Source organism: Streptomyces sp. TP-A0874, from assembly GCF_001748085.1.
GTDB lineage: Bacteria > Actinomycetota > Actinomycetes > Streptomycetales > Streptomycetaceae > Streptomyces.
This window is the reverse complement of record NZ_BBZK01000003.1, coordinates 518,670-575,266: the sequence shown is the minus strand read 5'-3', so window position 1 is coordinate 575,266 and position 56,597 is coordinate 518,670. Positions and strand designations below refer to the sequence as shown.

General features: G+C 72.4%; 47 protein-coding genes, 1 tRNA gene, 1 other RNA gene and 1 pseudogene (2 of these 50 cut by a window edge). 27 read left to right on the top strand and 23 right to left on the bottom strand.

The window, feature by feature from the left end; all coding sequences use genetic code 11:
• Positions 1–328, bottom strand: an RNA gene (gene rnpB / locus BGP73_RS02325) — RNase P RNA component class A; it reaches 76 nt to the left of the window's first position.
• A 192-nt stretch (positions 329–520) separates the two neighbouring features.
• Here rnpB and yaaA point away from each other — a divergent pair.
• Together yaaA and eda are read left to right on the top strand one after the other, a co-directional pair.
• Positions 521–1,318, top strand: a complete 798-nt coding sequence (gene yaaA / locus BGP73_RS02320) for a peroxide stress protein YaaA (RefSeq protein WP_069811681.1) — start codon at positions 521–523, stop codon at positions 1,316–1,318.
• Positions 1,319–1,443: 125 nt separating this feature from the next.
• Positions 1,444–2,085 (top strand): bifunctional 4-hydroxy-2-oxoglutarate aldolase/2-dehydro-3-deoxy-phosphogluconate aldolase, encoded by a 642-nt coding sequence (eda, locus tag BGP73_RS02315; protein WP_069811680.1) that lies wholly within the window; start codon positions 1,444–1,446, stop codon positions 2,083–2,085.
• Positions 2,086–2,140: 55 nt separating this feature from the next.
• Here the strand turns inward: eda and BGP73_RS02310 are convergent, their stop codons facing one another.
• The 3 genes from BGP73_RS02310 to BGP73_RS02305 are packed head-to-tail and all read right to left on the bottom strand — an operon-like array spanning position 2,141 to position 5,098.
• The gene (locus BGP73_RS02310; RefSeq protein WP_069811678.1) at positions 2,141–3,448 is read right to left on the bottom strand and encodes a bifunctional RNase H/acid phosphatase; all 1,308 of its coding nucleotides are present in this window, start codon (positions 3,446–3,448) and stop codon (positions 2,141–2,143) included.
• Between the two features lie 4 nt (positions 3,449–3,452).
• Positions 3,453–4,196 (bottom strand): zinc ribbon domain-containing protein, encoded by a 744-nt coding sequence (locus tag BGP73_RS21735; RefSeq protein ID WP_212732777.1) that lies wholly within the window; start codon positions 4,194–4,196, stop codon positions 3,453–3,455.
• Entirely contained in the window at positions 4,193–5,098 is a 906-nt protein-coding gene (locus BGP73_RS02305) for a Nif3-like dinuclear metal center hexameric protein (protein ID WP_069811676.1), read from the bottom strand. Before BGP73_RS02305 ends, BGP73_RS21735 begins: the two co-directional genes overlap by 4 nt.
• 266 nt (positions 5,099–5,364) lie before the next feature.
• On the opposite strand from BGP73_RS02305, the gene BGP73_RS02300 reads away from it, so the two are divergent.
• Positions 5,365–6,759 carry a hypothetical protein gene (locus BGP73_RS02300; RefSeq protein WP_069811674.1) on the top strand — a complete coding sequence of 465 codons (1,395 nt, stop codon included), beginning with the start codon at positions 5,365–5,367 and terminating at the stop codon, positions 6,757–6,759.
• Between the two features lie 124 nt (positions 6,760–6,883).
• Positions 6,884–7,042, top strand: a complete 159-nt coding sequence (locus BGP73_RS22950; protein ID WP_170837729.1) for a hypothetical protein — start codon at positions 6,884–6,886, stop codon at positions 7,040–7,042.
• An 84-nt stretch (positions 7,043–7,126) separates the two neighbouring features.
• On the opposite strand, the gene BGP73_RS02295 is transcribed toward BGP73_RS22950, so the two are convergent.
• Positions 7,127–7,936, bottom strand: coding sequence for an SDR family NAD(P)-dependent oxidoreductase (locus tag BGP73_RS02295; RefSeq protein ID WP_069811673.1), 810 nt, complete (start codon positions 7,934–7,936; stop codon positions 7,127–7,129).
• Between the two features lie 912 nt (positions 7,937–8,848).
• On the opposite strand from BGP73_RS02295, the gene BGP73_RS02290 reads away from it, so the two are divergent.
• From BGP73_RS02290 to BGP73_RS02280, 3 genes are all read left to right on the top strand, one after another.
• Positions 8,849–9,517: a class I SAM-dependent methyltransferase gene (locus tag BGP73_RS02290; protein WP_069811671.1), complete on the top strand. Its 669-nt coding sequence runs from the start codon at positions 8,849–8,851 to the stop codon at positions 9,515–9,517.
• Positions 9,510–10,424 carry an N-acetylmuramoyl-L-alanine amidase gene (locus BGP73_RS02285; RefSeq protein ID WP_069811669.1) on the top strand — a complete coding sequence of 305 codons (915 nt, stop codon included), beginning with the start codon at positions 9,510–9,512 and terminating at the stop codon, positions 10,422–10,424. Before BGP73_RS02290 ends, BGP73_RS02285 begins: the two co-directional genes overlap by 8 nt.
• Before the next feature lie 189 nt (positions 10,425–10,613).
• Positions 10,614–11,435 (top strand): DUF5336 domain-containing protein, encoded by an 822-nt coding sequence (locus tag BGP73_RS02280; protein ID WP_079127130.1) that lies wholly within the window; start codon positions 10,614–10,616, stop codon positions 11,433–11,435.
• A 76-nt stretch (positions 11,436–11,511) separates the two neighbouring features.
• Here BGP73_RS02280 and BGP73_RS02275 read toward each other — a convergent pair whose 3' ends face one another.
• The 3 genes from BGP73_RS02275 to BGP73_RS02265 are packed head-to-tail and all read right to left on the bottom strand — an operon-like array spanning position 11,512 to position 14,747.
• A complete protein-coding gene (locus BGP73_RS02275; protein WP_069811667.1) occupies positions 11,512–12,588 on the bottom strand; it encodes a prenyltransferase in 1,077 nt (358 codons plus the stop codon).
• Positions 12,585–13,343, bottom strand: a complete 759-nt coding sequence (locus BGP73_RS02270) for a class I SAM-dependent methyltransferase (RefSeq protein WP_069811665.1) — start codon at positions 13,341–13,343, stop codon at positions 12,585–12,587. Before BGP73_RS02270 ends, BGP73_RS02275 begins: the two co-directional genes overlap by 4 nt.
• Positions 13,344–13,391: 48 nt before the next feature.
• A complete protein-coding gene (locus BGP73_RS02265) occupies positions 13,392–14,747 on the bottom strand; it encodes a glycosyltransferase family 4 protein (RefSeq protein WP_069811663.1) in 1,356 nt (451 codons plus the stop codon).
• A 232-nt stretch (positions 14,748–14,979) separates the two neighbouring features.
• Between BGP73_RS02265 and BGP73_RS02260 the strand changes: the two genes are divergently transcribed.
• A complete protein-coding gene (locus tag BGP73_RS02260) occupies positions 14,980–15,618 on the top strand; it encodes a TetR family transcriptional regulator (RefSeq protein ID WP_069811661.1) in 639 nt (212 codons plus the stop codon).
• Positions 15,619–15,627: 9 nt separating this feature from the next.
• Here BGP73_RS02260 and BGP73_RS02255 read toward each other — a convergent pair whose 3' ends face one another.
• Positions 15,628–18,357, bottom strand: a complete 2,730-nt coding sequence (locus tag BGP73_RS02255) for a hypothetical protein (protein ID WP_069811660.1) — start codon at positions 18,355–18,357, stop codon at positions 15,628–15,630.
• Positions 18,358–18,923: 566 nt separating this feature from the next.
• Here BGP73_RS02255 and BGP73_RS02250 point away from each other — a divergent pair.
• The 5 genes from BGP73_RS02250 to BGP73_RS02230 are packed head-to-tail and all read left to right on the top strand — an operon-like array spanning position 18,924 to position 24,648.
• Positions 18,924–20,189, top strand: a complete 1,266-nt coding sequence (locus BGP73_RS02250) for a prenyltransferase/squalene oxidase repeat-containing protein (RefSeq protein WP_069811658.1) — start codon at positions 18,924–18,926, stop codon at positions 20,187–20,189.
• Positions 20,186–20,878 carry an SCO2322 family protein gene (locus BGP73_RS02245; RefSeq protein ID WP_069811656.1) on the top strand — a complete coding sequence of 231 codons (693 nt, stop codon included), beginning with the start codon at positions 20,186–20,188 and terminating at the stop codon, positions 20,876–20,878. The genes BGP73_RS02250 and BGP73_RS02245 overlap by 4 nt, the downstream gene beginning before the upstream one ends.
• Positions 20,875–22,125 carry a CbiQ family ECF transporter T component gene (locus BGP73_RS02240; RefSeq protein WP_107473926.1) on the top strand — a complete coding sequence of 417 codons (1,251 nt, stop codon included), beginning with the start codon at positions 20,875–20,877 and terminating at the stop codon, positions 22,123–22,125. Before BGP73_RS02245 ends, BGP73_RS02240 begins: the two co-directional genes overlap by 4 nt.
• Positions 22,122–23,816 carry an ABC transporter ATP-binding protein gene (locus tag BGP73_RS02235; protein ID WP_079127129.1) on the top strand — a complete coding sequence of 565 codons (1,695 nt, stop codon included), beginning with the start codon at positions 22,122–22,124 and terminating at the stop codon, positions 23,814–23,816. The genes BGP73_RS02240 and BGP73_RS02235 overlap by 4 nt, the downstream gene beginning before the upstream one ends.
• Positions 23,806–24,648 carry an ECF transporter S component gene (locus BGP73_RS02230; RefSeq protein ID WP_069811655.1) on the top strand — a complete coding sequence of 281 codons (843 nt, stop codon included), beginning with the start codon at positions 23,806–23,808 and terminating at the stop codon, positions 24,646–24,648. Before BGP73_RS02235 ends, BGP73_RS02230 begins: the two co-directional genes overlap by 11 nt.
• Positions 24,649–24,827: 179 nt before the next feature.
• On the opposite strand, the gene BGP73_RS02225 is transcribed toward BGP73_RS02230, so the two are convergent.
• Positions 24,828–26,912: a bifunctional glycosyltransferase 87/phosphatase PAP2 family protein gene (locus tag BGP73_RS02225; RefSeq protein ID WP_374701107.1), complete on the bottom strand. Its 2,085-nt coding sequence runs from the start codon at positions 26,910–26,912 to the stop codon at positions 24,828–24,830.
• A gap of 344 nt (positions 26,913–27,256) precedes the next feature.
• On the bottom strand, positions 27,257–29,311 hold the full coding sequence (locus BGP73_RS02220) for an MDR family MFS transporter (protein WP_069811653.1): 2,055 nt from the start codon (positions 29,309–29,311) through the stop codon (positions 27,257–27,259).
• 159 nt (positions 29,312–29,470) lie between these two features.
• Between BGP73_RS02220 and BGP73_RS02215 the strand changes: the two genes are divergently transcribed.
• Positions 29,471–30,559 carry a peptidoglycan-binding domain-containing protein gene (locus BGP73_RS02215; RefSeq protein WP_139134518.1) on the top strand — a complete coding sequence of 363 codons (1,089 nt, stop codon included), beginning with the start codon at positions 29,471–29,473 and terminating at the stop codon, positions 30,557–30,559.
• A gap of 266 nt (positions 30,560–30,825) precedes the next feature.
• On the opposite strand, the gene BGP73_RS02210 is transcribed toward BGP73_RS02215, so the two are convergent.
• Positions 30,826–31,410: a TMEM165/GDT1 family protein gene (locus BGP73_RS02210; protein WP_069811649.1), complete on the bottom strand. Its 585-nt coding sequence runs from the start codon at positions 31,408–31,410 to the stop codon at positions 30,826–30,828.
• 570 nt (positions 31,411–31,980) lie between these two features.
• On the opposite strand from BGP73_RS02210, the gene BGP73_RS02205 reads away from it, so the two are divergent.
• Both BGP73_RS02205 and BGP73_RS02200 read left to right on the top strand, forming a co-directional pair.
• Complete coding sequence (locus BGP73_RS02205) at positions 31,981–32,652, top strand: HNH endonuclease family protein (RefSeq protein ID WP_069811647.1); 672 nt, start codon at positions 31,981–31,983, stop codon at positions 32,650–32,652.
• Positions 32,653–33,062: 410 nt separating this feature from the next.
• A complete protein-coding gene (locus BGP73_RS02200; RefSeq protein WP_069812067.1) occupies positions 33,063–33,707 on the top strand; it encodes a DedA family protein in 645 nt (214 codons plus the stop codon).
• A 52-nt stretch (positions 33,708–33,759) separates the two neighbouring features.
• On the opposite strand, the gene ku is transcribed toward BGP73_RS02200, so the two are convergent.
• Positions 33,760–34,758: a non-homologous end joining protein Ku gene (gene ku, locus BGP73_RS02195; protein WP_069811645.1), complete on the bottom strand. Its 999-nt coding sequence runs from the start codon at positions 34,756–34,758 to the stop codon at positions 33,760–33,762.
• A gap of 50 nt (positions 34,759–34,808) precedes the next feature.
• Between ku and ligD the strand changes: the two genes are divergently transcribed.
• Both ligD and BGP73_RS02185 read left to right on the top strand, forming a co-directional pair.
• Entirely contained in the window at positions 34,809–35,702 is an 894-nt protein-coding gene (gene ligD, locus BGP73_RS02190; RefSeq protein WP_069811644.1) for a non-homologous end-joining DNA ligase, read from the top strand.
• Between the two features lie 117 nt (positions 35,703–35,819).
• Positions 35,820–36,722, top strand: coding sequence for an ATP-dependent DNA ligase (locus tag BGP73_RS02185; RefSeq protein WP_069811642.1), 903 nt, complete (start codon positions 35,820–35,822; stop codon positions 36,720–36,722).
• Between the two features lie 132 nt (positions 36,723–36,854).
• Here BGP73_RS02185 and BGP73_RS02180 read toward each other — a convergent pair whose 3' ends face one another.
• The 4 genes from BGP73_RS02180 to BGP73_RS02165 form a co-directional block, all read right to left on the bottom strand.
• Positions 36,855–38,129: an MFS transporter gene (locus BGP73_RS02180; protein ID WP_069811640.1), complete on the bottom strand. Its 1,275-nt coding sequence runs from the start codon at positions 38,127–38,129 to the stop codon at positions 36,855–36,857.
• Positions 38,126–38,737, bottom strand: a complete 612-nt coding sequence (locus BGP73_RS02175) for an isochorismatase family protein (protein ID WP_170837728.1) — start codon at positions 38,735–38,737, stop codon at positions 38,126–38,128. The genes BGP73_RS02180 and BGP73_RS02175 overlap by 4 nt, the downstream gene beginning before the upstream one ends.
• Positions 38,738–39,125: 388 nt before the next feature.
• Positions 39,126–40,070: a LysR family transcriptional regulator gene (locus tag BGP73_RS02170; RefSeq protein WP_069811637.1), complete on the bottom strand. Its 945-nt coding sequence runs from the start codon at positions 40,068–40,070 to the stop codon at positions 39,126–39,128.
• 221 nt (positions 40,071–40,291) lie between these two features.
• Positions 40,292–40,882 (bottom strand): TetR/AcrR family transcriptional regulator, encoded by a 591-nt coding sequence (locus BGP73_RS02165; RefSeq protein ID WP_069812066.1) that lies wholly within the window; start codon positions 40,880–40,882, stop codon positions 40,292–40,294.
• A gap of 78 nt (positions 40,883–40,960) precedes the next feature.
• Here BGP73_RS02165 and BGP73_RS02160 point away from each other — a divergent pair, with 78 nt between their 5' ends.
• The 5 genes from BGP73_RS02160 to BGP73_RS02140 all read left to right on the top strand — a co-directional run bounded on the left by BGP73_RS02160 (position 40,961) and on the right by BGP73_RS02140 (position 45,674).
• Positions 40,961–41,713 carry an SDR family oxidoreductase gene (locus BGP73_RS02160; protein ID WP_069811635.1) on the top strand — a complete coding sequence of 251 codons (753 nt, stop codon included), beginning with the start codon at positions 40,961–40,963 and terminating at the stop codon, positions 41,711–41,713.
• A complete protein-coding gene (locus BGP73_RS02155) occupies positions 41,713–42,900 on the top strand; it encodes a Cmx/CmrA family chloramphenicol efflux MFS transporter (protein WP_069811634.1) in 1,188 nt (395 codons plus the stop codon). Before BGP73_RS02160 ends, BGP73_RS02155 begins: the two co-directional genes overlap by 1 nt.
• Before the next feature lie 390 nt (positions 42,901–43,290).
• A complete protein-coding gene (locus tag BGP73_RS02150; protein ID WP_069811632.1) occupies positions 43,291–44,280 on the top strand; it encodes a LysR family transcriptional regulator in 990 nt (329 codons plus the stop codon).
• A 69-nt stretch (positions 44,281–44,349) separates the two neighbouring features.
• Positions 44,350–45,009: a CatB-related O-acetyltransferase gene (locus tag BGP73_RS02145; protein ID WP_069811630.1), complete on the top strand. Its 660-nt coding sequence runs from the start codon at positions 44,350–44,352 to the stop codon at positions 45,007–45,009.
• Positions 45,006–45,674, top strand: a complete 669-nt coding sequence (locus BGP73_RS02140; protein ID WP_069811628.1) for a DUF5701 family protein — start codon at positions 45,006–45,008, stop codon at positions 45,672–45,674. Before BGP73_RS02145 ends, BGP73_RS02140 begins: the two co-directional genes overlap by 4 nt.
• A 348-nt stretch (positions 45,675–46,022) precedes the next feature.
• Here the strand turns inward: BGP73_RS02140 and BGP73_RS02135 are convergent, their stop codons facing one another.
• Positions 46,023–46,901, bottom strand: a complete 879-nt coding sequence (locus BGP73_RS02135) for a helix-turn-helix transcriptional regulator (RefSeq protein WP_069812065.1) — start codon at positions 46,899–46,901, stop codon at positions 46,023–46,025.
• Positions 46,902–47,018: 117 nt separating this feature from the next.
• Here BGP73_RS02135 and BGP73_RS02130 point away from each other — a divergent pair, with 117 nt between their 5' ends.
• A complete protein-coding gene (locus tag BGP73_RS02130) occupies positions 47,019–48,443 on the top strand; it encodes an MFS transporter (RefSeq protein ID WP_069811626.1) in 1,425 nt (474 codons plus the stop codon).
• 329 nt (positions 48,444–48,772) lie between these two features.
• On the opposite strand, the gene BGP73_RS02125 is transcribed toward BGP73_RS02130, so the two are convergent.
• Positions 48,773–48,844, bottom strand: a tRNA-Val gene (locus tag BGP73_RS02125).
• 190 nt (positions 48,845–49,034) lie between these two features.
• Here BGP73_RS02125 and BGP73_RS02120 point away from each other — a divergent pair.
• The 3 genes from BGP73_RS02120 to BGP73_RS02110 all read left to right on the top strand — a co-directional run bounded on the left by BGP73_RS02120 (position 49,035) and on the right by BGP73_RS02110 (position 51,661).
• Positions 49,035–49,796, top strand: a complete 762-nt coding sequence (locus BGP73_RS02120) for a DUF4097 family beta strand repeat-containing protein (protein WP_069811625.1) — start codon at positions 49,035–49,037, stop codon at positions 49,794–49,796.
• A 182-nt stretch (positions 49,797–49,978) separates the two neighbouring features.
• The gene (locus BGP73_RS02115; protein ID WP_374701106.1) at positions 49,979–51,385 is read left to right on the top strand and encodes a hypothetical protein; all 1,407 of its coding nucleotides are present in this window, start codon (positions 49,979–49,981) and stop codon (positions 51,383–51,385) included.
• 63 nt (positions 51,386–51,448) lie between these two features.
• Positions 51,449–51,661, top strand: coding sequence for an FmdB family zinc ribbon protein (locus BGP73_RS02110; RefSeq protein WP_069811623.1), 213 nt, complete (start codon positions 51,449–51,451; stop codon positions 51,659–51,661).
• A gap of 110 nt (positions 51,662–51,771) precedes the next feature.
• Here BGP73_RS02110 and BGP73_RS02105 read toward each other — a convergent pair.
• From BGP73_RS02105 to BGP73_RS02090, 4 genes and pseudogenes are all read right to left on the bottom strand, one after another.
• Positions 51,772–52,447, bottom strand: a pseudogene (locus BGP73_RS02105) (O-methyltransferase).
• An 86-nt stretch (positions 52,448–52,533) separates the two neighbouring features.
• Positions 52,534–53,349, bottom strand: a complete 816-nt coding sequence (locus BGP73_RS02100) for an HAD family hydrolase (protein WP_069811621.1) — start codon at positions 53,347–53,349, stop codon at positions 52,534–52,536.
• Positions 53,346–56,027: a phosphoribosyltransferase gene (locus BGP73_RS02095; RefSeq protein ID WP_079127126.1), complete on the bottom strand. Its 2,682-nt coding sequence runs from the start codon at positions 56,025–56,027 to the stop codon at positions 53,346–53,348. Before BGP73_RS02095 ends, BGP73_RS02100 begins: the two co-directional genes overlap by 4 nt.
• Positions 56,024–56,597, bottom strand: partial view of an HpcH/HpaI aldolase/citrate lyase family protein gene (locus BGP73_RS02090; RefSeq protein ID WP_069811620.1) — the 3' portion only. Its footprint extends 587 nt past the window's final position; only the last 574 of its 1,161 coding nucleotides appear in the window; the start codon falls outside the window, past its right edge; its stop codon occupies positions 56,024–56,026. The genes BGP73_RS02095 and BGP73_RS02090 overlap by 4 nt, the downstream gene beginning before the upstream one ends.

The window sequence follows — 56,597 nt, the reverse complement described above, 5'->3', positions numbered from 1 at the left end:
GACCGGTGTCACCACCGGCCTCGTGCGGTCTACCCGCGGACTCGGGCGGGCAGCCCTCCAACGTCCGCGCAGGGACGTCTGCGACGCCCCCTCTTGACCTTGCTCCGGGTGGGGTTTACCGAGCCGTCCGGGTCACCCCGGACGCTGGTGGTCTCTTACACCACCGTTTCACCCTTACCAGGCACCTCGCGATGCCCGGCGGTCTGCTTTCTGTGGCACTGTCCCGCGGGTCACCCCGGGTGGGTGTTACCCACCACCCTGCCCTGTGGAGCCCGGACGTTCCTCGGCGGGACCACTCGGGTCCCGACGCGACCGCCCGGCCGGCTCGTCCGCCGTGCCGACCATGGTACGCGGCGGCGCCGCGCCTCGGTAACCGACGCCGGCGGCCCGGTTCGGGCGCGTACCGGCCGACCGGCAGCCTGCCTCCGCCGGCCTCCCGTGCGAGGCCGCGGATCGGGCGGGTGCGGCTGCTCGTAGGCTGCTCGGGCAACCCGAAGAGCCGAGCCGTGGGAGATCGACCGTGCTGGTGCTGTTGCCACCGTCCGAAGGAAAGGCCGCCGGCGGTTCCGGGGCTCCACTGGAGCTGGAGCGCCTGTCGCTCCCGGGGCTCACCGCGGCGCGCCGGTCCGTGCTCGACGAGTTGGAGGCGCTCTGCGCCCACTCCCCCGAGCGGGCCCGGACGGTGCTCGGCCTCAGCGAAGGCCAGCGGGGCGAGGTCGAGAAGAACGCCGCACTGCGCACCTCCGGCACCCGGCCCGCGGCCGAGCTCTACACCGGAGTCCTCTACGACGCCCTGGGCCTGACCACCCTGGAGCCGGAGGCCCGGGAACGTGCCGAGCGGACGCTGCTGGTCTTCTCCGGGCTGTGGGGTGCCCTGCTGGTCGGGGACCAGATCCCCTCCTACCGCTGCTCGATGGGGGTCAAGCTGCCCGCGACCGGTTCCCTCGGCGCCCACTGGCGGGCCCCGATGGCCGAGGTGCTCCCCCGGCTGGCGGGCGAGGGGCCGGTGCTCGACCTCCGTTCGGCGGCCTACGCGGCGGCCTGGAAGCCCAGGGGAGGACTCGCCGAACGCACGGTGACGCTCCGGGTGCTCCACTCGAAGACCGTGGGCGGTGTGGAGAAGCGCTCGGTGGTCAGCCACTTCAACAAGGCCACCAAGGGGCGGCTGCTCCGGGACCTCCTGGTGGCCGGAGTGCGCCCCGCCGATCCCGAGCAGCTCCTGCGGAACCTGCGGGAACTGGGCCACATGATCGAGGCCCAGCCGCCTGAGAAGGCCGGGGCTCCGTGGCGGGCGGATGTGGTCGTCACCGCGCTCTGAGCAGCCGCCGTCGGCCAAAGCGGCGCCCCGGAGCCTCAGTGGCGCCGCTCCTGTCCGGGGGGCCGCCCGGCCGGCCATGGCCGCACGCGTTGTGAGCCGCACCACACGGGGTCAGAATGGGAGGCATGGCATCCGTGCTCGACCTCGCCCCGGTGTTGCCGATCGTCGTCCTCGAGAATGCCTCCGACGCCGTGCCGGTGGCCCGTGCGCTGTTCAACGGCGGACTGCCGGCGATCGAGGTGGCGCTGCGCACGCCGGCCGCCGCCGACTGCATCCGGACCATCGCCGACGAGTTGCCGCAGGCCGTGGTCGGAGCCGGCACCGTGCTCTCCCAGACCGACGTGGACACCGCCGTCACGGCCGGTGCCCGCTTCCTGGTCAGCCCCGGCTGGACCGACCGGCAGCTGAACGCGATGAAGGACTCCGGGCTCCCCTTCCTGCCCGGTGTCTCGACCGCCGCCGAGGTGGTGGGGTTGCTGGAGCGTGACGTCAACGACATGAAGTTCTTCCCGGCCGAGGCGGCGGGCGGCCCGGAGTACCTGAGGGCCCTGGCCTCCCCGCTGCCGCGGGCCCGTTTCTGCCCCACCGGCGGTATCGGCCCCGCAACCGCCCGCGCCTATCTGGACCTGCCGAACGTCCGGTGCGTCGGCGGCACCTGGATGCTGCCCCAGGAGGCGGTCGGGGCACGGGACTGGGCACGCGTCGAGGAGCTGGCCCGGGCGGCCATGGCGATCGCCCGCCCGGACCGCTCTCCCCACCGCGCCTGAAACCGAGCGCGGTCGGCCCCCGGCGCGGTAGCGTCAGGGGCCGGCCGCCGTTGGCTCAGCGCAGGTGCGCGGTGTCGTTCAGCAGCCGGACGGTAGCGTTCCCGTCGGCGTAGTAGGCCACCACCGACAGCGAGGCCGCGGACGCCTCCATCCGGAAGACCGACTCGAGCGGGGCTCCGAGGGCCAGTCGCACAAGCGTCTTGATCGGGGTGAGGTGCGTGACCAGCAGCACCGTCCGGCCCGCGTACCGGGCGATCAGCCGGTCCCTGGCCCGGGCGACCCGGCGCGTCACCTCCGCCGCGCTCTCCCCCGGCCCGGTCGGTGTCTTCTCCGGCGAGGCCAGCCAGGCGGCGAGGTCATCGGGGTACCGGTCGCGCACCTCGGCGAAGGACATGCCCTCCCAGGCCCCGAAGTCGACCTCTCGCAGGTCGTCCTCGACACGGACGTCCAACCCCAGCCGACCGCCGACCGCGTCCGCGGTCTCCCGGCAGCGCCGCAACGGCGAGCTGACGATCGCCTGGATGGTGCCGCGTACGGCCAACGCCGCAGCGGTGGCCTCCACTTGACGTCGCCCTGCCGGTGACAGGCTCGGATCGGAACCGCCACTTCCGGAGAAGCGCTTCTCTGTGGTCAGCGGAGTCTCACCGTGCCGCAGCAGCACGAACGTCGCAGGCGTCCCCAGTGCGCTCCGTTCCCGGGGCAGCGCGGCCACCCCCGGTTGCTCCCGTTCCCCGGTGGGGCCTGCCACCCCCGCGGCCTCCCCCGCCCCGTCCCCTCCGGGCGGGCCCGGCGGCACGGAGACCGCGGGGCGGAGCTGTCGTTGCGGCCTGCCCCCGCCGCTCGCCGCGACCTCCGCGAGGGCCTCCAGTGCGGCCGGTTCGGCGGAGTCCGCGACCGCCTCCGGCCGTGGGGCGACGGCCGCGCTCGGGGCACCGGGTTGCCACGGCTCCCCTCGGCGTCCTGCGTCCATGGCCTCGTTGGCCAACCGGTCGGCGTGGGTGTTCCGTTCCCGGGGGATCCACTCGTACGTCACCTGCCCCGGCGGGAAGATGCCACGTGCCTCGGCCGCCAGCGGACGCATGTCCGGGTGCTTGATCTTCCAGCGTCCCGACATCTGCTCGACGACGAGCTTGGAGTCCATCCGGACATGGATCCGGGCCTCCGGGTCCAGCGCGTGCGCGGCCCGCAGGCCGGCGATCAGACCGCGGTACTCGGCGACGTTGTTGGTCGCGGTACCGATGTACTCGGCGGCCTCGGCGACGGCCTCCCCGGTCTCCGGCTCCAGGACGACCGCCCCGTAGCCAGCCGGGCCCGGATTGCCCCGAGACCCACCGTCGGCTTCGACGATGAACCTTCGTGACATGGCTCTACAACCCCGAGTCGGGCGTGCGGACCAGGATGCGGCGGCAGTTCTCGCAGCGCAGCACCTTGTCCCGCGGCGCGTCCCGTACCTCGTTCACCTCGGTGATGTTCAGCTCCAGCCGGCACCCTTCGCAGCGCCGCTGGTACAGCCGGGCCGCACCGATCCCGCCCTGCTGCACCCGCAGCTTCTCGTAGAGCTTCATCAGCTCCGCGGGCACCGCCGCGGCGACCACCTCCCGCTCCTTGGTGGCGGCCGCGATCTCGGCATCGAGCTCGCCGGCCGCCGCGTCCCGGCGGGCCGTGGCGTCGTCGACCTTGGCCTGCACCGAGTCGACCCGCTGGGTCAGTTCGGCGGTCCGCTCCTGTGCCGACTCCCGGCGCTCCATGATCTCCAGCACGACGTCCTCAAGGTCGCCCTGCCGCTTGGCGAGGGAGACGATCTCCCGCTGGAGGTTCTCCAGGTCCTTGGGAGAGGTGACGGCCCCGGAGTCCAGCCGCTGCTGGTCGCGGGCGGCGCGGTTGCGCACCTGCTCCACGTCCTGCTCCGCCTTGGTCTGCTCGCGGGCGGCGTCGCCCTCCTCGGTACGGGCTGCGACCAGCAGGTCGCGCAGTTGGGCGAGGTCGGCGGTGAGGGCCTCGATCTCCGCGTGCTCCGGCAGGTTGCGCTTCTTGTGGGTCAGCTGCGAGAGACGGACGTCGAGAGCCTGGACGTCGAGAAGGCGGATCTGGTCGGCGGGCTCGGCGTTCAGTTCGGGGCTCCAGTGGTGTGGTCGGGAACGGCGGTCGGGGCGGCTGTCGCCGCGGGGGCCGCCGCGTGGGCGGTCCAGGGGTCGGTGACCGTCCGGGAGACGTGGGTGCGCAGTCCCCATCCGTGGCGGTCGGAGATCTCGTCGAGTTGGGCGGCGGCCTGCTCCACCCACGGCCATTCGGTGGCCCAGTGCGCCGCGTCCACCAACGCCGGTCCGCCCCGCTCACCGGCTGTGTGGAGAGCGTGCTGCACCGCTTCGGAGGCCGGGTGGTGGCGCAGGTCCGCGGTGACGTACGCGTCGACGCCGGCCGCCCGCACCTGGTCGAAGAGGCCGTCGCCGGATCCACCGCAGACGGCGACGGTGCGGATCTCCCGCTCGGGGTCGCCGGCGACCCGGATCCCCTGGGCGGTGGCGGGCAGCCGGGCCGCGACCAGCTCGGCGAAGGCGGCCAGCGCCACCGGCTGGTCCAGCTCGCAGACCCGGCCCAGGCCGCGGCGGCCGGCGGGGTCCGAGGGATCGGGCACCAGCGGGCCGGTGATCCGCAGGCCGAGCGCGCCCGCGAGGGCGTCGGAGACCCCGGGGTCGGCCCGGTCGGCGTTGGTGTGGGCCACCTGGAGGGCCACACCGTGTCTGATCAGCGTGTGGACCACTCGGCCCTTGAAGGTGGCGGCCGCGACCGTCGTCGTGCCGCGCAGGTAGAGCGGGTGGTGGGTGATGAGGAGTTCGGCGCCGAGCCGCACCGCTTCGTCGGCGACCTCCTGGACCGGGTCGACGGCGAACAGCACGCTCCGGACGTCCGCTTCCGGTTCACCGCAGACGGTACCGACGGCGTCCCACTGCTCCGCCCACTCCGCGGGCCAGAGCGTTTCGAGGGCGGCGATGACTTCAGAGAGTGCGGGCACGCGACAAAGGCTACCTGTCCACCGCGCGGGCGAGTGTCGCTGCTCCGCCCTCCTGGTCCGGGTGCTCTCGGCCCCTTCCGACCGCGGTCCGGCGGCGGGGGGCGGCGGAACGGTTCTCCGCCGGCCGGCCGGTCCTGCGGTGAAGCACATCCGCCGCTCCGTCCCCAGCGGATTGGGGACAGTTACACCCATATGCGTGAAGCGTAGCCAGCTACGTGGTTCGGCAGGAAACGTGGAAACTAGTTTGCCCGGCGGAGGTGCGATTCATGACGGCCTGTGCCATCGAAACCGCCGTGGACCACGGCACGGAGTCCCCCGGGGCGTTCACCATCACCGCGGACGGCTCCTACGCAGCTCGGCTGGCCCCGTGCCGGGACGAGGCCGGTGGCCGGCTCCCGGAGCGCTGGACGCTGAACGGCCCCGAGCCCTACGTGGTGCGGCTCCCCGGCGACCGCCCCGAGGAGCCCGGCAGCGAGGTGCTGCCGCTGGCCGACGGACGGGTGCTGATCCACCGGAGCAAGGACGAACGGCAGTTGTTCTCCCTGCTCTACCCGACCGGCCCGGGCACCGGCGAGGTGCCGCTGGGCGGCCTGGAGTGCGAGCGGCTGACGCTGCTGCCCCCCGCCCCGGACGGCCAGCGCGCCTACGCGCTCGCGCACCACGGATCCAAGCGCTCCGGTGCCGGGGCGGAGTCGACCGGACTCTGGATGGTGCACGGTGGCGGCGGCGGCCCGGAGCACATCGCCGAACTTCCCGGACACTGCACCGGCGGAGTCTGGCTGGACCGGACGGGACAGCTGCTCGCCGTGGACCAGGAGATCGACGGGCGGACGAAGACCGTCACGGTGGACCTGTACCGGCGCGGCGAACTCAGCCCGCTGCTCCAGATCGCCGAGAAGAGCGACGACCGGCTGCTGATGGCCGACCCGGAGAGCGGCCTGCTGATCGTCCGCTCCAACGCACCGGGGGACGACCGGCTGGGCTGGGGTGTGCTCGGCAGCTCCTTGCCGGTGCGTTTCCCCAGGTCGCTGGAGTTCACCGGCCGGCCGGAACAGGCGGCGGCGGTGACCCCGTTCGCCATCCAGCCCGAGCGGCCGCTCACCCCGGAGAGCTGCGCGGTGGCGCTGCGTATCGGCGGCCCGGACTGCCGCCGGGTCGGTGTCTGGCGGCCGGCGGAGGGTCGGTTGCGCCAGTTCACGGCCCCCGAGGGCTGGTTGCCGGGCGCGGGTCTGTGGACGGCGGAGGGGGAGCTGCGGTTGCCCTACACGACCGCCGAGGTGCCCTGTGGTCTGGCCCGGGCGACCGCGGTCCGGGACGCCCCGGAGCGGGCCGAGGACCCCCGGCCGGCCACCGGTGGCGGCCGCCCCGCGCCGTCGCCCCGGTCCTCACCCCGGCCGTTCGTCCGCTTTCCGGCTTCCTTCCAGCCGCGTTCGCCGCGTTCCCCGCGCTCCTCCGCTCCGCTCTTCACCCCGCGCGTCCCGATGAAGCCGTCCGCGGAACCCCCTCGGGCCGAGGGCCGGGAGCGGCTACGAGCCGAGCGCGAGGAGGCCGCCGAACCATCCGCTCCGCCCGCTGGACCGGTTGTGCCGCACCATCCGATGCCCTTGCAGCAGGCACCGCTCGACACACCGGCGACACCGGTCGAATCAGCTGGAGCGTGATCGGTCGGCCCCGTTAGACTCGCGATCAGGCCGCGCGGCTGAGCCCGGCCATCTGCCTCCCGATGCTGCCCATGTCCCCGGGCAGAGGCGTACAGCGAGCTATTTCCACGGAGTGACGTTCGACATGTCCGAAGTCCGAATCGACTCGACCTCCAGGCACCCCGAGGAGGCGTCCGTGCCGGCGGGTTCGGGCAAGCACCGGGGACCGGCCTCGGTCGACGAGACGCCGGGCCCGACCACGGGCAAGCACCGCAGGCCGACCGAGGAGCGGCAGGAGTCCTGAGTCAGGGCAGGCCCTCGGGCCGGTCCGGCTGTCGGCTGGTCGGGTTCTCAACCCGGTCAGTCCAGGGCCGCCGGCTCGGGCCGGTCAGGTTCTCAGGTACGAAGCGCCGTTGAGGTCGAGCACGGTCCCGGAGCTCCATTCCGCTTCCGGGGAGGCCAGCCACAGCACCGCGGCGGCGATCTCCTCGGGCTCCGCCACCCTCCCGTAGGGGCTCTGCGCTCGGATCGCCTCACCCTCGGCGCCCACCAACCGGTGGGCGACCCGGTCGGTGTCGATGAACCCGGGCGCGACGGAGGAGACGGCGATGCGGTGCGGCGCCAGCGCCACGGCCAGGGACTGGCCGAGGGCATGCACCGCGGCCTTGGTCGCCGCGTAGGCGGGGTGGTCGGGCTCGCCTCGGAACGCGCCCCGGGAGCCGATGTTGACGATCCGACCGCCGCTCCCCCTGGCGACCATCCGCCGGGCCGCCTGATGGCTGAGATGGGCCGTACCCAGCAGGTTGACCTCCACATGCCGCTGCCAGCCGTCCACCCAGTCGGCGAACCCGGTGTCCGCGGGCGGGTGCGGGGTGTTCACCGCGGCGTTGTTCACCAGGACGTCGACGCCGCCCAGCGCCGCCTCCGCCGCCGCGACGAGTTCGGCCGCCTGCGCGGGGTCGGAGAGGTCGGCCTGGAGCAGCACATGCCCGCCTCCGCTCAGCGCGGCGAGCGTCGCGCCGGCCTCTTCCCGTCGGGACCCGTAGTGCACGGCCACCTGGTCCCCGTTGTCGGCGAAAACCTGCGCCACCGCCCGCCCCAGGCCGCGTGAGGCGCCGCTGACCAGCACCCGTCGGCCGGTTCGGGGAAACGGCGGCTGCTCGGCGGCGGCCGGCTGTCCCCGGGCTGGCTCGGCCATGGTTCGTCTCCCCTTCTTCGGTGCTTCCCGGTCCACTGCTGCCGCGACCCGCTGCCCGCAGGGGCGGCCGGCGTCAGCCTACGGGCACGGCGGGGCGGTGGGCGGGACCGGCCGGGGCTCGTAAGCGTTCGGAGCGGCCGGTACCGCCGTTCCGGCGCGGCTCCCCGTCTCCGGCCCGCGAGCGCGTGGTCCGGCATTCCGCGGCGACCTCCGGCTCAGGCGCGCTTCCGACGGCGCACGCGGTCCGCTTCGGCCTCCCGCACGGCCTCCTGTGCCACCCTCGGCGGCCCGCTCAGCCCTGGGTCGCCCCGCACTTGCGGCAGCGGATCTTGCCGCTCCAGCCGACCCATTCGTGGTCGCAGTCGTTCAGATCGTGCGGCATAGCGGGATTCCTCTCTGCCGGCTGGTCTCCTGTGTGTCGGCCTGCTCCGTGCCGGACACCTCTCCCCTCTCTCGAGCCGGGCACAGCCCTCGTGTCCGGCTCGGGCACGGCCCTCGCGGGCGCTGTCCCCGGCGAGCGGCGAACGTCGAGTGGCGTCCACGGGGTGTGCGGGGCCGCCAACCACGACGACTGCGCGCGGCCGGCGGAGGGTGGTGCCCCACAGCCGTGCCGCGAGCGGTCCGACGTCGAACCGCTCGCCCAGGAGGTAGCCCTCCCGAGGCCGAGCAGACACGCCGAGAACCTACCCGCGATCACCGGCTTGCCGCCGCTGATCGGCTTTTCGCCCACCGCGGCCGTGGCCGGGTCGTCCGCGACGGCCCCGCCTGCCGTCCCCGGTCCGCCCCGGGCGGAGGGGCGCACCCGGTCGGCCTCGCCATGGGGGTGACTATGGTCGCCGGGTACCGCCCGCCGTCACCGGGCGGCGGGCGGCGAGACCACGCGACACCCAGGGCAGAGAGAACCGACGACCGATGACGCAGACGAGCACCCGACCCCACCCCGACGTACTGGCGGCGTTCGAGGCCGCGAAGGGCTTCATGCCGACCGACGAGGGCCTCGTCCTGTACCGGGCGGCCGTGGCCGCGGCGGAGCTCGGTCTGCCGCTGCTGGAGGTCGGCACGTACTGCGGACGCTCCACGGTGCTGCTGGCCGCCGCAGCCCGGGACGCGGGCACCGTGGCGGTGACCGTCGACCACCACCGCGGTTCCGAGGAGCAGCAGCCGGGCTGGGAGTACCACGACCCCTCCCTGGTGGATCCGGCGACGGGGCGTATGGACACCCTGCCCACCTTCCGCCGGACGCTGCACGCGGCGGGGCTGGAGGACCACGTCATCGCGGTCGTCGGACGCTCCCCGCGGGTCGCGGCCCACTGGAGCACTCAGCTCGCTCTGGTGTTCGTGGACGGGGGCCACACCGACGAGCACGCCGCCGCGGACTACGAGGGCTGGGCGCCGCATCTCGCGCCCGGCGGGTTCCTGGTCATCCATGACGTGTTCGCCGATCCGGCCGACGGCGGGCAGGCCCCGTACCGGATCTACCGCCGGGCGCTGGGTTCCGGGGTGTTCACCGAGGTCGCGGCCGCCGGCTCACTGCGCGTTCTGCGGCGGTCGGGGTGGCAGTACGATCAGGGCCGTGAGTGATGGCGGTGCCTCCCCGGTCCGGAGCCGGTCCCGGAAGAGCTGGGTGGCCGTGCCCGCGTTCCTGGCGCCGCTCTGTGTCGTCGGGTGGCTGCTCCTGTCGTCACCGACGGAGTCCCACGGCGGCTCGCCGTCACCGCTCTCGCCCCAGGGCGGTGCGACGCCGGGCGGTTCGGCCGGTGACCGCGGCGCGGACGGTGCCGGCGGCGGGAGTGGTCGCCCGGAGCGCGGTCCGCTGGCCGGCAAGGTGGTGGTCGTCGATCCCGGCCACAATCCGGGGAACCGGCGTCCTACCGAGGAGATCGCCCGTCAGGTGGGGATCGGGACGGGCCGCAAGGAGTGCGACACCACCGGAACGGCGACCGACTCCGGGTACGCGGAGGCGGATTTCACCCTCGACGTCTCCCGGCGCGTCCGCACGTTGCTCGAGGAGCAGGGCGCGAAGGTGGTGCTCACCCACGACGGCGACCGGCCCTACGGACCGTGTGTGGACGAGCGGGCCGAGATCGGGAACCGGGCGCACGCCGACGCCGCCGTCTCCATACACGCCGACGGCTCGGCCGAGGGTGACCGCGGGTTCCACGTGATCCTGCCGGAGGCGGTGCGGGACGGCGCGGCGGACACCTCGGCGATCGTGGACCGCTCGCGGGAGCTCGGCGAGCGCGTCGCCGGCCGGTTCCTGCAGGCGACCGGCAGCAGTCCGTCCAACTACATCGGCGAGGGTACGGGCTTGGATGTACGCTCCGATCTCGGCGGCCTCAACCTGTCCCGGGTACCCAAGGTGTTCATCGAATGCGGCAACATGCGCGACACCGAGGATGCGGCGCTGCTGAGGGACGCCGAGTGGCGGAGCAGGGCGGCGCGGGGGATCTACACGGGCGTTGAGAGCTACCTGACGTCGGAGAGCTGATCGTCCGCGTCAAGAAGGCGTAACGACAGGGGGATATGGGGGAAACAGTGATTTCGGGGACCGGTGCGCCCCCCAGGAGCCGCGGCGGGAGGTCCGTCCGTACGATGGGGGATCGTCCTCCGGCTCGCACCGCTGCGTTTTCGGCGACAGTAACACGACAACTCGACCACATCATTTAAGGATTCTCACGTGAACATCCGCTCCCTCACCCGAGGAGACGGTGTGGTGATAACAGCAGCGGTGCTGCTGTTGATCGCCTCCTTCCTCAATTTCTACGACCTGGGCGACTGCGGCCGTTACTGCAGCTCCCCCAGCGCGTGGAGCACGAAGACGTTCCCGGCGCTGCCGTCGATATTCCTCGCCGGGATCATCGCGGCCGCGCTGATCGTCGGTTCCCGCTTCGTACCGGCGCGGAAGGTACTGGGGATCAGCCTGGAGCAGTGGGGGACGGCCCTCTCCCTGTTCGCCGCCTGGACGGCGCTGTGGACCATCCTCGGTGGCGGGAGCGTCGACGCGGGGGCCGGTCAGATCCTCGGTCTGCTCGCCGCGCTCCTGCTGGCCGGAGGTGTCGTCGCGGCTGCGGCGGTGCCGGCGCTGCAGGCTCCGCTGGTCAACCAGGCCGGCCCGCAGGCCGTTCCCGGCCCTTACGGCGCCGGCCCCGGTCAGGGCTACGGCTACCCCGGCGGACCGCAGGGCGGTCAGCCCTACGGCGCCCAGCAGCCCTATGGCGGCCAGCCGCAGCCGGGGCAGGCCCAGCCCGGCCAGGCCCAGCCGGGTCAGGCTCCGGCTGGTCAGGCCCAGCCCGCCGGAGGCGACTTCGCCCCGTTCTGGTTCGCTGTGCCGGTCGCCCGCCCGCTGTTCCCCGAGGACGGTTCCGGCTCGCCGATCGCGGAACTGACGCCGGGCACCTGGTACCTGGCGGTCGAGCAGCGCGGTGCCGCGCTCGTCGCCCAGACCCAGGACGGCCGTCGTGGTGTCCTCCAGGACACCAGCGGTATCCAGCGCGGCTGACAGCAGCTCTCCGCAACCCCCGTCGGCCCCCGCCTGAGGCGGGGGCCGACGCGTTCGAACACCGCGGCCCCGGCGGTCAGCAGCAGTCCGGTTCGAGGCCCCGCGGCAGCCTGCCGCCGCCGAACACCTCGGTGGTCGCCTCGTCGCCACCGAGGGCGGCCACGGCGAGCAGCAGCGCGGCGGCCGTCCAGGAGGTCTGCTCCTCCGGCCAGACGGCGCCGTCCTCGTAGACGTAACCGGTCCAGTACATGCCGTTCTCGGACCTGAGGTGGCCGATCCAGCGGAGGATGTCCACCGCTCGTTCGGACTGGCCGGCCGCCCAGAGCGCCAGGGCCAGCTCGGCGCTCTCCCCGCCGGTCACCCACGGGTTGGGCACCACGCAGCGCACTCCCAGGCCCGGTACGACGAAGCGCTCCCAGCCCTCCTCGATCCGTTCGGTGGCGGCGGGCCCGGTCAGGGCGCCGCCGAGCACCGGGTAGTACCAGTCCATCGAGTAGCGGCTCTTGTCGAGGAAGCGCTCCGGATGGCGGCGGATGGCGTGGCCGAGCAGGCCCGCGGCCAACTCCCAGTCGGGCTGGGGCTCGCCACGCTGCTCGGCGATGGCCATGGCGCAGCGCAGCGCCTGGTAGATCGAGGAGCATCCGGTGAGCAGGGCCTCGGGGTGGTGGGCGCCGCCGGTTTCCGGGGAGTCGCGTTTCCAGCCGATCTGCCCACCGGGTTGCTGGAGGGTGAGGACGAACTCGATGGCGGCGTGGACGGTCGGCCACATCCGGTCGAGGAAGGTGTCGTCGCCGGTGGAGAGGTAGTGGTGCCAGCTGCCGACGGCCACGTAGGCGCAGAAGTTGCTCTCCCGGGCGCGATCGGTCGGTGCGTCCGCCGCCCCGTCCGCGTAGGCCGCGTACCAGGAGCCGTCGGCCAGTTGGTGTCGGGCGAGCCAGTGGTAGGCGGCCTCGGCGCGGCGGTGTTCGCCGGCGGCGTCCAGCGCCATGGCCGCCTCTGTGTGGTCCCAGGGGTCGAGGTGGTGTCCGCGGAACCACGGTATGGCCCCGTCGTCGCGCTGGACGGCCAGGATGCCGTCGACCGTGCGGGCGGCCTGCTCGGCGGTGAGGACACCGGGGAGCACGAGGCGTTCGGTGTGCCCCGGGGCGGTCATGCCCCTCCTCCGCCGACGGTCGGCAGCGGGTTGGCGGAGGGCGGATGCGGCTTGGTGGCGTAGGCGACGAAGCTCTTGCCGATCAGCGGGTCGAGGGCCCGCTCGGCCACCCTGGTGGCCAGCGGTTTCTTCATGATGTCCCAGACCAGCAGCTTGTGGTAGGCGCGCACCGGCAGGGCCCGGTCGTTGTCGACCCCGAAGGCGCACTTGAGCCACCAGTAGGGCGAGTGCAGCCCGTGGGCGTGGTGGGTGCCGTACGGCCGGAGCCCGGCTGCCCGCAGTTTCGCGAGCAGTTCGTCGGCGCGGTAGATACGGATGTGGCCGCCCTCCACCTCGTGGTAGGCGTCGGAGAGCGCCCAGCAGACGCGCTCCGGGCCGTACCGGGGGACGGTCACCGCGATCCGGCCGCCGGGTCGGAGCACCCGGACCATCTCGGCGAGGACGCCCTTGTCGTCCGGGATGTGCTCCATGACCTCGGAGATGATCACGACGTCGAAGGTGTCGTCGGGGAACGGCAGGGCCAGCGCGTCGCCCTCCATGGCGGTGGCGGTGGCTCCCGGCGGCGCTTCGCCTGCTTCCTTCATGGCGGCGAACCAGCCGGCGACCTCACGGATCTCCGTGCCGTTCCGGTCCAGGGCGACCACTTGCGCCCCGCGCCGGTAGCACTCGAAGGCGTGCCTGCCGGCACCGCAGCCCAGGTCGAGTACACGGTCGCCCGGGGCGAGCGGGAAGCGGGAGAAGTCGACGGTCAGCAAGGCTGTTCTGCCTCTCAACTCAGGGTGGTTCCGGCCGGGAGGGGGTGGTCAGGCGGTCCGTACGGCGCCCGTCTGCCTTTCGATGGCGCGCCGGTACTGCGCCACCGTGCCGCGCGCGGCCTGTTCCCAGGTGAAGCGGCTCAGTACGCGTTCCCGTCCGGCCCGGCCGAGTCGTCGCCGCAGCTCGGGGCCGGTGGCGGGGTCGAGCAGTCGGCCGAGGGCGGCGGCGAGGGCCTCGGCGTCTCCGGGCGGCACCGCCAAGCAGGTCTCGCCGTCGGTCCCGGCCACTTCGGGGATGGCGCCGCCGGTGGTGGCGACCAGCGCGGTGCCGGTGGCCATGGCTTCGGCGGCGGGTAGTGAGAAGCCCTCGTAGAGCGAGGGCACGCAGGCGATCTGGGCGCTGCGGACGAGGCCGGCGAGCTCGGTGTCGCTGATGCCCTTGACGAACCGCACCGCTCCCTCGAGGGAGTGCCGTTCGAGGGCGGCCGCGACCGGCCCGTCCTCGGTCCGCTTCCCCACCACCACGAGGTGCGCCTCCGGGTACTGGGTACGGAGTTTGGCCAGCGCCTCGACGAGGTGGACCAGCCCTTTGAGGGGGACGTCCGCACTGGAGGTGGTGACGATCCGTCCGGGAACCTCCGCCACGGCGGGGTCGGGGGCGAAGCGCCGGGTGTCGGCGCCGATATGGACGACGTGGATGCGGTCTTCCGGGACACCGAGGTGGTCGACGATCTCCTGGCGGGAGGAGCCGGAGACGGTGAGGACGGCGGGCAGCCGTCGGGCGACCCGCTTCTGCATCCTGGTGAAGCCGTACCAGCGGCGCACCGAGGCGCGTCGACTCCGGGTCGTGGCCGCGTCGAGGTCCAGCTGCCGGTCGACGGTGATGGGGTGGTGGATGGTGGTGACCAGCGGCGCGCCGATCCGGGCGCGGTCGAGCAGTCCGTAGCCGAGTGTCTGGTTGTCGTGGATGACGTCGAACTCGCCCCGGCGTGCGGCGAGATGACGGCGGGCACGGAGGCTGAAGGTGAGCGGCTCCGGGAACCCTCCGGTCCACATGGTGGCCACCTCGAGCCCGTCGATCCAGTCGCGGTACTCGCCGCGGGAGGGGGTGCGGAAGGGGTCGGGCTGCCGGTAGAGGTCAAGGCTCGGCAGCGGGGTGAAGATCACCCGACCCGGGTGGGCGTCGCGGTCCAGCACCGGGTACGGCTGGGCGCCGATGACCTCCACGGTGTGGCCGAGTCCGGCGAGTTCGCGGGAGAGGTGCCGTACGTAGACCCCTTGGCCGCCGCAGTAGGGGTTGCCCTTGTAGGTGAGCAGGGCGATGCGCAGCGGTCTTCCGCCGTCTGCGGCCTGGGGTGTCGCGGGAGGACCGGGTGCGGCTGACTGCGTGGCCTCAGCGGTCACTCAAGCCCCCTTCTCACTAAGTTCCGCCGGAGCGTAACCGCTGGCGCTAATCTAGAACAAGTTGCAGACTTGATCGTCTGGGAGACTTCGAATCTACCGGCAGGTAGTCCCGGCGAAAGCCCCTGCACCAGGTGATTCCCGCCACGGCCGGGGTTTCCCGGAGCCCGTCGCCGGACCGGCGGCGGGGTGCGAGTCACGACCAGGTAAGCCCGGACACGGAGAACGGGAAGCGATGTCCACCGAAGCCCAGCCGAGTTCGACCTCCTCACCCTTGACCAGGCGCCAGGAGGAACGTCGGCGAAGGATCCTCCAGAGCAGCGTCCGGCTGGCGGGCCGCGGCGGTTTCGAAGCAGTGCAGATGCGCGAGGTGGCCGAGGACTCGGCGGTGGCGCTCGGCACCCTCTACCGCTACTTCCCCTCCAAGATCCATCTGCTGGTCGCCACCCTCGAGGACCAGCTCCGGCGGATGCGTGAGGGGCTGCGCCGGCACCCTCCGGCCGGTGCGACCCCGGCGGCACGGGCCGGGGAGAGCCTGCGGCGGGCGTTCGAGGCCCTGCAGCGCGAGCCCGGGCTCGCCGAGGCGATGCTCCGGGCACTCACCTTCGCCGACCGCTCGGCGAGTTCGGAGGTGGCCCGGGTCTCCCGCCTGACCACGGCGATCCTGCTCGACGCCGTCGCACCGGACGGCTCCCCGACGCCCGGTCAGCTCTCCGTCGTCCGGGTCATCGAGCACACCTGGTACTCGACGCTCATCGCCTGGCTGGCGGGGCGGGCCTCGGTGGAGCAGGTGGAGGCCGACATCGAGACGGTCTGCCGCCTGCTGGGCGCGGACGGGGCGCGCTCTTCCGCGCCCGCCGGAGCGGATGGCTGATCCAGGGAATCAGGGGGACACCTCGTCGTGGACGCAGGGGTAGCGTCCGTCCGGCCCCCACATCTCGCCCATCGGGCGGTTCAGGGCGAACTGGCCGCAGGCGAGCACCGGCTCGGAGCCGTCCTCGGTGTGGTGCAGCAGGACCAGTGGCTTGTCCCGGGACACCTGGCTTCCCCCGTCGAAGTCGAGGTAGCCGCTGGCGCCCTGCACCTGGATCTTGCCGGTGAGCGCCTGCTGCACCGCTGACAGGTCCTCCTTGCCGAGCTTCTGCCGGTGGCGTCGGTTGACGTCGTTGGCCGCGGTGGCCAGCACCTGCATCGCGTCATAGGCCAGGGCGGCGCGCCCGTCGCTCCGCCAGAGATCGTCCTCGCCGTACTGGCTGGCGTAGGTGTGGTTGAAGTTCTGGGCGACGAAATTGTCGGTCTCGGCGACGGCCGGTAGCACATGGGCCGCGTGGTAGAGACGGAGCCACGGGTTGTCGTACTCGCCGGTGAGTGCGGCGGTGGTGAGTTCGTTGCCGCTCAGCACGTTCAGCCGCAGGTTGGCGCACGGCGTGTCCTTACTGAAGTGCCCCAGGAAGGAACTGAACTCGGCCGCTCTCGCCGCCCAGTAGACGACCGTCCGCGGCTCCCGCTGCACCAGCTCGCACACCTGGTGCGCCTTGTCGTGGATGTCGCTCCCACCGCCGGTCAGGCTGATGGTGGCGGTCGGCTCGTTTCCCGGGCCCGGCCTGCTGGCGGTGAACTTGCCGGCGAAAAGTCCCGCGATCTCCTCGCTGTAGAGGTCTCCCCGCTGTTCCACCACCACGGCGGCCTCGGCCGGGGCGCACTTGCCGTCCTCGTACTCGACGATATTGGCCCGGTTGGCGAAATCCGCTTCGATATCCGTCTCGCGGCTGTTGTTCGGGGATACCCGGCGGAAGAAGGCGCCATCGGACAGAGCGTTGGCGGTCGCGGTCGTCCCCACCACCGATATCTCGTGATCCTGGAGCACCTCCAGCGCCTGTTTGGTCTCCTTCCGGCTCTGCGCGAAACCCACCACCCCGACGAAGTCCTCGCGCTTGCCGGCGAAATCGACGATCTCGTGGGCGGCTTCGACTGCGTCCGCGAAGAGCGTTCCCGCGGAGAAGCGCTCCACCCGCAGCCACACCTTCTCCGGGTCCCGCGAGGCGTCCGCGTTCAGCTCCTGCTGGGCGATCGCGATCCCCCGAATCTCGGGGACCGCCGGGTCGAACAGCTGGTAGGGGTTCTTGTCCTCGGCGGCCACCTGGGCTCCGAGATAGGCGACGGTGAGGACCGTGGCACCTTCGGGAGCCTCTTTCGCCACCCGTCGGTTCTGGTCGGCGATCCGCCGCTCCACCTCCTCGTACAAGTGCTCCGGCAGGTCGGCGCCGGGCAGCACCTGCCCCGATGTCCATTCTGTACCGCCCAGACAGCGGGTGTCCTGCGGCGCCAACGCCTTGGGCACCAACCATCCCGCCAGGAGCGCGCCGACGACCAGCAGCGCCGTGCCCTCCAGCACCACCTCGGCGAGCGGGGAGACCAGCGGCGGCTCCAGGCCGAAACCGGAGGTCACCGGCGAGGCGGCGGGGACTCCGCCTTCCGGCAGCTTGAAGAAGAGCGGTTCCAGACCGCCGGACACCGGGCCGCACTTCCGCTCCAGCTCCCCCACCCCGCCCAGTTCGGGGGACGCTCCGGAGGCGGAGCCGGGGCGCGGCAGCGACGGCGCGGTGGTGAGCAGCACCGTGGCGGCGCACTCCGTCTCCCGCACGGCCTCCCGGTAGATGTCCAGGAACCGCCGTCCCTCGGCGACACCCAAGGAACTGTCCGGCTCCTCCGAGGGTTCCAGCAGGAGCAGGTGGCGGAAGGCTCTCCGCCGCCGCCAGGGGGAGAGTTTCGAGGGCCTGACCGCCCTGCGCAGATCGGTGAGGAGGGCCAGCAGGAGCAACCGCTCGCACTCCTCCAGGACCGCGGTCTCACCGCCTCCCCGCAGCCGGCTGAGGCTGTTCTCGATGTGCTCGAAGAAGAACCCCGCTCTGCGACGACCGCGCCCGAGACCTCGGTGCTTCGCGTACCAGCCGTGCTCCTTCGACCGCAGCAACCGCCTGTTGCAGCCGCGCGACCACAGCCAGAAGGGCAGCGTTCGCAGCATCGGCTGCAGGGTGACGCTCAGCACGTAACCGAACCATCCGGCCGGGAAATCAGCGGAAGCCTCCGGCCCGCTCAGGGCCCAGAGGAACCGCAGCGGGAGGCTCTCGTCGCGGCGCTTCCGCCAGCAGTACTCCCGCAGGGACTCCTCGGGCTCCACCCGCCGGCCGGCTTCACCGGCCGTCAACCGGGGCAGCAGGTACTCGACCACGTCCCGCAGAAGCGAGAAATCGGGCAGTCGCAGGCGCCCTCGCCGCACCGGGAAGTTCACGCGCAGTTGGCGGGCGATCTCCGGGGTGAGCAGCGGTACGGGCCCCCGGGCCGTCTCGTCCTCCGCCCAGCCCCGCTCTCGCAGCAGCGCGGCACAGGGGATCCGAGCGGTGTCGCCGTACTTCACCGCCTGCCGCAGGTCGGACAGGAGGTTGTGCACGTGGCGGCGCTGGTCCTCCCGTTCGGCGACCAACACCACCGGGGGCACGCCTTTCCAGGACCTGCTGTCATCGCGGTCCTCCGCCAGGGACGGCAGGGCGCGGAACAGGCTCTCCAGGGCGGCGATCGAAGCGTGGTCCGGCTGTTGGCCGTCCTCAGTCATCCCTGCCCCCGTTCGGTTCCCGGATCGGCGTCGGTTCGCGGATCAGCACGCCGGCTGCGGCGTCGGTGCCGGACACCTCCGAACGTCGGGTGATGCCCTGTCAGGCAGTTGATTGTTCTTACGTTCCTCCGGCTTGCCAAGGGGTTTGGCGCCGATTCCGTCACGGAGCGCCATCCGACGCTCCCGACCCGTGATCGAAGCCGCCCTCTGCTCTCCCGAGCCGACTCGGGGCGGACCGGGGGCCCGGCTGCCCGTTATGGTGTCTGCGACAACTTCATCCGCGCCCGAACAGGGGAAGACCGGTGTGATTCCGGCGCTGACCCGCAACCGTGAGTGCCACCGCGCAACGACCGCGGCGGTACGAGCCGGAGCACCTGCCGGGCGCGACCAGGCTCCCGCCCGCCGGCAGCGCCGCCGTCTCACCACGGCCGCGTCCGGCGGTCGGCACCGTCGCGGTATGCGGAGCTGAGCCGGATGCCATGCGCGTGAGGTTACGCGGGTGGGCAGCCGTGTGCCGCTGCCCGACACCTGGCCAACCCGCTCGCATGAGAGGCCTCCGTCCAACCATGAACATACGTCGCACCGCCGCGGTCCTGTCGGCATCCGCCATGCTCTGCGCGGTGGCCGCTCCGGCAGCCCAGGCGGCCGCCACCGCCGAGTCCGAGGGGCAGGCCGCATCGGCGGCGAAGCCGCCGCCCGCCCTCTACGGCACCGCCGATCCCACCTACGACGGGGTGTGGCGGCAGTCCATCGCCATGCTGGCGCAGGACACGGTAGGTGTCACACCGGCCCCCGAGGCGGTGGAGTGGCTGGCCGGGCAGCAGTGCGACTCGGGCGCCTTCGCCCCGTACCGCGCCGACGTCTCGGCCGCGTGCGACGACGAGACACCGGTGGACACCAACGCCACCTCGGCGGCGGTGCAGGCGCTGGCCACCCTCGGCGGGCACGGCGGAGAGGTGCGCAAGGCCGTCGACTGGCTGAAGTCGGTGCAGAACGAGGACGGCGGCTGGGGGTACACCGCGGACAGCCCCACTGACGCCAACTCCACCTCGGTGGTGATCGGCGCGCTCGCCACCGCCGGCGAGAAGCCCGAGAAGGTCACCTCCAAGGCGGACAAGTCGCCCTACGACGGGCTGTCGACGCTCCGGCTCGGCTGCGACGCCAAGAAGGCCGAGCGGGGCGCGTTCGCCTTCCAGCCGGACGACGACGGCGGACTCGCGCCGAACGCGGACGCGACCGCGGCCGCCGCACTCGCCGGGCTCGGCAAGGGCTTCGTGGTGGCCCCGCCTAAGAGGGCGGCCGACGGCGGCCCCGCGCCCCTGGAGTGCGGTGGCTCCGAGTCGTCGGCTGAGCCGGCCGAAGCAGCTTCCGCCGCCTCCGCCTACCTCGTGCGGACCCTGGAGGAGAACGACCACCACCTGACCGCGCTGGCCCCCGGCGCGGACGACCCCGTTCCGGACCCGGCGAACACCGCTGACGCTGTGCTCGCCCTGGCCGCCGGCGGCCATCTGAAGGCCACCGAGGCTCCGTTGGAGTGGCTGAGGGAGAACTCCGCCGAGTGGTCGAAGGAGAACCCGGCGGCGCTCGGCACCCTGGTGCTCACCGTCCACGCCACCGGCGGCGACCCCCACGACTTCGGGGGAGCCGACCTCCTCGGGCAGTTGAACGCGACCGGCCCGAAGCCGGCCGCCCAGGAGCCGGTGGAGGAGGCCGGGGCGGAGCAGGCGAAGAAGTCGGAAGGGAGCGACCGGGTCTGGTGGATCGTCGGGGCGTTCCTGATCGTGGGCGTCGGGATCGGCGTCTGGCTCAGCACCCGTAAGAAGAGCGCGTGAACCCGCGCCGCGCCACCGGCCGGACTCCGCGCGACCTCCGACCGGCCCGGGGGGCCGCGGCGGCCCTCGCCGGGATCGCGCTCGTCGTCTCGAGCGCGGTCCCGGCGCACGCCGAGGGCTACCGGTACTGGTCCTTCTGGGAGTGGGCGGACGGCGGTTGGTCGTACGCTACGGAAGGCCCGGCGACCACCCGGCCGGCCGACGGCGCGGTGCAGGGCTACCGCTTCTCCGTCAGCGAGGACTCCCAGGCGGGCGCCAAGCCGCGTGGCGCGGCGGATTTCGACGCCGTGTGCGCCGACACCCCCGCCGAGGAGGGCAGCAAACGGGTGGCCGTGGTGCTGGACTTCGGCACCGCCGCCGACGCCCCGGCGGGCGAACGGCCACCGCAACCCCGCACCGCCTGTGCCCGGGTGTCGGAGGACGCGAGCGGCGGCGAGGCACTCGCCGCCGTCGCCAAACCGCTGCGCTACAACTCGGCGGCGCTGCTCTGCGGCATCGCCGGCTACCCGGCGAAGGGCTGCGGGGAACCGGTCTCCGGGGACTCCGGCCGAACGTCGGAGGATACCGGGGCAGCAGACGGGCACCTCGCCGACGACGGTGGCTCTGGGCCGTCCTTCGGGCTCTACACGGGCCTCATAGCGGTCCTCGCCCTGGGGGCGGCGGGGCTCTGGCAGGCCCGCCGCCGATGAGCGCCGCCCCGCCCCGCTCCCCCGGGGCGTCCGGGGCCGCCCGCGGCGACACGCTGCACGCAGGGGCCTGGTGGCTGTGGGCCCTCGGCCTGGCCGCCGCCGCCTCCCGGACCACCAACCCGCTGCTGCTCGGCCTGCTGGTGGCGACGGCCGGCTACGTCGTCGCCGTCCGCCGGACGGATGCGCCCTGGGCCCGCAGCTACCTCGTCTTCCTGAAGCTCGGCCTCTTCGTGGTCGCCGTCCGGGTGCTCTTCGCGATCCTCCTGGGCTCACCGATCCCCGGCAGCCAGACCCTGTTCACCCTGCCGGAGGTGCCGCTGCCGGAGTGGGCCCGCGGGGTGCGCGTCGGCGGCCGGGTCACCGCCGAGGGGATCGTCTTCGCCTGCTATGACGGCTGCAAACTCGCCGCGCTGCTCGCCTGTGTCGGTGCGGCGAACTCACTGGCCAGTCCGGCGCGGCTGCTCAAGTCGCTGCCGGGGGCGCTGTACGAGGTGGGCGTCGCGGTGGTCGTGGCCACCACCTTCGCACCCAATCTGGTCGCGGACGTCCAGCGGCTGCGCGCCGCCCGCCGACTGCGCGGCCGCCCGGACAGGGGGCTCCGGGCCCTGTCCGGAATCGGGGTGCCGGTGCTGGAAGGGGCTCTGGAACGCTCGGTCGCCCTGGCGGCCTCGATGGACGCGCGGGGCTACGGGCGTACCGCCCGGGTGCCCGCCCCGGTACGCCACGCCACGACCGCGCTGAGCCTCGGCGGACTGCTGGGCGTCTGCGCCGGCAGTTACGCGCTGTTGTCCGCCCAGGGCACGGCCCTGGCGCTGCCGCTGCTGCTGGCCGGCCTGGGGGCGGCGCTCGGCGGACTCCGGCTCGGCGGCCGACGCTCGGTGCGCAGCCGGTACCGGCCGGACCGCTGGGGGCCGCGGGCCTGGCTGGTGTCCGGCTGCGGGGCGGTGGTGGCCCCGCTGGTGCTGCTGTGCACCCCGGAGGCCGCGCTGCACCCCTCGGTGGTGCCGCTCGTCGCACCGTCCCTACCGCTCACCACGGCCCTGGTGGTGCTGCTGGCGCTACTGCCCGCCTTCCTCACCTCCGCGCCGCCCCGCGGCCCGGACGCCTCCTCCCCGCCGCCCACCGACGAGCAGCCGGCGTTCCGGCCCCACCACCTCCGCCCCTCGCACACCACCGCGCCCCAGCACTTCAACCGCAGCGCGCCACTCCGCTTCCACCCCAGCAGCCTTTCCGAGGACGTCCAGTGATCCGGTTCGAGCAGGTCTCGGTCAGCTACGACGGTGCAACCGACCCCGCGATCGACGGCGTCGACCTCACCGTCCCCGAGGGGGAGCTCTGCCTCCTGGTGGGTCCTTCCGGGGCCGGAAAGTCGACCCTGCTCGGCGCCGTCAGCGGTCTGGTGCCGCACTTCACCGGAGGGACGCTGCGCGGCCGGGTCACCGTCGCCGGCCGTGACACCCGTACCCACAAGCCGCGCGAACTCGCCGACGTGGTGGGGACCGTCGGTCAGGACCCGCAGGCCCACTTCGTCACCGACACCGTCGAGGACGAACTCGCCTACGGCATGGAGTCGCTGGGGCTGGCCCCCGCAGTGATGCGGCGCCGGGTCGAGGAGACGCTGGACCTGCTCGGCCTGGCCGACCTCCGGGACCGGCCGATCGGGACGCTCTCCGGCGGGCAGCAGCAGCGGGTGGCGATCGGTTCGGTCCTCACCACCCACCCGCGGGTGCTGGTGCTCGACGAGCCCACCTCGGCGCTCGATCCAGGGGCCGCCGAAGAGGTACTCGCGGTGCTCCAGCGGCTGGTGCACGACCTCGGCACGACCGTGCTCCTGGCCGAGCACCGGCTGGAGCGGGTGGTGCAGTACGCCGACCGGGTGCTGCTGCTGCCCGCCGCCGGCGTACCGCCGGTGATCGGATCCCCGGCCGAGATGATGGCGCTCTCCCCCGTCCATCCGCCGGTCGTCGCCCTGGGCAGGCTCGCCGGTTGGCGTCCGCTGCCGCTGTCGGTCCGTGACGCCCGCCGGCAGGCCGGCCCGCTCCGGGAGCGGCTGGCCGGGCACGCCCCGCGGCCGTCCCCCGCGCCCGACGGCGGCGCCGATCGGGCCCGGCCGGCTGTCGAGGCCGAGGGTCTCTCGCTGCGCCGTGGCCGCACCGAGGCCCTGCGCCGGGTCGACCTGGTGGTGCGCCGGCATGAGACGGTCGCCCTGATGGGCCGGAACGGGGCCGGTAAGTCGAGCCTGCTGGGCGCCCTGATCGGGATGCACCGGCCCGACGGCGGCTCGGTCGACGTCGGCGGGGTGGCCCCGCACCGTACTTCCCCCGGGCGGCTGATCCACCGGGTCGGGCTGGTGCCGCAGGACCCGCGCGACCTGCTGTACGCGGACACGGTCGCGGCGGAGAGCGCCGCCGCGGACGGGGACGCGGGCGCCGCCCCGGGCACCTGCCGGGCGCTGCTCGACGAACTGCTGCCGGACGTCGCGGGCGGAAGCCACCCCCGCGACCTCTCCGAAGGGCAGCGACTCGCCCTCGCCCTGGCGGTGGTGCTCACCTCACGGCCCCCGCTGCTGCTGCTGGACGAACCGACCCGCGGTCTGGACTACGCGGCCAAGGAGCGGCTGGTGGGCATCGTGCGCCGGCTGGCCTCCGAGGGGCACGCCATCGTGCTGGCGACGCACGACGTGGAACTCGCCGCCGAAGTGGCCGACCGGGTGGTGATCCTGGCCGGTGGCGAGGTGGTCGCCGACGGCCGCACCGCGGAGGTCGTCACCTCCTCTCCCGCCTTCGCGCCCCAGGTGGCCAAGGTGGTGGCGGACGGGCAGTGGCTGACGGTCTCGCAGGTCAGCCGGGCGCTGGCGGCCGAGCGCTCCGGCACCCCCGCCGACCACCGTGCGGACCGCACCGCCGCACCGGACGCCGGGAGCAGCCGTGTCCGCTGAGAGTTCCACGGGTGCCGGGTCCGGCCCTCGGGCCATCCGGCTGGGACCACGCTCGGCGGCGGCGCTGGCCCTCGTCACGGCGATCGGCGTCGTCTCCTTCGGCTGGCCGCTACTGGCCGACTCCTCCTCCGCCCTCGCCCACTCCCGGGACGCCCCCTGGCTGTTCGCGGCGCTGCTGCCGCTGCTGATCGGCGTGGTGCTGGCGACGGTCGCGGACAGCGGACTGGACGCCAAGGCGATCGCGATGCTGGGGGTACTGGCCGCGGTGGGGGCGGCGCTGCGACCGCTCGGTGCCGGTATCGCGGGCCTGGAGCCGATGTTCTTCCTGATGGTGCTGGCCGGGCGGGTGCTGGGGCCGGGGTTCGGTTTCGTCCTGGGTTCGGTGACGATGTTCGCGTCGGCGCTGCTCACCGGCGGCGTCGGACCGTGGCTGCCGTTCCAGATGCTGTCGATGGGCTGGGTGGCGCTGGGCGCCGGGCTGCTGCCCGGGACGCAGCGGCTGCGGGGGCGCGCCGAACTCCTGCTGCTCGCCGGCTACGGCGCGGTGGCGGCGGTGGGCTACGGCATCGTGATGAACCTCCAGGGCTGGCCCTACCTGGGCGGTGCGGCCACCGGAGTCTCCTTCGTGCCGGGGGATCCGCTCCACGAGAACCTGGTCCGCTTCCTCGCCTACTGCCTGGCGACGTCCCTGGGATGGGACCTTCCACGGGCCGCGCTGACGGTCGTCCTGACGCTGCTGCTCGGCGGAACGGTGCTCAAGGCGCTGCGCCGGGCGACCCGTCGGGCGGCCTTCGAGGCGCCGGTGGCGTTCCGCGCGTCTTCGGAGCCCTGAGCCACCGCGCGGACGCCGCCGCCCGGCGCCCGGACTGGTCCCGGCGCGTCTTCAAACGCCGGGCGCGGCGCGGCCGCCCGCAGCGGTGCGCGGCGAGCCGGCGGCGGTGCCGCGGCTCGCCGTGGGCCGGGGAGCCGCCCTTCCGTCTTCCTGCGCCCGCCGGAGATGTGCGGGAGCCCTCAGGCCGGGGCCCCGCCAGGTGCGGGGCGGGCCACCGGGCCGGCCCCGGAGCCCTCCTGCGGCCCGTCCAGGGCTGGACCGGGCGGCTCGGGGGGCGGGTCGTCCGCCCCCGTTTCGGGCGCGCCTGCCGCACTCTCCTCCCCGACCGAGCGGCCGGCCAGCACATAGCGGAGTCCGAAGCCGGCGGCCACCACGGCCGCTCCGCCGACCGCGTCCAGGATGTAGTGGTTGGCCGTGCCCACGATGACCGCGGTGGTCAGCAGGGGGTAAGCCATGCCGAGCAGCTTCGCCCACAGTCTGGGTGCCAGACGCCAGACCACCAGACCGCACCAGAGCGACCAGCCGATGTGGAGTGAGGGCATGGCCGCGTACTGGTTGGAGATCCCCGTCAGCGCGCCGAAGTCGGGATCGGACAGGTCCTGCGGGCCGTTGGCGGTGTCGATGTAACCCAGGCCGGGCATGAGCCGCGGCGGCGCCAGCGGATACGCCCAGAAGCCGATCAGGGCGAGCAGGGTGGTGATGGCCAGCGCGGTCCTCGCCCACCGGTAGGTCGCCGGTCGCTGCAGGTACATCCAGGCGAGCAGGGTGAGCGGCACCAGGAAGTGGAAGGTGCTGTAGTAGAAGTTCATGCTCGCCTGGAGCCAGGACACCTCGGCCACCATGTGGTTGAACCAGTGCTCCACGTCGAGGAACATGGCCGACTCGATGTCGAGGATCTGCCGGCCGTGCGCCTCGGCCACGCCGCGTTCGTCGGGCGCGGAACCGCGGATGAGCGAGTAGCCGAAGTAGCCGATGCGGATCAGCAGCAGTTCCAGCAGGAGGTTCGGCCGGGCCGTCGACTGCTTCCAGAAACCGAGCAGCGGCACCCAGCCGAAGCGGGCCTTCGGCGGTGCCGTGTAGGCCGTCGGCACCGGGCTGCGCCACTGCGCGGAGGCCCGGGAGACGAAGGGGACCAGAGTGGCAGCGGCCAGCGCCGCCAGCATCGGCGCGTGGTCGCCCAACTCCCCGAAGCGCCAGATCTTCGGCATCAGTGCGTCCGGGCGCACGGTCATCGCCGCTATGACCACGGCCGGCCAGACCAGCCGGTCCGCGGCGCGTCGCCCGACCCGGCCGACGGCGGCCAGCAGGATCCACAGTTGCTGGTGCTGCCAGGCCGCCGGCGAGACCAGCACCCCCACGCACCCGGTGAGCGCGACGGCCAGCAGCCACTGGCCGTCCGCCGCGAAGCGGACGCCGCGCCGCAGTCCCAGCACCACGATCACCGCCGCGAGCAGTCCGAAGAGGACCAGTTCGGCCGGGCCGCGCAGGCCGATCCGGAGCAGCAGTCCGTGGAGCGACTGGTTGGCGAGGCTGTCGGCGGGCGCCCCCAGACCGATGCCGCCCGGATGGTGCAGCCAGTAGGCAGCGGAGTCCGCCGGCAGCACCGCAGCAGCCAGCAGGGAGCAGGCGGCGAAGGTGCCGGCGGCGGTGAAGGCGGCCGGCCGGCGGCCGGAACACCACAGCAGCACCGCGAAGAGCAGCGCCACCGGTTGGAGCGCGGCGGCGATTCCGACGAGTACCCCGGTCCGGTAGACCGAGGTGCCCGGGAGGAAGGCGAACACCACCAGCAGCACCGGGAGGATGCTGGTCTGCCCGAGGGAGAAGGCGTTGCGCACCGGGGTGGACAGCACCAGCAGGCAGATGGCCACCGGCACCGCGAACCGCGCCGTGCGGGCGGAGAGCGGCTCCGGCAGCGCGCGGGCCACCGCGACGCCGAGTACGACGACGAGCAGCAGGGTGCCCAGCGTCCAGGTCACGCCCAGGTTCTGCTCGGCGGCCCGGGTCAGCGGTTTGAGCACCATCCCGCTGAACGGGGTACCGGTGAAGGTCCCGCCGTCGTAGAGGGAGCCGCGCGCCCCCCACAGCACGCCGTTGTCGCCGATCCAGCTCTCCAGATCGGTGAACCTGCGCTCCGGGGGCAGGCGGAGCACCGCTGCCGCCTGACGGGCCGCCAGCAGCGCCACCAGCAGCCACGCGGCTCCGACAGCCAGGACCCCCCGCGACACCGGCAGTCTCACCAGCCCGCGCCTCTGCGCATTCGACACGCCCACCGCTCCCCGTTCCCGCGCTACGCTTCGCCCATTCTTTTCCGGTCGGTCCCCGCCGACCTGTTCCCGGTGGGGGACGCGGACCGCTCCGCAGCCACCTGACGGACGCCTTGTCGGCTTCGAAGATTAACCCCGCCGCTTCTTCCCGGTGGACGCAGGATCTTGGGAGGAAACGCCGGCGGGTAGTTTATGCCGTCCCGCTGGGGCCGTTGGGCGCGCGAGGCGCTCCGGTGTCCTTCCGGCAAGCGCGGCCGACCGGCGGGCCCAGGCCGACCTCGCTCGCCTCCGCGGAGGCGTGGGCACCGGTGGCCCGCCGTCCGAGGCGCTCTCCCGCCGGCCTGTCAGGTGTACGGTCGCCGGTGGTGCTCGGCCACGTGCGGCCGCTCGTCGTCGCAGCCGCACAGTTCGGCGTTGATCTCGCGCACCAGTTCGCTCAGCTCGTGCGGCCGCCGCGGGTTCCACCAGTCCCCGAGCAGCCGGGCCAGCGACCTCTCCCGAGCGGCCGCCAGCCGCTCCGCCACCTCTCGCCCCCGCTCGGTCAGGACGAGCCCGACGCCTTCCCGGGCGGCCAGCCGCTCGACCTCGACCTGCTGCGCCGCCGCCATGACGACCGCGAACGATCTCGGACCGAAATCGGACAGCAGCGCGGGCTCGACCGAGCCCTCCCGGCTGATCCGCAGCAGCAGCCAACTCGCCGCGGGTTGCAGCTGGTAGCCGGCCTCCTCGGTGATCCGCCGATAGATCTCCCGGCGGCCCTCCCGGCTGCCGAGCACCGACAGGGCTCGGGCCGCCTCCTCCGCGGAGGAGCGCTCCACCGGGTTGCTGGCGTAGGTCTCGCTGAGGTCGGGGCTGGTGACCGAACCCCGCAGCGGCTGCTCCCGCAGCAGCAGGGCCAGCACGAACGCGGCGGCGGCCACCGGTGCGGCGTAGAGGAAGACGTCGGTGATCGAGGTGGAGTAGGCGTGGAGCACGATGGATCGCAGCGCCGGGGAGAGGCTGCCGATGCTCCGCGGGTCGGACAGCAGTTTGTCGACGTCCACCCCGGGGGGCAGCTTCCGCCCGGCCAATCCGCTGGCGAGCCGGTCGGCGAGGAGCCCGCTGAAGATCGAGCCGAAGACCGCCACGCCGAAGGAGGCTCCGATGGATCGGGAGAAGGTGGCGCCCGAGGTGGCCACGCCCAGGTCCCGGTAGTCCACCGAGTTCTGCACCGCCAGCACCAGCACCTGCATCACCAGGCCCAGCCCGAACCCGAAGACCGCGAAGTAGAGGCTGAGCTGCCAGGTGTCGGTGTGCTGCTTCAGCTGGTGCAGCAGCAGGAGTCCGACGGTGGTGACGGCCGTGCCCAGTACCGGGAACACCTTCCACCGGCCGGTCCGGGTGATGAGCCGCCCGGAGACGGTCGAGGAGACCATCAGCCCGGCGACCATCGGCAGCATGTGCACCCCGGACATCGTGGGGCTGACCCCGCGGACCACCTGGAGGAACGTCGGCAGGTAGATCATGGCGCCGAACATCGCGAAGCCGACCACGAAGCCGATGACCGCGCAGAGCACGAAGGTGCGGTTGCCGAAGAGCTTCGGTGGCAGGACGGGTTCGGCCGCCCGCCGCTCGACCCGCACGAAGAGGACGGTGAGCACCGCCGCCGCCACCGCCAGCCCGACCGTCGGCCAGGAGGCCCAGTCGAAGGTGGTTCCGGCCAGCGAGGCGATCAGGACCAGGCAGACGGCGGCGCCGGCGATGAGCGCGGTACCCAGGTAGTCGATGGTGTGCCGGGTGCCGCTCGCCGGGATGCGCAGCACCACGGCGATGACGAAGAGCGCGACGCAGCCGACCGGGAGGTTGATGTAGAAGACCCAGCGCCAGCTGAGATGTTCGGTGAACAGTCCTCCCAGCAGCGGGCCGAGGACGCTGCTGGTGCCGAAGACCGCTCCGAAGAGTCCCTGGTAGCGCCCGCGCTCCCGGGGCGGGACGATGTCGCCGACGATGGCCATGGACAGCACCATCAGCCCGCCGCCGCCGAGCCCCTGGAGCGCGCGGAAGCCGATGAGCTGCGGCATGTTCTGGGCGACGCCGCAGAGCGCCGAGCCGATGAGGAAGATGCCGATGGCGGCCTGGAAGAGTCTCTTCCGCCCGTACTGGTCGCCGAGCTTGCCCCAGAGTGGGGTGGCGGCGGTGGCGGCGAGGATGTAGGCGGTCACCACCCAGGAGAGGTGGTCGAGCCCGCCGAGGTCGCTGACGATGGTGGGCAGTGCCGTGGAGACGATGGTCTGGTCGAGGGCGGCGAGCAGCATTCCGAGCAGGAGCGCACCCATCGCGGCGAGCACCGAGCGCTGGGCGGGCTGGCCCTGGGCGTCCCACGCCACCGGTCCGGCCGGCGTGGCCGCGCGCTGTGCCATCTGACGCCTCCCAAGCTTGCCCGACACTCGGCGATACACGCCTATCGTCACCTTCTGCACGCTTTGCGGCCCGGTGAGCCGCCGGTTGGCCGAGCGGTCCGGCTGGGCAAACCGGAAACCGGTCTGCATAATCGCTCCCGGCAAAGGGAGGTACTCACCGTGACGGCTCATCGCTGCCCGGAGTGCGGTAAGGCTCCGGATGGGGGCGGCGGCCCCTACTGCGCCTGTGCGGCGACCGCCGTGTCGGCCTCGGAGGACTTCCACCCGCTCCACATCCGCCCGTATGTGACCCTCCATGAGACGGAGACCGGGCACCAGGTGCGAGCACCGGTCGAACGCGACCGGGCGGACTTCCCGGCCGACCAGGTGCATCCGGAGCAGTCGTTGCTCCGGCCGGCGGCCTTCCCACGCCCGGCGGGCCCGTCCGGCCAGGCGACCTACGGGCGCGGGGAAGAGGGCCGCCGGCATCCGGACGAGGCCCCCACCGCCGGACCGGCCCTGGGGCGGACGAGCCCCCTTCCGCTGCTTACGGGCGCTCCGGGCCCCGGAGCCGCGGAGCCGCCCGCCGCGACCGTGCCGGAGCTCGTCGATGATGAGGGCGCACCGGCGGGTGACGCACCGCCCACCAGCCACCGGAGGCCCCGCCGCCACATAGCCGCCATAGCCGGCGCCGGGGTCGCGGTGGTCGCGGTCTGCGGCGGACTACTCGGCTCGGGGGTGCTCGGCGGGGCGGTGCACGACATCGTGGCGGACCCGGACGAAACCGGCGGGGGCGTGACGATGGTGCTGCCGACCGGCGACGGTGACGGCCCCTCCGGACCGACCGAGGAGCGCTCCTCCTCCCCGTCGGCCGAGACCTCAGCCAGCGCCGGGGAGAGCGCCGTGTCCGAGGAGGTGCGGTCCTCGGCCCCGAAGAGCACCGCCGCCTCCGGCAGCGTCTCCGGCCCGCCGGCCGACCCGGGCTCCGGCGGCCAGGAGGGCACCGAGGAGCCGGACGACCCCGAGCCGCCCCAGGACGAAACGCCACCGGTGCTGCGGTACGGGATGGAGGGCCCGGAGGTCGTCGAGTTGCAGCAGCGGCTGCGGCAGACGGTCTGGTACAGCGGGGAGGCCGACGGGGTCTACGACGCGGAGGTCCGCCAGGCCGTCGAGGTCTACCAGTTCGTGAACCGGATCAAGGGCGACCCGCAGGGCGTCTACGGGCCGAACACCCGTCGCGCGCTGGAAGCGGAGACCAGCCCGCCCTGAGGCGATCCGACATTCTCCGGCCGAGGTTCTCCGGGACCGGCTGACTGCTGCGCAGCGGCCCCGGTGGCCGGCGTTCCCACGGCCTCCCGTTGAGGCCCGCCTTCCTTTCGCACACCGTTTCCAGCCGGTCCGCGCCGACCGGCCAGGCCCCCCTGTCGGCGGACACCCAGCGCTTTGTATGATGCAGGAACAAAGTGGCCCCGCCCGTTCCCCCTGACCAGCGGGCGGGGCCGCTCTGGCACTCCGGGCCCCTGGGGCGGAGGGGTTCAGCCAGTCACCGCCTCGTAGATGCTGAAGCCGGCGAGCGCCACCATCACAGCCGCCGCGATCCTGGTGATGAGGCGCAGCGGCAGGTACTTCAGCAGCGTCCGCCCACCGAGGATGCCGATACCGGCCACCGCCCACAGCGCCAGCAGCGCCCCCACCGCCACCGACAGCGGGTCGCCGTAGCGGGCGGCGAGGTTCGCCGTCATGATCTGGGTGAGGTCGCCGAACTCCGCGATCAGGATCAGGGTGAAACCGCTACCCGCCACTTTCCAGAAGCTCTGGCCGGCCGGCCCCTGGACCTTCTCTTCCTCCCCCTCCTCCTTCTTGAACAGCAGCACGCCCGCCCCCAGTAGGAACAGCGCGCCCACCACCGCGCTGACCAGCTGCCGCGGCAAAAGGGTGAACACACTGCCGGCGGCCACCGCCAGCGCGACATGGACGGTGAAGGCCGCGGCCACTCCGGCGAAGACGTAGGACGCCCGGTAACGGGTCCCGAGGATCAACGCGGCCAGGGCGGTCTTGTCGGGCAGTTCGGCGGCGAAGACCACGCCGAAGACGAGTGCGGCGAGGCTAATGCTGAACACGGGCGGTACCTACCTCAATCGGTCGGGGCTACCGCACCGAGAGGCCCGCTCCGTCAGGGGTCGCTTCGGCACGGCAGCGTCTGCACACTGCGGCCGAAGGTCTCGCTGGCGGACGGTCCCCCATCCGCCTCCGGGCGCCGGCTCGAGGCTCCCGCTTGTCAGCGGGCGCTTCGGGCAGTATGTCGACGGTCCGGCGAAGAGCTACTCCCCTTCATGCTCCTCGCACCCTACTCGACACCCGACCGGCGGACGAATCCGCCACCCGGCACCGAGCACCCCGGACACACCGCGCTCTCCGGACCCCCCGCGCCGCGACCTCCCGGCCCCCGCCGGCCGGCCACGCAGACCGCGCGCCGAACGGGGCGGCGGACCATCGCAGCCGTACGCCCCATTCGCCCCATCCTGCCCGTGGAGCCCCGCGGCTGTCGCTCCGTCAACCCTTGATATGACGTGCCCATGTCGCCACTCTGTAATCCGGCGCTTCCCGCCGGGAAACCGGGCGCCGTCACGCTGGCCCGCGGCAGGGCCGGTTGACGCGGGCCGCTGTCCCCCCACACAGATGGAGTTCGTATGTCCCGCACGAGCCGCTCCACGGAGCGACCGAAGGTCTACGCGCGTCGTATATCCCTGCTGGCCGGCCTCTCCCTCCTCGCCGGAACGATGCTGGTGAGCGGCGCCCCCGCGGCACAGGCCAGCCCGCCGACCCCGCCGAACCCGACCACCTCCCTGAGGTACCTGGGCGAGCTCACGGAGAAGGCCGAGGGCTCCTCCGACGGCTACAGCCGGGACAAGTTCCCACACTGGATCAACCAGGAGGGGAACTGCGACACCCGCGAGGTCGTGCTCAAGCGGGACGGGCAGAACGTCGAGCAGGACGGCGCCTGCGCCGCCGTCAGCGGAAGCTGGACCTCAGCCTATGACGGTGTGGTGCGCACCAACTCCTCGACCATGGACATCGACCACATCGTCCCGCTCGCCGAGGCATGGCGCTCCGGGGCCAGTTCGTGGACGAACGACCAACGGCAGGCGTTCGCCAACGACCTGACGCGGCCGCAGCTGATCGCGGTGACGGACAGCTCCAACCGCTCCAAGGGCGACAAGGACCCGGCCAAGTGGATGCCGCCCTCGGCGGGCTACCACTGCACCTACGCCCGCATGTGGGTCTCGGTGAAGCACCACTACAAGCTTTCCGTCGACACCGCCGAGAAGCAGGCGCTCTCCGACATCCTGCACGGCTGCTGATCCGCGCCGACCATCCGAACGACCAGGGCCCCGCGTCGAGCGACCGCTCCCCGGTCCGCTCGCCGCGGGGCTCCCCCGTGCCCGCACCACCCCGCCCTGCCGCTCGGTCCGGCGCCGTTCCGCCAGGCGGCACCATCGGACCGATCGGCCTGCGGAGCGGTTACCGGGGCGGCTCCCCCTCGGGCCCCGGGGAGACGGTGCGACGGGTGGTCGGTCCGAGGCGGCACGGGCCGGAAGGACGACGGCCGCACCGCGCCGCCCCGCGGGCTCGCCCCCAGAGACATCTGTGTAACAACCGTTCGGGCCGATTGATCTTCTGGTGCCGCCGAGGCGTACTCTGGGTGCCAGCAATGGCCGCCCTGCCGCTCTCCAGCGACGAAGCGGTCGGGGGAGCCGGAGTGGGAGAAACGTTGCTGGAAAACCTGGGCGTAGTGACCAGTACGCCCTGGATCTATTTGCTCGTGGCACTCTCGGTGCTGCTCGACGTCTTCCTGCCGGTGCTGCCCAGCGGGGTGCTGGTGATCGCGGCGGCCACCGCTGCCGCCGGCACGAAGACCGCGGTCGCCGCCGCGAGCGACGCACACGTCCCCGACATCCTCGCCCTGGTGCTGTGCGCAGCGACCGCCTCGGTCATGGGGGATCTGGTGGCCTACCGGCTGGCCTGGTCCGGCGGTCACCGTCTGGACCGCGCCATCGCCCGCTCCCGCCGGCTCGCCAACGCCCAGGACCAGCTCAGCAGCGCCCTGGTGCGCGGCGGTGGGCTGCTGGTGCTCGTCGCCCGCTTCGCTCCCGCCGGCCGGTCGGTGGTGAGCCTCGGAGCCGGTGCCATGCACCGGCGGGTGAAGGAGTTCCTGCCCTGGTCGGCGCTGGCCGGCCTGGCCTGGGCCGGCTACAGCGTGGGGCTGGGCTACTTCGGCGGCCACTGGCTCGGGGCGAACTGGCTCAGCACGGCGGTCTCCGTCTTCGCGCTCTTCGCGGCGGGCGCCGCCGCGGCCTACGCCCTGCGGCAGCGGGAGGCCCGTCCGGCGGCACCCGCGGAGGCATCACCGCCGTAGCTTCCGGACCATCGCTCTGCCGGCCTCCCCGTCCACGGCCGCCCGCCGAGCGTCAGGCCGCCCGGGGGCCCTTCTTCGCAGCGGACTTCTTGGCCGGGGCCTTCTTGCCGCCGGCCTTCTTGGCGGGCGCCTTCTTCTCGGCCGTCTTCCCCGACTTCCCCTGAGCGCTCCGTGCCGGCGCCTTCTTGGCCGGCGCCTTCTTACCGCCGGTTTTCTTCGCCTTCCCGGCCTCCTCCCCGGCCTCCGCCCCGCCTTCGGCGGCCTCTTCTCCCGGTCGGCCCTCACGCGCGGCACGGACGCTCTTCTCCAGCGCGGCCATGAGGTCGATGACCTTGCCGCCCTCCTCCCCCGGCGCCCGGACCGGGGCGGGTTCCGTCCCCTCCAGCTTCGCCAGGACCAGCGCTTCGACGGCTTCCCGGTACTCGTCGCGCAGGTTCTCCGGGTCGAGCTCGCCGAGGGTGTCCATCAGCGTGTCGGCCAGATCGAGTTCGGAGTCCCGCACGGTCACCTTGGTGTCGGGGGCGATGCCGGTGGCCGGGCGGATTTCGTCCGGCCAGAGCATGGTGTGCAGCACCAGGGCGTCCTCGACGACCCGCAGCATGCCCAGGGTCTCCCGGCTGCGCAGCGCGAGCTTGGCCACCGCCACCTTCTCGCTGCGCTTGAGGGCTTCGCGGAGGAGTACGTAGGGCTTGGCCGCACCGGTGCCGTCGGTGCCCAGGTAGTAGGAGCGGTCCAACTGGAGCGGGTCGATGCTCTCCGCCGGTACGAAGGCGAGGATCTCGATCGTCCTGGCGGTGGGCAGCGGCAGGGAGGAGAAGTCGTCGTCCGTCAACTGGACGGTGGTGCCGTCGGCGGCCTCGTACGCCTTGCGGATCTCGTCGTTCGGGACCTCCTCCTCGTCCAGTTCGCAGACCTTGCGGTAGCGGATCCGGCCGCCGTCCTCCGCGTGCACCTGCCGGAAGGAGACCGAGTGGTTCTCAGTCGCCCCATAGACCTTGATCGGGATGTTGACCAGTCCGAAGGATATGGATCCTCGCCAGATGGATCGCATCTCTCATCCCTTTCCTGACCTTTACGGCATTTCGTGGGATTCTCAATGGTATGACGCCGATCACGGAGGTGGAGGGGCGGCGGCTGGCTCTGAGCAACCTGGAGAAGGTGCTCTACCCCAGCGGTTTCACCAAGGCGGAGCTGCTGCACTACTACGCGACCGTGGCCGGCCCACTCCTCCCGCACCTGTACGACCGCCCGCTGTCCTTCCTCCGCTATCCGGACGGGACCGGAGGCGAGCACTTCTACGCCAAGAACGTCCCCCCAGGTGCCCCCGACTGGGTGAAGACCGCCGATGTGCCGCGGTCGGGCCGGGAGCACGGCCGGCAGGTGCTGGTGCAGGACCTGCCGACCCTGATGTGGGTGGCGAACCTCGTCACCGAGCTCCACGTCCCCCAGTGGAGGGCCGAAGCCCCGGCACTGGCCGACCGGCTGGTCATCGATCTCGATCCCGGTGAGCCCGCGACGGTGGTCGAGTGCTGCGCGGTGGCGGGCTGGCTGCGCGGGCGGCTGGCCGCCGACGGGCTCCACGCCTACGCCAAGACCAGCGGTTCCAAGGGACTGCACCTGCTGGCCCCACTGGTACCGACCCCGTCCGAGACGGTGACCTCGTATGCGAGGCAGCTGGCGCTTGAGGCGGAGAGGGCCACGCCCGAGCTGGTGGTCAGCCGGATGAAGCGGAACCTGCGGCCGGGCAAGGTGTTCGTGGACTTCAGCCAGAACACGGCGGCGAAGACCACCGCCGCGCCGTACACCCTGCGGGCCAGACCGTCCCCGACCGTGTCCGCACCGGTCACCTGGGAGGAGATCGGCGAGTGCTCCCGTCCGGAACAGCTCGAACTGAGCGCCGACGACATCCCCGGGCGACTGGAACGCCACGGCGACCTCCTCGCCCCTCTGTTCGACACGAGCCTCGCCGCACCGCTGCCCGGCGCCGCCGGCTGAGCCCGGCGGCGGCCCCCTCCGCCGACCGTGCCTCGACGGGGCCGTTCCGGTGAGAACGGAGCCCGCCCCAGCGAGCCCGGCACGCCGTCCGGCAGCTCACGGGCGGACCCTGGTGCCGTGACCGACAGCCCGCCGCCAGTAACTCTCCGGCCGCCGCTGGGCGTGATGCGCCCGCGTTCGGCGGACGAGATCCCGGCGCCGGGCAGCATGTCGGGGGGCGTCCAGTACACCGTCAAACTCGACGGGTTCCGGGCCCTCGCCTTCCGTCTGGAGGGCGAGCGGGTCGTCCTCCAGTCACGCTCCGGCCGGGACCTGACCCGGGACTTCTCCGAGGTGGCGGAGAGCCTGGCCGAGCAGCTCCCGCCCGGCGCGGTCCTCGACGGTGAGCTGTGCGCCTACCGGGACGGGCGGATCAGCTTCACCGAGCTGCTCCGCTCCCACGCCGACCGCCGCCGGCTCGGGGTTCCGGTCTCGTACATCGCCTTCGACCTGCTCGCCGTTCCGGGCAGGGACCTCCGCGCGCTGCCGCTGAAGGACCGCTGGGAACTGCTCGGCACGGTCCTCCAGGAGTCCGAACCGCCGCTGGAGCGGGTGCTGGCGACATCGGACGAGTCGACCGCGCACGTCTGGTTCCGCGATATGCGGACGGTGGGCGTCGAGGGAATCGTGGCGAAGGCGCTGAACTCCCCGTACCGCAAGGGACCGACCTGGTCATGGCGGAAGATCCGGCACTTCGAGACCAGGGACGGTGTGCTGCTCGCCGTCTTCGGACCGCCGAAGCGCCCGCACGGCCTGCTGGTGGAGCTCTCGGACGGGCGGCGGGTGGCCACCTCCCCACGCCTGACCGCGGTGCAGTCACGGCAGGTCGCGGAGGTACTCGTCGGCCGTCTGGGCGAACAGTCGACGCATCCCGACCACGGAGCGATGACGAGCCTCACCGAGCCCCTGCCGGTCGAGCTCCGCGAGTCGCCGGGGCGCCACGAGGCGGCCCGGTTCGTGCGGGTGCGTTCCGAGGGGTGAGCGTCTCGGACGGCCGGGCGGCGTCTCGAGCCCTGTCGCATCGGTTCGGACCACCGTGGCCGTACGGCCCGCGGGGAGGGCGGGCGGCGAGCGCGAGACGGGCCCGTTCGCCGCCCCCCCCAGAGGCGTCGCCTACTGCGCCGGAGCCGGAGTCACGCCGGGGCCCTTCTCGTCCACCAGACCGGTCTTCTTCGGGGCGGTCTCCTCGATGAAGGAGGCTCCGCCCAGGCACAGCAGCAGACCGCCGAGCGCGAGGTAGAGGGTGTACTCGATGCCGTAGTTGTTGGCGAGGAACCCGGCGACCGACGGGGCGACGCCGCCGCCGAAGATCTCGCCGACGCCCATGACCGTGCCGGCGGCCACCGCCATCAGGCCCGCCGGGACGGATTCCACCGCCATGGTGCCGGCGAGCATCGCCAGGCAGCCGTTCGCGCCGAAGGCGACGAAGAACAGCAGGAGGAACAGCAGCGGCACCACCGGGCCCTGGAAGATGAAGCCGACCAGCATGCCCATCGCCATCAGCAGGGCGGCGATGACCACCGGTTTGCGCCCGAACCTGTCGGAAAGCCCGGGGATGGCCAACTGGCCGGCGAAGGCGCCGAAGCCGATGCCTGAGGCGATGACGCCCATCGCGCTCGTCCCGATGCCCTGATAGTCGGTCAGGTAGCTGGGCACCATCGCACTGAGCACGAAGATGCAGGTCATCGCCCCGCACAGGGCGAGGATGGCCAGCCGGATGTTCCGGTAGCGGAAGACGTCGAGCCAGCGCACCCGCTCTCCGTCAGCCGTGTCGGCGTTGACCGCGGACTCGAAGGCCGGCAGCTGGTGCGGTTCGCGGATGGTCCGGAAGATGAAGAAGGCCAGCACCAGGCCCGGCACCAGCATGATCCCGAAGACCCAGTGCCAGCTCGGCACCACACGCAGCAGTTGGGTGGCGATGATCGGCCCCAGACCGATCCCGAAGAGTGCGAAGGTGCTCTGCTGGGTGCCCATGTTCAGCCCGCGCCGCTCCGGCCGCGAGGCCTCCGCGGTGGCGGCGACGGCCGTCGGGCTGAACGCGCCCTCGGTGACGCCCATCACGATCCGGATCAGGATCAGGCTGGCCAGGCCGCCGGCGAAGCCGGTCAGCAGCGAGCAGAGCGAGAACAGGACGATCGACCCGACCAGCACGTTGCGCCGGCCCAGCCGGTCGGAGAGCCCGCCGATCAGGAGGGCCGCGCAGCCCCAGGCCAGACCGAGCGCACCGATGATGTTGCCGAGGTCCTGGTAGTCCAGCCCCAGGTCCTTCATCATCGACGGGAAGAGGGGGCTGATGATCCAGCGGTCGAGGCCCACCAGGCCGAAGCCGAGCGACAGCAGCAGGACCGTCGACCGCTCGTAGCCGACGCTGTACCCCGTCGGTCTCATGACGCCTCCCCTTCCCCGCCGTCACGGATCTCCGCGAGCAGTTGCTCGGCCGGGAGCACCCTGCCGAAGAAGGTGCCGATGTTGTTCTCCGTGGCCCGCTGCGCCTCCTCGCTCCGGGCTCCGGTGGCGTCGCCGACGAAAGCCACCTTGAAGTCGCGCATGTACGCGCTCCGCGCGGTCGAGTCGCAGCAGACCTCGGTCAGGGTGCCGGTGATGACGACGGTGTCCACCTGGTTCAGGCCGGAGACGGTCCTCAGCACGGTCTCCAACCGGGTGTTGTGGAAGGCGTCGTACCGGTGCTTCTCGATGATGATGTCGTGCGGCTCCGGGCGGAGGTCGTCGACCACCTTGGAGCCGAAGCTGCCCTGGCGCATTCCGGCGCTGCGGAGGGCCGGGTTGTAGGTGGACTCGAGCGGGGAGACGTCAAAGGAGTCCAGCAGTACGTGCTCGGTGTAGATCACCGGTACACCGGCCGCCCGGCACCCGTCGATGACCTGCCGCATCCGGGGGAGCCGGTGGCGCGCCATCGGCACCTCCATCGGATATCCCTCGAGCACGAAATCGTTCTGCATGTCGATCACGAGCAGTGCCGACTTCTGAGGATTCACACGCCACATCGCGGTCAAGGGAGAACTCCTCTGTGTTTCTGGACGGGGTACCCGGGTGGCGGGCTTCGCGAGCTCTGCTCGGGCGCCCGGGCAACGGCGGCGGTCCGAGCGGTCGGGTACGGGACTTCGGCCTTCCTCGGTCTCCGGACCGGGTCGGGTGCGGAGCGGAGGTGAGGCCGGGGCCGCGGTGGGATCGGGCTCCAGCGGTGGCTGGACTGGGTGCCGAAGACCTGGCGGCCGTTCGGTACGGAACCTTGGGCAGGACCTTACTGCCGGGATCTGTGATCCAGGTCATAGGAATTCCTTATACCGTCCCGCCGACCGCCCACCGCCCGGTCCGGATCCGGGTCAGCCGGTCCGCCGCGGGGTCAGCCGGTTCCGCCTCGGGTCAGTCGGTCCCGTGCTCCGGGGCGGCGAGCAGACCGGCCACCGACCGCGCGAACGCGGCGGTCACGCCGTGCTCTCGACCGATGTCGCTGATCCCCACCGTCACCTTGATCTTCGGGAGCAGCCCCGGCAGTCGGGTAGCGGGCGGGTCGACGCTCGCCCTCCCCCGGTCGTCGAGCACGACCCCGGCCGGAACCACGGTGATGCACTCGCCGAGGCCGATCAGGGCGCGCATGGTCCGGTAGTCGTCGACCACGTGGAAACGGGAGATCTCGTAGGTGTCGATCAGGGTCGTGGTGATCTGCGCGTGGTGGGTCAGCACGGGGTTGTCGAAGAGGACGAACCGGTAGCGGGAGATCAGCTCCCTCAGCGCCGGCACGCTCTCTTCCTCCAGGGAGGTCCCGGGAGGGTGTACGAGGACGATCTCCTCGGTACCGACGTCCTCGGTGTGGAACGGGTAGTCCGTCCCGACCGAGTAGAACAGGCCGGCGTCGAGCTGGTTCAGCTCCAGCAGGTCGATCAGCGTCGTCGCCGGACGGCTGGTGACCCGGAACTCGTCCACCGAGAAGGCGCCCAGCGCGGCGCGCACCACCGCGCGGACGGAACGTTCGGAGAGCCAGTCGTCCACCCCGAAGCGGGCCTTCCGGGGGTGGTCGGCCACCTCCGCGTAGCTCCGCGGCTTGGGCACGGCGCGTTCCCCCAGCACCGCGGAGGCGTTCGACAGGTCCCGCAGGAGCTGCGCGGCGTACGGCAGGAAGTAGGCACCCTGCCGGGTCAGCGCGACACCGGTCCAGTCCCGCTCGAAGAGGGCGAAGCCAAGGCTCTCCTCCAAGCGCCTCAGCCGCTGGCTCATGGTCGGTTGGGTGACGTAGAGGCTGGCGGCCGCCTTGGAGATGGAGCGGTGTCTGGCCACGGCGAGGAAGGAGCGGATGGTCTCGACGTCCATGCTTCCTCCTCTGCGCCCGCCTCGGTCTCGCGCGCACTGCGGTGGGGCCTGACCAGGAGCGAGGCCCACCTCGTTTCCGCCGGTCAGCCGCCGAGGCCACCTGCGTGGAAGTCGCAACCGTACCGCCCGGGCGCTCCGGCGACGAAGAGGTGATCGCTCTTCTCGGGGGCCAGACGCCTATGCCGCGTTCTCCCGCCAGGGCTTCGTTCTCCCGCCAGGGCTTACGGCAAGGCGGCGATGGCGATGCTCGCGACGGCCTCCAGCTCCTGCCGGCTCGAACCGTCACGGGCGCGTTGCGCGAGGCCCGCGAGCACAGCCATGACATAGGCCGAAAGCGCCGACGGATCAGCCCCCTCGGGCAGGTGGTCCGCGGCGAGATCGGCGTCGATCTTGCTCGCGAGCTGGGACCGCTTCTCCTCGCGCAGCCGAGACATCACCTCATGCACGTCGGCATCCTCGGCACCGGCATCACCGCTGATGACGAGGCACCCGCGCGGCAACCCACGGCGCGTGTAGCGCGCCGGGGCCTCGGCGAGAATGCGACGCATCGCCTGCACGGCGGTCGACTCCTCCTCGATCGCGGCGTCGATGAAACCGCCGTACCTGCTGTCGTACACCCCGACCGCCTCGTCGAACAGTGCCCGCTTGCCGCCGAAGGCGTTGTAGAGGCTCGGCTGCCCGATCCCCAGTTCCTCACTGAGGTCGCGCACCGAAGTTGCTTCGTACCCCTTCGTCCAGAACAGCCGGATCGCCCGGTCCAGAGCCTCGTCACGGTCGAAGGCGCGAGGCCTCCCGCGTGTCGCAGCAGCCATGCCCCCCATTTTAAGGCACTCGCTACACAATCTGCTAGCCTCGACTTATCTAGCAGTCGCTACAAATAGGAGCAGCAAATGCTGGGACTGGACGGCAGGACGGCTCTGGTGACGGGGGCGGGACGCGGGATCGGACGAGCGATCGCGCTACGCCTCGCCTCCGAGGGCGCCCGGGTCGCCGTGCACTACGGGTCCAGTGCGGATGGCGCGGCGCGGGTGGTCGAGGCGATCAAGACCCGCGGCGGTGACGCGTTCGCGATCCATGCCCAGCTCGGGGTGCCCGGTGATGCGGCGGCCCTGTGGTCGGCGTTCGATGAGCATGCCGACGGGGTGGACATCATCGTGAACAACGCCGGCACCCTCGGGACCCGCGAGCCATACGAGGACGTGACCGAGGCGGGCTTCGACGAGGTGTTCGCGACCAACACCAAGGCACCCTTCTTCATCGTCCAGGAGGGACTGAGTCGGCTGCGGCGCGCAGGGCGCGTCATCAACGTGTCGACCTCGTTCACGCACGGCTCCCGCAACCCCGACCTGCTCGCGTACTCGATGTCGAAGGCGGCGATCGACGCCTTCACCGGAGCGCTGGCGAAGCACCTCGGGCCGCGCGGCATCACCGTGAACGCAGTCGGGCCGGGAGCCACCGCCACCGACATGAACGCCGCGCGCCTGGCCACCCCGGAAGGGCGCGAGGCGATCGCGTCCCGCTCCCCTCTCAACGCCGTCGCGGAGCCGGAGGACATCGCCGACATCGTCGCGTTCCTCGCATCCGCCGATGCGCGATGGGTGACCGGCCAGTGGATCGACGCCACGGGAGGGGCGCTGCTGTAATGCCTCTGCCGATCTGGACCATCGGGTTCGGGATCTTCGCCCAGGGAACCAGCGAACTCATGCTCGCGGGAATCCTGCCGGAGATGGCCGCCGACCTGGGCGTGACGATCCCACGGGCCGGCGCTCTCATCAGCGCCTTCGCCCTCGGGATGCTCGTGGGAGCGCCCGTGCTCGCTGTCCTCACCCTGCGCTGGCCGCGCCGCCTCGCCCTGCTGGTCTTCCTCGGCGCCTTCGGACTCACGCACATCACCAGTGCGCTCACCGACAGCTACGGGCTGCTGTTCGCGATGCGCTTCATCGGCGCATTCGCCTATGCCGGGTTCTGGGCGGTGGGCGCCAGTACCGCGATGGCGATGGCGGGGCCCGAGCGGCGCGGGCGGGCGATGAGCGTCGTCGCCGGGGGGCTCACCCTCGCGATCGTGCTCGGCCTGCCCGCCGGCACCTGGATCGGGCAGCACCTCGGCTGGCGCGGCGCATTCTGGGCGGTCACGGTCCTCTCCGCCATTGCGGCTGCCGCGATCACCGCCGTGATCCCTGGTCTTCGGCCCGAGAACCCGCCGAGCCTCCGCGCCGAGCTGCGGGGACTCGCTCCGCCCCGACTTTGGCTGTCCTACGCCATGACGGCCGTGGCGACCACCGCGCTGCTGGGCACCTTCTCCTACCTGGCCGCGATGCTGCTGACCACCACGGGACTCGCTCCGGCCCGGGTCCCCGCCGTGCTCTTCGGGTACGGGCTGGGCGCACTCGTCGGCATCACCATAGGCGGCAGTACCGCAGACCGCTTCCCCCGAGCCATCCTCGGCATCGGATTCGCCGGTCTCGTCATCACCTCGCTGCTACTCGCCCTCGGCGCCGAGCACACTGCGGCGACGGTGGTCCTGGTCTTCGCGCTGGGGCTGCTGGGATTCAGCACCAACCCGGCCCTGAACTCCCGGTTCACGGCAATCGCCCCGAACGCCCCCGTCCTGGCGGTCTCGGGCAACATCTCCGCCTTCAACGTCGGCATCGCCCTCGGGCCCTGGCTTGGCGGACTCGCCCTCGCCTCGGGACACGACTATCCGGCCATCCCCGTGATGGGGGCGGCGCTCGCCGGTGCCGCGCTGCTGCTGTGGGGATGGGATCTTGCTCTCCAGAAGCGCCGACGGCCTCGCGACGCGCAGGCCGAGCCCGCCTTGGCGCGGAACTGAGAGTCCACCGCGATGGCCGGTCGGAGCGGTCCGCGCTGCCCCGCTTCCAGGGGCTGTGGGTGCGCGGGCCGCCGACTGGTTTCCAAGCGTGAACGGTTGACGGGCCTCCCCCGAAGGCTGGGCCACTGACCCCATACTCGGGCTGACACCGAACCAGATGATCACCGCGCTGAGTACGGCCCGGCCGGTATCCGCTCCAATGTCGTCTCGCCCGGCCCGACACACACCGCCCTGTTCGATGCGCCCGGAGGCTTCGCCGAACAACTCGCCGCCCGATTCGGCACCGGCCGGGACACGGCGGTGGACCGGTCATGTGATCGAGCGTGTTCGAGGGGGGGTACCTTCGTCGCGGGGCAGACGGGTGATCGCAAGGGGTGAGAGGGCGGCCGCATGGAACTGCGCGACATCGAGATCTTCCTGACCCTGGCCGAGGAACTGCACTTCGGACGCACCGCGCAGCGGCTGCACATCTCGCAGGCCCGGGTCAGCCAGTGCATAGCCCGACAGGAGCGCCTCATCGGCGCGGCCCTGTTCGAACGCACCAGCAGACGCGTGGTCCTCACCGAGATCGGCGCCATGCTCAGCGCCGACCTCAAGGACGGCTACGAGCGCATCCGCGCCGGCGTCGCCGCGGCGACCCGGGCCGCCGAGGGCCACCACGGCAGCCTCGTGCTCGGCACCATGGGCGCGCTGGCGCACGACATCGCCGACATCACCGGACTGTTCAGGGCGCGGCATCCCGCATGCGCCCTCTCCTTCAAGGAGATGAACGGCAGCGACCCCTTCGGGCCGCTGCGCGGGGAAGAGGTCGATCTGGCGCTGCTGTGGCTCCCGGTGCGGGAACCCGACCTCACGGTCGGGCCTGTCCTCCGCTCCAAACCTCTGGTCCTGATGGTCGGCGCCTCCCACCCGCTCGCGAGCCGGGAATCGGTGGAGATGGAGGACCTGGGCGACTGGCCCGTGACCCGGGCGCGGCCCGACGCACCGATCCCCGCCTACTGGTACGAGGCGCTGCTGCCCTCCAGGACCCCGTCGGGCCGGCCCGTCCGGCCCGGCGGGCCGCCCATCGCCGTCTGGCAGGAATGCCTGGCCGTCGTGGCCTCCGGCCAGGCGATCACGCCGATCCAGGCGGAGGCCGCCCACTACTACCCCTGGCCGGAGATCGTCTACCTGCCCATCCGCGATGCCCCGTTGGGGGAGTGGGCCCTGGTGTGGCGTACCGCCGGCGAGACGCCGCTGATCCGGGCGTTCGTGGCGGCCGCCGAGCACGCCCTGACCAGGCATCCCGCTCACCTCCCGCCCGGCACGGCGCGCCGGACGCCCGTAGACCGCGGACAAGCCGACACCCGCCGCGCGCGGGGCCGCACCCCTTACCGATAAGCCTCGGGTTATGGATCGTTCTGCAACCCGGCGTTGATCACGAGGCCCCGGTCGGCCAAGGTGAAGACCATGTCCACGATCCCCGACCCGACGGTCCCGCACCCCCTGCCCGAACACGAACGCGTCGTGTTCCTCAAGCCCCTGGTCACCGATCCCCGCATCCAGATCGGCGAGTTCACCTACTACGACGACCCGGACGGCGCCGAGGAGTTCGAGCGGCGCAACGTCTTGTACGCGTACGGCCCCGAGCGCCTCGTCATCGGCAAGTACTGCGCCCTCGCCACCGGCACCCGGTTCCTGATGGCGGGCGCGGCCCATCCCCAACTGGGCGTTTCCACCTTTCCCTTCACCATGTTCGGCGGTGCCTGGACGGAGCGCACCCTCGACATCGTCACCTCGATGCCCAGCCGCGGCGACACCGTCGTCGGCAACGACGTGTGGTTCGGCCGCGATGTCACCGTCATGCCCGGAGTGACGATCGGCGACGGCGCCGTCGTCGCCACCGGGGCGGTCGTCACCTCCGACGTCCCGCCCTACACCGTCGTCGGCGGCAACCCGGCCCGCACCGTGCGGCGCAGGTACGACGACGAGGACATCGACCGCCTGCTGCGCGCCGCCTGGTGGGACTGGCCCGTCGAGGCGGTCACCGAGCACGTCCGCACGATCATGACCGGCACACCGGCGGAGATCGAGGCCATCGCGGCCGAACAGCGCAAGGAGTCCACATGACCCTTTTCGACCCGGCGGCCGAGTTCGACCGGCAGGTCCGCACCCTCACCGGCCTCGGCTACCCGAAGCTGTCCGGACTCACCGACGAGCAGTTCACGGCCCTGCTGGAGCCCCTGCGCGCCACCGTGCCGACGCCGGACGGCACCGACCTCGACCCCGGGAACGGCCGCGTGCCGTTCGTCGTGGTCGTCACCCGCGAACTCGCCCCCATCGAGGAGACGATGCCGCGCATCGCACTGCGCGGCGGCGGACCGCCCGGCTTCGTCGACCGGTCCTTTGAGCCCGGAGCCCTGGAACGCTTCGTCGCCACGCCGGAGACAAACCTTCCCGACCAGCGGGCCTACCTGCTGCTCGGCGTCGAACGCGGCGAGGAGTTCTGCGGCGTCGTGCCTCACGACGCCATGGCCACGATCAACGACCGGGGCCGCACCTTGCTCACCATCGAGGAGGGCATCGCGCTCCTCACCCACTTCCCAGAGCTGTTGGTGAAGAACAAATGCTTCTCACTCGGCGGGTCCCGCAGCGGCGACCGCCGAGTCCCGGCCCTGTGGATCAGCCAGAAGGCCCCCAAGCTGGGCTGGTGCTGGCAGGGCAATCCTCACACCTGGCTGGGCATGGCCTCCGCGACGGGCCGCCGCACCGGGGAGCAGCAGCCTGACGCGTGAAAGCACCGCCGAGCCGGAGCTGCACGAGGAGGAGGCGCCGTACGCACAACCCGTCGCAGGGGCCATCGGCGCATGAGACCGTCGATCCTCGGCCAAGCCCCGTCACCGAGCACGCGCCTGGCCCGGACGCTGTCTCCGCCCACCTCGATCTCGCCGAGGCAGGCAGAGGCGCACCCGAAGAACCACGGCTTCGACGGCCCCGTACACCATCCGCCGAGACGACCGCGGCGCACAACCGGTCAGCCGCTGAACGTACCCGCGCAGCAAGGCGATCCCCTCGTGCCCCCCGATCGAGCACGAACTGCCGATTCCCGTTCGGTCACAGCCACCAGCGTCATCCGGGCGGGATCAGGCGGTCAGCAAGCGCAGCGCGGCGGAGGAGTCGCTGCCCGGTTCCGCGGTGTGGGTGAGGATCCGCTGGCCGTTTCCCTCGGGCAGGTGCAACACCTCGTAGCCGAGGGTTAGTTGCCCGACTTCGGGATGCCGGAACCGCTTGGAACCGCTCGTGCACAGCCGCACATCGTACCCGGCCCACAGCCGCGCGAACTCCGCACTGTTCATCGACAGGTTGCCGACGAGCTCGGCCAGGCGACGATCGTCGGCGAACCGCGCCGCGACGAATCGCAGAGACGCGACCGCAAGGGCTGCTTCGTCGGCCCAGTCGGCGTAGAGGTCACGGGTGTGCTCGTCGAGGAACAGCAGCTTCATCTGGTTCGGACGCTCCTCCTCGTATGCGGGAGCGTCGTAGTCGAGGTGCCCGGCCAGCAACCGGTGGCCAGAGCGGTTCCAGGCGAGGATGTCGTTGAACCGTCCCAGCAGCACCGCCGGCACATCACCCATCGCGTGCAGCAGTTGCTCCGCGCCCGGCTTCGCGGTCTCCGGCCGTGACGGGCGGGGCCGCTTCACCGGTGTCGGGCGGGCGAGAGCGAAGAGGTGTGCCCGCTCGTCCGCATCCAGTCGCAGGGCACGGGCGAGCGCGTCGATCACGGAGTCCGACGCGTTCTGCGACTGGCCCTGCTCCAGCCGGGTCAGATAGGTCACCGACACCCCAGCCAGCTGCGCCAGTTCCTCACGGCGCAGGCCTGGCACGCGGCGGCGGCCGTAGCTGCTCACCCCGGCGTCGTCCGGAGACAGGCGGTCGCGGCGGGAGCGCAGGAACTCGCCCAGCTCCGTCACCGGACGATCCGCCTCAGTGGCCACCGGGCAGTCGTAGGGCTGTCGATCCATGGCCTCATCGTCGCCCACCGGCACGAGCACAGCCTGTCCCTGCCAGTGCTAGGCACCCCCGGACTCCTCACCCGGGGGTTCTGGCTGTCTGTTTCGCGTGGGACGAACCTGCGTGGCATGACCGAGATCGACACCTCACCCCCGACCACGTCCGCCCCGACCGCCGAGCGCTTCACCCCCGCTCAGAAGATCGCGATGGCGGTACTGCTGACCGCGAACTTCACTCTCGCCGTGGACTTCTCGATCCTCAACGTCGCACTGCCGCACATCGGTCACGAGCTCGGCTTCGACACCGGCGGGTTGCAGTGGATCGTCACCTCCTTCGCGCTGTGTGCTGCCGGGTTCACACTCTTCTTCGGCCGCGTCGCCGACCTGTTCGGCCGCAAGCGCCTGTTCCTTGTCGGCATCGCACTCCTCGGCACCTCCTCCCTCGCCGGCGGTCTCGCGGCCGAGCCCGCGCTACTGCTCACGGCACGGGTCGGGCAGGGCACCGCGACCGCGATGGTCACCCCCGCAGCGTTGTCGCTGATGACCACGGTGTTCCCCGAAGGACCGGCACGATCCCGGGCCCTCGGCCTCAATGGCGCACTGATGGCGGCAGGGTTCACCGCCGGGGCCGTGCTCGGCGGCGTCCTCACCGGCACCGTGTCGTGGCGGTGGGCGTTCTTCGTCAACGTCGCCGTCGCCCTCGCCGTGATCCTCGTCGCCCCGTTCGTGCTCCGCGAACCCGCCGCCGGCACCCGGCCGCGCCTCGACGTTCCCGGTGCGGTCGCGGTCACTTTCGCCCTGGTCGCGCTCGTGTTCGGCATCGACACCGCCGGCCACGCCGGCTGGACCCACCCCGGCGCCTGGGGGCCGCTCCTCGCCTCCGCCGTGCTGTTCACGGTCTTCCTCGCGATCGAATCCCGCGTCGCCGAACCTCTCATCGCGCCTGCGCTGCTGAAGCGCCGCAACATCGCCTGGGGCAATCTCGCCGGGCTGCTCGCGTTCGCGACTGAGACCTCGTTGGTGTTCCTGCTCACCCTGTACCTGCAGGAGATCCTCGGATACAGCGCGGTGACCGCCGGCCTCATCCTCGGCGTCCTCGGCATCGGCACCGTACTCGGCGGGCTCGTCGCCCCGAAGATCATCGGCAGGACCGGTTCCAAGACCGTGATCATCACCGGCTTCGTCACCCAGGCCGCTGCGACCCTGCCGCTCGTGTTCGTCTCCGACAGCCGCGGCTGGCTCGTTCCGCTGCTGATCGTCACCTTCGCCGGCGGCGTCGCGAACCTCGTCGCGATCGTCGGCTACGCCGTCGCCTCGACCTCCGGCGTCCCCGCCGACCAGCAGGGCCTCGCCACCGGGCTCGTCACCATGAGCCAGCAGGTCGGCATCGCCCTGGGCACCCCGATCATGTCCGCCATCACCGTCAGCGTCGCCGCGGCGACCCTGCTTCCCGGCATCAAACTCGCGATCGGCGCGAACACCGCTCTCACCCTGGCCGCCGCGATCCTCGTCGCACTGTTCTTGAAACTCCCGGGCGAGAACCGCGCCGCGTAAGGAAGGCCCGGGGTGTGGCGTGGACACGAGAGCAGCCACGGCACACCCCGGCATACCGTCGGCAGGAGCGAGAGCCGCTTCGCTCCCGTCGAACTTCGAACCCGGAATGCCGGAGCCGGTCGTGGAGTCGCGGGCGGCGCGGCGGAAGCGGCGGGCGGAGCCGGTGCTGGTCGAGATCACGGGGCGGGTCCATCGCCGGGGAGGAGCTGCCCACCAGCGCGCGTCAGCACCACCGACACCGGCGTCACCCGGATCGAGGACGACCCTCGGGCAGGTGTTCGACGCCTCGCCGTGCAGCGGTCGAAAACGGCGGGGTCGTGACACGGGAGTGGGCACAGGCGGATTCGAACCACCGACATCTGCTTTGTAAGAGCAGCGCTCTACCGCTGAGCTATGCGCCCGGAGACCGGGCCACAGCCTACATGGCCCGCAGCCGGGGGCATAAACCCTGACCGCCGGTCCGGAACCGGTCGCTCCGCCGGTCCGGGGGGTAAGCCCCACCCGCGATTCGGTAGGGCGCCGGATCCCAGACGCCGGCCATCGCCCGTACGGTCGTCAGGCACCCTTCGCCGTATACACCGGGAGTCAGCCGTGGCCGTCCGCAACCGTAGGTTCCTCGCCGTCGCCGGAGCCCTCCTCGTCGCCCTGGCCGCCGCCGGCTGCGCCGACTCCGCCGAGGACAGCGCCCCCGACCGCCGCACCTTCGCCTTCGAGGGGAAGGACCTCAAGATCGAGTCCGGCAACTCCGACATCGAAATCGTACCCGCCGCCGCCGGCACCAAGGACGTGAAGGTCACCCGCTGGTTCAGCGGCTGGACGGCGGTGATGGGGGACATCGAGAAGAAGTGGTCGCTGAAGGGCGGCGTCCTCACCCTCAAGGTCGAGTGCCACGGGCTGATCCAGAACTGCGACTCCCGGTACCGGGTGGAGGTGCCGCGCGGGATCGCCCTGGCGGTTTCCGACGACAACGGCGCGGTCAGCGCGAGCGGTCTGGAGAGCGCGCTGTCCCTGCGTTCCAACAACGGCTCGATAAAGGTTCGGAAGTGTCGGGGCCCGCTCGAACTCCACAGTGACAACGGGAGGATCGACGCTGCGGGTCTCGGTTCCCGCAGTGTGTCGGCGCACTCCAACAACGGAGAGGTGCGGTTGGCCCTCCGGCAGGTGCCGGACCGGGTGAAGGCCGTCAGCGACAACGGCCGGATCCTGGTGGAGTTGCCGCGCGCCACCTACCGGGTGGCGGCGGAGTCGTCCAACGGCAAGGTGTCCGTGGACGTGCCCAGGGACAGCGGGAGCAGCCACACCCTCACCGCCCGGAGCAACAACGGGGACGTGAGCATCCGAACCGCGAACTAACCGTCCCGTGTGTTCGTTCCCACCTGGTGGGAGAATGGCCCTCTCGGCCACGTCCGGCACCGGACCCCGGGACGGGGCGCCCGCGAGGGCGTGCCCGTCCCGGGGGCCGGGGAGCGCCCCGTCATGGACGGGGTGAGCCCGGCGGGAGGGGAGCCGGGGCGGACACAGCACGGGAGAGGGATGTGACGGCGAGAGACAAGCAGCCGGCCGGACCGCCGACGCAGCGCCGCCGAGCCGGCGGCAGCCGGAGGGCCGGTGGCCGACCGGGGCTTCGGAGCACGGCCCGGGACGTGCTGACCCTGGCCGCCCTCCCACTGCTGGCACTCCCCCTGCTGGCCGCCTCCTTCGCCGGCGGTGGCACACGCCGCTGGTTCGGTCGCGGTGACAGCCGGGAGGACGCCCAGACCGCCAAGGACGCGGCTGCCGAGGCCTTCTACGAGCTGGACACCGCCCACCGTGACCTGCGGATCTCCATCGAGACGATCACGGCTGTGGACGACTCTCCGCGGGCCCGGCAGGTGGCCGCGGACTACCAGACGTTCGGGCAGCGCATCGACGAGGTCAGCGGGGCCTACATCACCGCGCTCGACTCCTACGACCTTGACCGCGACGACCTGGACAACGCCACCATCGCCCGCGCCCGCGCCGATCTGACCAGGGCGAAGGACGAACTGAACCGGGTCAGGTCCGACCTCCTGCGGTTCGCCGAGAGCATCGGTCCGCTCCTGGAGACCGCCGAGGGCCAACTCGCCCGGCTGGCACCCGCGGTCGAGCGGGCCCGGCAGGCGCTGCTGGCCGCCTCCGAGGCCCTGGACTCCGTGCGCTCCGCGGGCCTGCGCGCGGACGACCTGGCCGCCCGGCTCGCCGCGCTCTCCCCGGAGCTGACCAAACTCAACCAGGGCGCCGGGCAGCACGGTGTGCAGGAGACCGTCCGGCGGGCGAACGAGGTGCTGCGGAGTGCCGAGGCGGTGCGCGAGGAGGCGGCCCAGCTGCCGGCCCGGGCCGCCGAGATCGACCGCCGCCTGGTCTCGCTGCGCACCCGCGCCCAGGCCATCACGACCCGGGCCACCGGGGTCGCGCCCATCCTCAGTGAACTGCGCCGGCGCTACAGCGTGGCCTGCTGGCAGGACCTCCAGCAGGTGCCGGCGGAGGCGGAGCGCTCGGTCGCCCAGGCCGAGGAGAAGCTGGCCGAGGCCCAGCAGGCCAGGAGCGAGCAGCGCTGGGCGGACGCCACCGCCCGCATCGGGACCGTGCGGGCGCTGTTGAACTCGACGGACGAGGCGGTCTCCGCGGCCGGGGACCGGCTCCGCCGGCTGGACGCGGTCTCCGCCGACCGGAGCAAGGAGGTCGAGCGGACCCGGTTCGCGATCCGGGACGCCCAGCGGCTGGCGATGGCCGGCCGGGCCACCCCCGACCCGCGGCACGCCCGCCCCCTGGACCAGGCGGTGGAGCGGCTGGAGCGGGCCGTGTCCGGGCTGGAGGGGCGGCATCCGGACTGGTGGCACTTCCTGACCGAGACCGAGGCGGTGCGCCAGAGCGTCGCCCGGGTGGTGTCCGAGATCCGTGGGGAGCGCGCGGCGGGCGGTTAGCGCCTGCCCGGTGGTGCTCCGTCGCCGGCCGGGCCCCGCCCGCCGGGGCCGTAGGCTGTTGTCATGCCTCGCTACGAGTACCGGTGCCGCTCCTGCGGCGACACTTTCGAACTGAGCCGTCCGATGGCCGAGTCCGCTGCCCCGGCCACCTGCCCCGAGGGGCACGAGGACACCATGAAGCTGCTGTCCACGGTCGCCGTCGGTGGCACGGCGGCCGCCGCCCCAGCGCCCTCCGGTGGTGGTGGCGGCTGCTGCGGAGGCGGCTGCTGCGGCTGACGTCCGTCACTTCTGGCAGTGGGATCTCCCGCCTCGGCCGGGTACCTCGCGGTGCCCGGCCGAGGCGGCGGTCTCGTGGAGAGGCGGCGCGGCTGACGGTCGCCGGGCGCTCAGCGCTTGCGGGAGAGTGTCACCCCGTCGGCCACGGTGAGCATGACCGACTCCATCCGGGGGTCCGCCGACACGTGGGCGTTGAACTCCTGGATCGCCGCCCCCGGACCAGTGGCCTCCGGATTCGGTCACCTGGCCGTGGAAGAAGACGTTGTCGCTCACGATCAGGCCCCCGGGGCGGATCCGCGGCACCAGCTCGTCCCAGTAGGCGATGTAGTTCTCCTTGTCCGCGTCGATGAAGGCGAGATCGACCTCCGGCTCGGCAGGCAGTGCGCGGAGGGTCTCCAGCGCCGGGCCGATCCGCAGGTCGATGCGGTCCGCGACACCGGCCCGCCCCCAGGCGTCCCTGGCGAGCGCCGTCCACTCCTCCGAGACGTCGCAGGCGATGATCCGGCCGTCGGCCGGCAGCGCCTGCGCCATGGAGAGGGAGGACAGCCCCGTGAAGGTGCCGACCTCCACCACGAGCCGGGCCCCGAGCAGGCGGACCAGGAAGGCCAGCAGCGGCCCCTGCTCCTCCGAGACCTGCATCTGGGAGCGCTCCGGCAGCCGGGCCCGGGTGGTCTCGACGAGGTCCCGCTGCACCGGGTCGAGCGGCGGGTTGTGAGCGAGCAGGTAGTCGTACAGCTCCGGGGTGACCGGGGTCTTCTGTCGCGGGTCGTAAGCGCTGCGCCGCACCGGGGCGGCGTCGCCCGCCGGAGCGGCCGCGGCCGCTCCGGCGGGGGTGTCCAAGCCATCTGTCTGAGCCATACCGCCATCCTCGCTCAGTCGGATACGGCGTGGAGAAAGGCGCGCAGTATCCGCTCACCGGCCAGCACACCCCGCTCGGGCAGGGCGTTGACCTTCGCCGCATCCCAACCGCTGTCGGCGAGTTCACCGTGGCCCGGCCGCCATGCCTCGTCACCGGCCAGCAGCAGGTCGGTGTCGAGCAGCGAGTCCCCTGCGGTGTAGAGCCGGCCGGTGCCGGCCCGGCGGGCGACCTCGGCCACGGCCGCGCTCTTGGTGAGCGGCACCGGTACCGCGTAGAGCTTCCGACCCTGGAGGGAGACCGTCCAGCCGAGCCCCAGGGCCCGGTCCGTCAGCTCCGCCACCCACTCCGCCGGGAGCCGCGACCGGTCCACCACGAGATAGGCGAACAGGTCCTCCGCGGTGCGCTCCTTGAGCAGCCAGGCCGGGTCGGCCCGGCGCACCAGCTGCTGGCGGACCTCGGCGAGCGGGGCGCAGCCGTCGGCGAGTTCCTTCCGGACCCGCCGGTCCCAGTCCGCGTCGGGTTCTCCGTCGACGAGGATCCGGCCGCCGTTGGCGCACACCGCGTAGCGCGGTGGCCGCTCCCCGGTGGGCAGCCGGACACGCAGGTACTGCTCGGGGGTCCGGGTGGTGGCCGGCACGAAGAGGGCGGAACCGGCGAGCCGGGCCAGCAGCCGGGCCGCGGTCTCGGTCATGTAGGAGAGCGGCCGGGAGTCGTAGATCTCCACACAGAGCAGCCGGGGCGCCGTGGCGTCGGGCATGTCCAGGGCGAGCGCGGGCGCGGAGTAGATGAGAGTGCGGTCGAGGTCGCTGGCGACGAGTGCGGGGCTCACGGTGCGGACACCGCCCGGCCGTCCGCGCCGACCGCGCCCCGGGTGTAGTGCGGATGGATCAGCCCCACGCAGCTGTAGGGCAGTTCCTCCACCTCCTCCACCGGCACCCCTCGCTGCTCCGCGAGGAGGCGCACATGGTCGAGGTCGGCGCCCGCCCCCCGCCGGGCGAGCACCCGCCAGGGCACCCGGCGCAGCAGTACCCGGGTCGTCTCGCCGACCCCGGGCTTGATGAGGTTGAGGTCGCCGACGCCGTACTCCCGGCTGATCCGTTCCACCGCCGCCCAGCCCGCCCAGGTTGGTTCGCGGTCGGCGGCCAGCAGTTCCGCGGCCTCCTCCGCGGCCCCGGCGGCCACTTCCTCGAAGCGGGCGGTCACTGTGTCCAGGAAGTGCCGGCTCAGGTCGGCTCCGGCGAGTTCCCGGTAGTACTTGGCGCCGTGGAAGTCCTCGGGGCCGACCAGGTCGGCGCGGAGCACCGTGCGGGAGACGAGACCGGAGACGGTGGAGTTGAGGCAGGCGGAGGGGATGAGGAAATCGTCGCGGGTGCCGTAGGTGCGGACGCAGCCGCCGGGGTCGGCGAGTACGGCGATCTCCGGGGAGAACCCGGGGTGGGGGCGGAGCGCCTCGGCCAGTTCCCGGGTGATGGCGCCCTTGCCCGTCCAGCCGTCGACGAAGACGATGTCCGCCGGATCGTGGTGCTCGGCCAACCAGCGCAGTGCGTTGCCGTCCACGCCGCGTCCGCGGACGACGGATATCGCGTAGTGCGGCAGGCTGAGGCCGTGCGCGTACTGCGCCCAGCGGCGCATCAGCACGCCCACCGGGGTGCCGGCGCGGGCGAGTGAGACCAGTACCGGGACCGGTGGACCGGCGGTGCCCGGCGGGTGGCCGGGACGGCGGGCGGCGTGCTCGGCGAGGACGGTCTCGGTGACGGCGCCGACCGCGCGGGCCACCCGGGCGGAGGAGGAGTCGAGGGCGTTCTGGAAGAGCCGCTGGTACTCGGCGCTCGGCTGGTACTCGACGGGGAGGGACTCGGCGTAGTGCGCCCCGCCCTGCTGGATCGCCTCCTCGCGCTCCTCGGTGGGCGCTTCGAGGGCGACGTCGGAGAGGTCCTGGAGCAACCAACCGACCTCCTCCGGGTTGTAGGAGGAGAAGGCCGGTCCGCGCAGCGGCCCGGGCGGCTCGGCCCGTCGCGGGCGCGGGCGCGGTATGTGGGCGGGAACGGTGGCGAGGAGCAGCTGGTCGGTGTGGGCGCCGAGGCGGGCCAGCAGGCCGTCCGGGGCGTGCAGGGCCGGGGTGTCGGCCGCGGAGTCGACGACGGCCACGATGGCGTCGAAGCGCCGCCGGGGGTCGGCTCCGGCGGCGACGTTGTAGGCGTAGCGTTCCCCCGGTCCGTCGGCCGGCCGGTCGTGGGCGGGGAAGGTGATCCGGGTGCGGATGGCGTAGCCGGGGTCGTCGACGGCCAGCACCGGGGACCGGGTGGTCGTCGAGTAGCGGATCTCCACGCGGTCGCCCAGCGAGGCCTGGAGTTCGGTGGCGAGGCGGAGTGGTGCGTACATGAGTTCTTCGAAGCCGAGCACGAGCACCCGGGGCGGCCTCGTTGGTTCCGTTTCCGGCCGGTCCCGGAGTGTGGTCGGCGGAAGCTGTTCCGGGAGCAGGACGGCGGCGATCCGGTCGGCCATCGCCGGAAGCGCGGCCTCCAGCCGTGCACGATGGGCGGGGGTGAAGCCGTGCCGGCCACCGTCGGGCAGCCCCTCGGGCCAGCCGAGGTCGACCCGGGTCACCGCCGCGGTGGGCTCGGCCGCGCTCCCCTCGGGGGGCTCCGCCGGTCGGGCCGGCTCGTGGCGGGCGAGCAACCGCCCGGCGCGGTCGAGGACATCTGCCGGCAGGCGTACCGTGCCGGTCGCGGTGGCGATCAGGTCCACCTGTGCGCCCAGGGTGGCGGCGAACGCGTCGAGGGCCTGCCGCTGCTCCTCGGTGCGTGTGTCCACCAGGGCCACGACCACGTACCGCCGGCGCGGGTAGCGGCTGTGCAGGGCGCTGATGGTGTTGCGGACGGTGTTCCCGGTGGAGAACTCGTCGTCGACGAGGACCAGCGGGCCGTCGCCGGCGAGCAGTTGGGGGTCTTCGGGCAGCAGCAGGTGCTCCGTCGCGTGGCTGTGGGACTCCTCGAAGCCGCCGGCGGGGGCGACGGCCGGTACGGGGCGGCGGGTGGAGTGCAGGTACGGAGCGAGCTCCAGGCCGTCGGCGACGCTGTGGCCGAGCCCGGTGGCGGTCTCGGCGTAGCCGAGGACCACGGCGCGTGCGGCGGCCTCGTCGCCGAGCAGTCGCCGGACCCGCCGGCCGAGGTCGACCCCGGCCTGGTGGACCACCTCCGGGCGCTGGGGCACGTGCTTGCCGAGCACGTTGGAGACCAGCAGGTGGGCGCGTTTGGGGTTGCGCCGGAGGGCGAGGCCCAGCAGTTCGGTCAGTCTCCGGTCCTCGTCGGTGCCCGTGGCCGGCTCCGCCGCGGCCCGGAGACTGACCCCGAGACGGTCCGCGACCCACTGTCCGGACCAGGTCGGCTGCTGTTCGCCGTCCTCCGGTTGTCCGTTCTCTCGCCGCACGTCCGCCCACTCCCCGTTCCGGCCGTCCCGCCGTCCGACCACCGATGGCGCTGACGCGCCGAGTCCGTCACCGTTCATTTCAGGCCGGCCGCCATCAGCAGTTGGACGAAGCTGACGTCGTCGCGCGCCACTCCGAAGATCTCCGCCCGGCGCAGGGTGCGCTCCGCCCAGGCGCGGTGCGGTTTCGCCTCGTTCATCTTGTTGGTGTAGGCGGAGCGCAGCACCCCGCCCCCGCGACGGTCCGGCCGGAGGATGTCCCGGGCATCGCTGAACTCCTCGTGGCTCACCACTGACAGCGCGTGGACGGGCGCGATGTGCGAGGGATGTATGCAGGTCTTGCCCTGGAGCCCGTTGGCCCGGTCGAGTTCGATCTCGCGGAGCAGCCCGTCCATGTCGTGTTCGATGAGCGCGGCGCGCAGCTCCTCCGCCCGGCCGGTGAACGGGGTGGCCCTGAGCTGCGGCCGGAACATCCGTTCCTGGAGCCGGAAGTACTCCCACACCGGTCCGCTGATGGTGAACCCGCTGCCGTCGGCCCGCCCGAGGGTGTTGACCACGTCGCCGATCACCGAGGCGACGAGCTGCACGTCGTAGGCGGTCAGGTCGGGTGGGCGGCGCAGGCCGTAGGCGGAGCAGAAGTCGGTGACGCCG

Excerpts from the sequence above, each read along its gene's own strand:
- eda (WP_069811680.1), top strand. The coding sequence starts at position 1,444 with ATGGCATCCGTGCTCGACCTCGCCCCGGTGTTGCCGATCGTCGTCCTC.
- BGP73_RS02310 (WP_069811678.1), bottom strand. The coding sequence starts at position 3,448 with ATGTCACGAAGGTTCATCGTCGAAGCCGACGGTGGGTCTCGGGGCAAT.
- BGP73_RS02300 (WP_069811674.1), top strand. The coding sequence starts at position 5,365 with ATGACGGCCTGTGCCATCGAAACCGCCGTGGACCACGGCACGGAGTCC.
- BGP73_RS22950 (WP_170837729.1), top strand. The coding sequence starts at position 6,884 with ATGTCCGAAGTCCGAATCGACTCGACCTCCAGGCACCCCGAGGAGGCG.
- BGP73_RS02295 (WP_069811673.1), bottom strand. The coding sequence starts at position 7,936 with ATGGCCGAGCCAGCCCGGGGACAGCCGGCCGCCGCCGAGCAGCCGCCG.
- BGP73_RS02290 (WP_069811671.1), top strand. The coding sequence starts at position 8,849 with ATGACGCAGACGAGCACCCGACCCCACCCCGACGTACTGGCGGCGTTC.
- BGP73_RS02275 (WP_069811667.1), bottom strand. The coding sequence starts at position 12,588 with ATGACCGCCCCGGGGCACACCGAACGCCTCGTGCTCCCCGGTGTCCTC.
- BGP73_RS02260 (WP_069811661.1), top strand. The coding sequence starts at position 14,980 with ATGTCCACCGAAGCCCAGCCGAGTTCGACCTCCTCACCCTTGACCAGG.
- BGP73_RS02255 (WP_069811660.1), bottom strand. The coding sequence starts at position 18,357 with ATGACTGAGGACGGCCAACAGCCGGACCACGCTTCGATCGCCGCCCTG.
- BGP73_RS02250 (WP_069811658.1), top strand. The coding sequence starts at position 18,924 with ATGAACATACGTCGCACCGCCGCGGTCCTGTCGGCATCCGCCATGCTC.
- BGP73_RS02240 (WP_107473926.1), top strand. The coding sequence starts at position 20,875 with ATGAGCGCCGCCCCGCCCCGCTCCCCCGGGGCGTCCGGGGCCGCCCGC.
- BGP73_RS02220 (WP_069811653.1), bottom strand. The coding sequence starts at position 29,311 with ATGGCACAGCGCGCGGCCACGCCGGCCGGACCGGTGGCGTGGGACGCC.
- BGP73_RS02205 (WP_069811647.1), top strand. The coding sequence starts at position 31,981 with ATGTCCCGCACGAGCCGCTCCACGGAGCGACCGAAGGTCTACGCGCGT.
- ku (WP_069811645.1), bottom strand. The coding sequence starts at position 34,758 with ATGCGATCCATCTGGCGAGGATCCATATCCTTCGGACTGGTCAACATC.
- ligD (WP_069811644.1), top strand. The coding sequence starts at position 34,809 with ATGACGCCGATCACGGAGGTGGAGGGGCGGCGGCTGGCTCTGAGCAAC.
- BGP73_RS02180 (WP_069811640.1), bottom strand. The coding sequence starts at position 38,129 with ATGAGACCGACGGGGTACAGCGTCGGCTACGAGCGGTCGACGGTCCTG.
- BGP73_RS02170 (WP_069811637.1), bottom strand. The coding sequence starts at position 40,070 with ATGGACGTCGAGACCATCCGCTCCTTCCTCGCCGTGGCCAGACACCGC.
- BGP73_RS02165 (WP_069812066.1), bottom strand. The coding sequence starts at position 40,882 with ATGGCTGCTGCGACACGCGGGAGGCCTCGCGCCTTCGACCGTGACGAG.
- BGP73_RS02160 (WP_069811635.1), top strand. The coding sequence starts at position 40,961 with ATGCTGGGACTGGACGGCAGGACGGCTCTGGTGACGGGGGCGGGACGC.
- BGP73_RS02155 (WP_069811634.1), top strand. The coding sequence starts at position 41,713 with ATGCCTCTGCCGATCTGGACCATCGGGTTCGGGATCTTCGCCCAGGGA.
- BGP73_RS02150 (WP_069811632.1), top strand. The coding sequence starts at position 43,291 with ATGGAACTGCGCGACATCGAGATCTTCCTGACCCTGGCCGAGGAACTG.
- BGP73_RS02145 (WP_069811630.1), top strand. The coding sequence starts at position 44,350 with ATGTCCACGATCCCCGACCCGACGGTCCCGCACCCCCTGCCCGAACAC.
- BGP73_RS02140 (WP_069811628.1), top strand. The coding sequence starts at position 45,006 with ATGACCCTTTTCGACCCGGCGGCCGAGTTCGACCGGCAGGTCCGCACC.
- BGP73_RS02135 (WP_069812065.1), bottom strand. The coding sequence starts at position 46,901 with ATGGATCGACAGCCCTACGACTGCCCGGTGGCCACTGAGGCGGATCGT.
- BGP73_RS02130 (WP_069811626.1), top strand. The coding sequence starts at position 47,019 with ATGACCGAGATCGACACCTCACCCCCGACCACGTCCGCCCCGACCGCC.
- BGP73_RS02110 (WP_069811623.1), top strand. The coding sequence starts at position 51,449 with ATGCCTCGCTACGAGTACCGGTGCCGCTCCTGCGGCGACACTTTCGAA.
- BGP73_RS02095 (WP_079127126.1), bottom strand. The coding sequence starts at position 56,027 with ATGAACGGTGACGGACTCGGCGCGTCAGCGCCATCGGTGGTCGGACGG.